Raw genomic sequence first — 44,906 nt, 5'->3', positions numbered from 1 at the left:
CCTGAGTAAGGCCCCGGCAGTGACACCCCCCCGGGCAGCACCGATCTCACCTGGGCTTGCTGGTGCGCCGGACGCAGACATGGACGCGGGACTTGCCGCGAGAGCAGCTGCGGTTCGCCGCTCCGTCCGGGGTGAGGTTGAGGGCGACGTGCCTGCGCCGGCACCAATGGACGAAGATATATATGACGATGACGGTGATATGCGGTCAGATATATCCTCTACCCGGGAGCCTGAAGGCGCAAGTGATGATTTTGGTATCGCGAAAGCGCTAGGCAAGTCTTTCGGTAACGATTTCGATATCGACGATGATGATGATGAGAATGAGCCCCGATCTGGTGATGGGCTGAGTTCTGATGCTGTTGATGACGAGTACGATGACGATGACTTTCTGGCCCGCCGCCGGTCGGAACAACGCCGACAGGCACAACGTGAAGCTTCTGCGCGCAAACGGAAGTTCATAACTTTCGGTTGGGCACTATTGGTCATCTTCTGGCTTTGTGTGCTGTACCTGCTCGTGTTCAAGAAAGAGGAAGTTGTGCACAACATGCCCGGCATGTCCGGGTTTTATGAGCTTTTTGACGGTGTGGAAGATATTGAGCGTTTCCAGCCCGAGGAAGGGGAGCCGCTTTCACAGCCGCTTGGCGAGGTTGAGGTGTATGTCACCGCCAAGTTACATAATGACCGTACGCGGGTCGAGGATGTGGACGGTCGCAATACACTGATGGTTCGTGGTTTTGTGCAGAATATGAGCATGCAGAGCTCGGCGACGGTGCCGAAGGTCAAGGTCGATGTGCTGGACAAGGACGGCCGTATTCTCCAGAGCTGGGTTGCTGACCCTCCCGGGCGTATATTACGTCGACAAGGAATGCTCAATTTTGAGACCAGTCTATATCCCATCCCTAGTGGCGCGAGTAATGTTGCCGTCAAGGTTATCGAAGGTAGCCGTTCCGACGCTGAAGCGCGGACCATCGAATAATGGAGCGGTTTTTCGACTGGAACAAGGCGGGCGATGCGCATCACGGCATTGAGCCCGTGTTTACGGCCGAAGAAATTGTCGCCAAAGTTGATGATCTCGCTGTACGCCTGACACGCTGGTTTGATACCGAACCGGTAGCCCAGGTGGTGATGAATGGTGCAATGATGTTCGCCGCCGACCTTAGTCGGGCCATGTCCGCGCGCGGTTGCGTGATGGAAATGGACTTCATTCGCCTTAAAAAAGACAGGAAGTCCGGCTCAGTTAATTTGCGTTCGGCGTCAGATCTGCCGGTTGAGGGTCGTGATGTTTTGGTGATCGATGATATCTTTGAACACGGCAAAACACTCAACTTTGCCCGGAAATATTTTCTCGATCAGGGGGCAGATAGTGTAACAAGTGTCGTATTGCTTGACAAAAGCCAGCGACAGTTAACTAATATTAACCCTGATTTCGTGGGTTTTGAGTGCCCGGATATATTTGTTATCGGCTATGGCATGGATGTTGCTTACCGATACAGGGAGTTGCCGTTTATCGGCAAAATGGGCCGCGCATGATGCGCAGGTCTCAACATGCGGGAGTACCGCCCTGTGGCACGGGTGCTGGTGGTAGAGGATGAGGAAGCAGTACGCGATTATGTTTGTCGGGTATTAACTCTTCATGGCCACACGGTTCTTGTCGCGCATGATGGAGCTCATGCCGTTGAGCAGATGAACGAACATCATTTCGACCTTCTTGTCAGCGATATTGTAATGCCGATGATGGACGGTATCTCGCTTGCTCTTAAAGTGCGGGCTACTCGGCCTCATGTTCCCATCGTTCTCATGACCGGTTATGCCAATGAGCAACAGCGTGCCCATAACCTATCGTTGCTGATCGAAGGCCTTCTCTCGAAACCTTTTACGATGGACCAACTGCTGGCTGTTGTGAACAAGGCCCTTGCAGGGGCCCGCCATCGTGCCATGGAGGAGGAAGAGAGTGCCAGTGACACAACTGTTCAGTCCTCTTCCAGCCAGGACGGCACGCTGTCGAGCGAGAGCAAATCCTGAAGCGTTTGCCGCTTGCGGATCACCTCAAATCTGTCCCGGTTCACCAGCACTTCCGGCACCAGCGGCCGCGAGTTATAGGTCGACGCCATCACGGCGCCGTATGCGCCCGCTGACTTGATTGCGACAAGATCACCACTTTTAAGGGGAGGTGTTTTACGGGCCTTGGCAAAAACATCGCTGCTTTCACAAACCGGGCCGACAAAATCAGCGGTGACGGTTTCTGCGCCTGCTGGTTCGATGACTGGCACAATCCCGTGATAGGCATCATACATTGCCGGGCGGGCAAGGTCGTTCATGGCTGCGTCAATTATGTAGAAGGTGCGGTTCTTGCCCTGTTTTTCATACAGCGTGCGTGTGAGCAACAGGCCCGCGTTACCCGCAATCAACCGGCCGGGTTCAAGGATGATGTCACAGTCCATATCGCCCATGACGTCGAGGATCATCTGGCCATAGGCACTGGGAGCAGGCGGCGTTTCGGCGTCCGGGTCATACGGGATGCCAAGGCCGCCGCCAAGATCGACATGTTTGATGTCGTGGCCGCGTTCGCGCAGATCGCGTACAAGGCCCAGTACGCGTTCGAATGCTTCGCGGAAGGGTTCAAGTTTTGTGAGTTGCGAGCCGATATGCAGGTTCACTGCAACGGCCTTAACATAGGGTAGTTCTTTTATCCGGGCGTAAACCGCATCGGCTTTCTGCCAGGCGATGCCGAACTTGTTTTCCGATTTACCGGTGGAGATTTTGGCATGGGTCATCGCATCGACATCCGGGTTGACCCGAATGGACACTGGCGCGACTTTACCCATGCGACCGGCCACAATGTTGAGTGTTTCAAGCTCGGCTTCGCTTTCGACGCTGAACTGTTTGATGCCAACCTCAAGCGCAGCTTCCATTTCTTCTTCGGTTTTGCCGACACCGGAGAAAACGATCCGCTCACCCGGGATGCCCGCTCGCGTAGCGCGCATAAGCTCCCCAAGGCTGACAACATCGGCGCCGGCACCTTCGCGCGCAAGTGTGGTCAATACCGCCTGATTACTGTTGGCCTTGACGGCAAAACATATCAGCGGGTTTACGGTGGCAAACGCTTCGCGGAATACGCGGAAGTGACGCTGTAGCGTGGCGGTGGAATACACGTATACAGGCGTACCCACCTGCGCCGCAATATCTGTGAGAGCAACATCTTCGGCCATAAGCTGACCGTCTCTATACAGGAAATGATCCATGACGCGGCTGCCTAGTTGTTGCTGTTGTTGTAGCTTGGCGGAGGCTTTACATCGCCTTTTTTTCCGCACGCTGAAACGGTTAGCGCGGTTGTTGCGATGAGGCCGAAAAGCAGAGTGGATTTCAAGAGCTTGCTCATTTTAACGTCTCCCGTGCGGCTTTGACTGCGGCTTTTACATTCTCGGGCGCGGTGCCACCAAAAGAGGTGCGGCTGTTGACTGAGGCGTCCACGCTGAGCACAGAATAAATATCTTCGGTGATGCGCGGTTCAATGGCCTGCATGGCATCAAGCGGCAGGTCTTTAAGGTCCACGCCGCGTGTTTCGGCTTCCTTGACCACTGAGCCGGTGACATGGTGGGCATCCCGGAAAGGCAGGCCGAGCACCCGCACGAGCCAGTCAGCCAGGTCCGTCGCGGTGGAGAAGCCCAGCCCGGCGGCCTTGGCCATCTCGTCGGTGCGGGGTTTAAGGTCTTCGATCATGCCGGTCATGGCGGCGATACACAGCACAAAGTCATCCACGGCCTGAAACACCGGTTCCTTGTCTTCCTGCATGTCCTTCGAGTAGGCCAGCGGCAGGCCCTTCATCACCATCATCAGGCCATTGAGCGAGCCGGTGATGCGGCCAACCTTGGCGCGGACAAGCTCGGCCGCGTCAGGGTTGCGCTTTTGCGGCATGATCGACGAACCGGTTGAAAACCCGTCAGACAGTTCAAGGAACTTGAACGCCGAAGTGGCCCAAAGCACAATCTCATCCGCGAGGCGCGACAGGTGTATGGATGCGATCGATAGTACCGAGAGGAACTCAAGCGCAAAGTCCCGCGCGGACACAGCATCAAGTGAATTGGCCATTGGCCGGTCAAAACCAAGGGCCTTGGCTGTCATGTGCCGGTCGATTGGGAAACTGGTTCCCGCCAGCGCAGCAGCACCAAGCGGGCTTTCGTTCACCCGTGTGCGGCAGTCAGCCAGGCGTGAGCGGTCGCGCGCAAACATTTCATGGTATGCCATCAGGTGATGGCCAAGGGTGACAGGCTGCGCGGTCTGCAAATGCGTGAACCCGGGCATCACCGACGCGGCGTGTTTGTTGGCCTGGTCCAGCAGAGCCGACAGCAGGTTCGCCATGCCCTCATCAAGCGCGTCACACTGCGCGCGCACCCAAAGGCGGAAGTCGGTAGCAACTTGATCATTGCGTGAGCGGCCAGTGTGCAGGCGTGCGCCGGCGTCACCAACCAGTTCGCGCAAGCGGCTTTCCACATGCATGTGGATATCTTCCAGTGCGGGGTCAAACACCATCTCGCCAGCCTCGATCTCGGCCTTGACCTGATCAAGCCCTTCGTGGATCGCTTTCACATCTTCGGCGGAGATAATACCCTGTGCGCCCAGCATGGCAGCGTGTGCCTTGGAACCCGCAATGTCTTCACTGTAAAGGCGCTTGTCAAAACCGATGGAGGCGTTGATTTCCTGCATGATGGCCGATGGCCCACCACCGAAGCGGCCGCCCCACATGGATTGGCCCTTGCCGTCCGCCCCATGGGTGTTGTGCTTGTCGTTTTTGTGATCCATGCCTGTATTGCCTTTCGTACCAACACCACTATGCTTGCCGCCGCAACCAATCAACGATCCCCAACGATACCGGAGTATCAGGATGCCAAAGAAGGTTCTTCTCATTGCCCTCGTGACCGTCGCCCTACTAGGCGTTGCAGCTTATCGGGTGTTTATACCGGTCACAACGCCAGATGCACCGATAAATTCTTATCTGAAAGGTGAAATGGCAAAGTTGACCTTGCCTGAAGCGCCGATGGATCTGCCGGATCATGAGATTACCTTTGAAGACGGTAGCAAGGCGCCGCTTTCCAGTCTCAAGGGCAAGGCTATGCTGGTTAACGTTTGGGCAAGCTGGTGCGCGCCCTGCCGGGCCGAGATGAAAGAACTGGCGAACCTGCAAAAAGAGCTGGGAGACGAAGACTTTGAAGTGGTCGCGATCACCGTGGACCGCGGCGGTATTCCGCAGGCGCGGGATACGCTTGAGGAGTGGGACGTTGAAGGTCTCGCGCTTTATGCTGAGCCTACCATGAAAATCGCCTTTGACCTGGCGGACGGAAAATTGCCAACAAGCTATATCATTGGCCGTGACGGTATGGTGAAGGCGCTGTTCCTCGGCCCGCTCAAGTGGGATGAGCCGGAAGCCATCGCGTTTTTCACCGCGCTCAAACAAGGCAAGATTTAAAGCCTGCCGCCAGCAGATTCGATTCTGCTGACATAATTGCTGCGCCGGTTCGTGGTATGCTTCGGCAACAATAAACGAATTGAGGATAGATCATGCAGCGTATCACAGTGGCCCTTATCAGCGTGTTGCTTACCTCGCTTGCCGTGCAGGCGGGTGACATTCGGTCCTATCTTGTTGGCGATCTTGAAAGCTTGACTGTTAAATCCGAGCCTGTGCAGGTGGCGGACATGAAGGTGGAAGCGGCCTATACCGGCACACGAAAGAATATCCTGCGCCTTGGCGGCAAAGCGGGCAAGGCTTTGGTCGTCACCTTCTATAATCGTAACTGCCTCGCGTGCCGTGGTCATATGCGTAGCCTTGAAGCCATGCAGCGCACCCTTGGCGAAAACACCGTGGAGGTAATCGCCCTGCATGTTGGCGCCGGGGGCATTCGCGAAGCCGAACGCACGCTTGAGAGGTGGGGCCTTAAGGACATCACAGCCTATGCGCCGCACCAGCAAAGCATTATCCGTGATCTGGGCATGGACCCCGATTTCCAGCGTGATGGCACTGGCCCCATGACCGTGATTGTCGGCCCCGACGGGCTTGTGCGCGCCACAAGCTACCGCCTGCGCGAATGGCAGGCGCCGGAAACGCTAGCCTTTTTCAAGGCGTTGACGAAAGGCGAGTTTTAACCCTCAGGGCACGGGTTAGCCCAGCCGGGTGGCGTCTGCCGGGATTTCGTCCATCGGGACGGCAGCCGTCTCTGTCGCTGCGTCCTTGTACCAAGCATCAACCAGCGGGTGGTTTCGAACGGCATCCATATAAGCGCGGCAAGCTGTGTTTACTTCAATATCATACGTTAAAAGCCGCGCAGCAACAGGTGCGAACATCATATCGGCTGCACCGAAGTCACCAAAGAGGAACGCGCCGCCTGAGCCAAACTTTTCGCGCGCCGCCGTCCAGCGCTGTTGTACCTTCTCCACATCGGCTTTCACGGCATCGCTCAGTTCAAGCCCTGACCACGCGCCGCGCAGGTTCATGGGGGCGTGAGCTCTCAGTCCCATATAGCCTGAATGCATTTCCGCTGTGATGCTGCGGGCGAAACCGTATGCCGTCAGGTCTTTGGGCCACCAGAAATGCTCGGGCGTGAGGCGTGCGCAATAGTCGATAATCGCCAGCGAATCCCAAATTACCGCATCACCGTGGTGCAGCGCGGGCACGGTGCGGCTGGGTGACAGTCCGCCGATTCGCTTCTGAAACTCGGGGGTGTCGAGGGGAAGTAATACTTCTTCGAACACAAGGCCGGTATGCGCAACGGCGAGCCAGCCCCGCAGGGACCAGCTTGAATAGGTTTTGTTGCCAATAATAATTTTAAGTGCAGGCATGGTGTGACGATCCTTGTTGATATTGGCTGGATAGTCTCATCGTATTTATCATGCGAGTGGGTGGCACACGACCGAATGATTCTAACTCGGACGCCAAATTTTCATTAAAGTGGCATTCTTTATTGCAATTAAGAATGATTATTAATAAAAGAATAATAGAGCAAAAACCTGCCTGTTCGATGCATTCGCGCTCAGGCCTACGGAGGGGAACCGCATGTCCTGCTGTCATAAAGTCACCCGGTCGAAGCCGATCATGGGAGACGTTTTGTCTCTCACTACCCTCGGTTTGCACGGAGTCTGCGCTATGCGCGCGATGAGAATAGCGTTTATGCAAGTGGAGCGGTTGGCTGCGAGCATTGATACCGGATATGCAGAAAGTGAGCTGATGCGCTTGTGTGCGAGCGCACCAGGCACGCCCATCGCGACTTCCAAACCGCTGTGGTACATGCTGCGTTTGGCGCAGGAAGTGGCATACCGGTCAGACGGTGTGTTCGATGTCGCGAGTACAGGCACGGGCGGCGCGGCTGACTGGATGGACATTGACCTGTCGACGACAGGTTTCGTGACGCTCCGTCGACCATTAATGATGGACCTTGGTGGTATCCGGATGGGTTTTGCTGTGGATATGGCCGTAAAGGCCTTGCAGGAAGCAGGGGTGCGCCGCGGCATTGTTGACCTTGGGGGACACATCCGTGCTTTTGGTGCGCAGGAATGGCGGGTGCATTTTCAGCTGGATCATGGCGCGGATAGCCCGGGCTTGCCGGTTATGTTGAACAGTGGCGCGCTGTCGGGTTTCGGCGGCCCGCTTGGTGGCGGCGCTTTTTTTGACACCAATATGCATATCGTACGTGATAGCTGTGAATGGGGTGAGATGAGCATGATCGTGCGTGCTCCCACGGCGGCGGCGGCTGATGCCCTGACGGTTGTGGCAGCGATGATGCCAGGCGCTGCTGCCAAGGTTCTTTCTGCATTTGGCGGTAACGGCATCGTCTTGACGCGGCAAGGGGCCCATGCGCTTGAGTATGCATCCTGACCATACAGCCTGGCCTATGAAAGGTTTGGATGCTTATAAAAAAACCCGGCGCAGGCCGGGTTTTTATTCAGTGGTCTTTAATTGCTTTCTAAGCTGCTAAGGCCTTTTTGCGCAATTTGCGCTGGCGCCGGGCCATAAAGACCACAGCAGGCAGAAGTAGCAACGCGCCAGCGGGCTCAGGCACGGCCGCTGGGTTTACGATCAGCGCTATGCCAGAGAAATGCGTATCAGCGTTCGGGTCCGTATTGAACGGGGTCGGCTGGAAGGCACCAGTGTTCCCACCCGGCAGCGCAAACGTTGAGGACGAAGGAGACAGCGTTACATTCAGGCTGAGGAAGTAGGTTCCCGCCGAAGTTATAAGATCACCGACACCGCCTGTTGTCATATTGGTGGTGACATTTTCAAGATAACCCAGAAGGCTGAAACCCGCGTCAAAAACACTCCAGGTGAAGTCGAACGGACTCAAATCGGTTACGCCGTTACACAGTGAAACAGTAGGGCCTGACACGCCTGTGGCGGGATTGAAGTCAAATACTGAACCACATCCGTCGAGAGCAACGGTATCGCCGAGTGCGACCGGAGCATAGACCCCGGTATCAGCCAATAGTTCGCCATATATCGTGGCCGCAGAAGCTGTGTTGCTAAGGCCAAGTCCGGCGGCAAGGGTGAAGCCAGCGGCGAGGAACTTTTTAAAACCTGTCATTTATAAATATCCCATGACAATATAAAATTTTCTCCTTATAGCTAAAAAATATAAGAAATTCTATTAAAAATGTACCAGATACAAAAAAGCCGTGTTTTTTGGTGGTTTCGAGATTAGGCAGCATAAAAATGTTCCGGAAATATAGTATTGTATTGGCTCTGCTACTGGCCGCTTGTGGGGACGCGAATGAGGCAGGGCTCGATTCGGGCGAGCTGGCGTTATTTGACAAAGCGGCACTTGAACAGCTGATCCATGACGGGCAGATCGGTCGGGCTGTTGATATAATCAGGGCTAAAGAACAGGCAAACATTGCGAAAACTGAGGATTATCTGGTCCTGGCCGATATCTACCTGGCCGATCTGAACGGTGTTGCAGCTCAGGTTGCGGTCGAAAAGGCCCGCAGCAGTGGCGCACTGGCGTCCCAGACAGCACTGCCTATGGGGTCTGCCTATATGCTGCAGCGCAAGTTGCAGGATGCGAAGGACGAACTGCGCAACGTCAAGATTTCCGGCCCGGACGGTTTTGAAGCGGTTCTACTGCAAGCTGACATTGCGGTACAGGAAGGCGACATCGCCCTTGCTCGGAAATTCTACGGCATCTGCGAAAACATGCAGCCGCAAAACTATCGCGTTGATCTTGGTCTGGCACTGCTGGAATTGGGAGAAGGCGACCTTGATGCCGCGGAAGCCGCTGCGATAACTGCCCAATCTAAAGATGCTACCGCCCCGATGCCCGGATATATTCTGGGATCGATTGCGCGTATGCGCGGCGAACCGGAAAAGGCCATCACCTTACTTCAGGGGGCCTTGGACCTGCGTCCGCGTCACATCCATGCACTGCTTGAGCTTACAGCCGCGTATCTGGATATTGGGGACGTTATGAAAGCCGAAGCGGTGCTTGATAACGCGGTGACCCTCGCAGGCAGCTATCCACTGACCCAGTTTTATATCGCCTTTATTCAGGCTGAGAAAGGTGAACTGCTGGACGCGCAGGAAATTCTGCTAAGGTCGGGCGAAGTGTTCAGCCTGTATCCTGCAGCTTCCCGCCTTTATGGTCTTGTCACGTTTCGGCTTGGCAAATATTCAATCGCCGCCAAATTCCTTCAACAGTATCTGTCTAAAAACCCTGCTGATCGGGAGGTGAGGCTTGCTCTTGCGGAGAGCCTGATCCGTAGCGGTTTTCCTGACCGTTCCCTTGAGGTGCTGGATCCGCTAATGGCGGATAAAGATATTGCTGTTGATGCACAAGCGGCGGCTGGTGCGGCGAATATTGCGCTTGGCAACAGTGAGGCGGCTAGCGAAAATTATCGAAAGGCGATTGAACTTGCCTCGCAGTCCGACGAGGCGAATGCCGCAAATACAAGTCAGATCAAGGGCAGTTTGATTGCGGCGCAGGCAATCGCGCAGTATGAAGCGGGTAATATCGGTCCGGCGATAGAGACGATGAGCAGCTTGGAGAGCATGGGGTTGATCTCGGTTGAGCAATTGACCTCGATCGCCAATATGCAGCTTGAGAGCGCGCAGTATGAAGATGCGCTGGCAACTGCGGGCAAGTTGCTTGAAATGGACGGTGAAAATGCTGTCGCCCACAATATTCGGGGTGCGGTCTATTACCGCATGAACAAAGCCGGACAGGCGATCGATTCGCTGAATGTCGCACTCAAGTTGAAGCCTGACTATCAATCAGCAATGAAGAACCGGGCCTATGCTTATAGCGCGATGGGCGACTATCGGTCGGCAAAAGCTGACCTTAAAGCGCTTGCGGCGAAAGTTGAGAACGATGGTCAGTTGTACGCAAAACTGGGGCACACTCATTTGATGCTGTCCGAATTTTCCGAAGCCAAAACCGCGCTGCAGGCAGCGCCCAAGCTTTTGCCGCAGTCGGCGGTGGTTGCTGCGAACTATGGCTATGCGCTGGCGCAACTGGGGGCGTTTGATGAGGCTATCGCTGCGACGGAAGTGGCTGTTGGTCTGGCCACCTTTGACGATAATTTCCAGAAAGAACTGAAAAGCACGGTTGCCGAGTTTAAAGAAGCCAGGGATGCTAAAGAGAAAGCTGCCAAACAGGAGCAGTAACAGTATCGTTCCAAAATAGTGTATAAAAAGCCGCTTCGTTTGAGAGCGGCTTTTTTTGTTTGGGTCAGCAGGAGAGAGGTGCTTACCGGGTTGGTACGGGCTCACCCCCGGTGCGGTAATCATAGAAACCACGACCGGTCTTGCGGCCAAGCCAGCCTGCTTCGACATATTTCACCAAAAGCGGGCAGGGGCGGTATTTGCTGTCGGCCAGGCCGTCATACAGCACCTGCATGATCGAGAGGCAGGTATCAAGGCCGATAAAGTCCGCAAGCGTCAGCGGCCCCATCGGGTGGTTGGCCCCCAGCATCATCGCGCTATCGATCGCCTCGACGCTGCCCACACCTTCATAAAGTGTGTAGATGGCTTCGTTGATCATCGGCATCAGGATGCGGTTGACGATAAAGGCCGGGAAATCCTCGGAGATCACCGTGGTTTTGTTCAGCTTGCCAGTGAACACCTTGAAGCGTTCAAACGTATCCTCGGACGTGGCAATGCCGGGGATAAGCTCCACCAGTTGCATCACCGGCACCGGGTTCATGAAGTGCACACCCATGAACTTTTCTGGCCGGTCTGTGGTCGAGGCAAGGCGCGTAATGGCGATAGAGGATGTGTTGGAGGCGACAAGTGCACTTTTTTTAAGGTGCGGGCAAAGGTCTTTAAAGATCGCGGTTTTGATTTTCTCATTCTCAACGGCGGCTTCGATGACGAGGTCACAGTCGGAATGCGCGGCGAGGCTGTCGGCAACCTTGATGCGTGCCATGGCTGCGTCCATCTCCGCAGCCGTAATCTTGCCTTTGCCGACCTGACGCGACAGGTTGCCCCTGATGACCTCAAGGCCTGCTTCGACCTTTTCCATGCTGATATCTGTCAGCATGACATTCATGCCCGCAAGTGCGCTGACATGTGCGATGCCATTACCCATTTGGCCAGCGCCAATAACCCCTACCTTCTCAACCATTTTGTTATTCTTTCACGCTTTGTTTTCAGAGCTTTATATGGCCCATTATTATCACGTTTAAAAAAAGGGCGCTACAGGAGCGCCCTTAATTTCTGATTGTGCTTAGGCTTAGAGGGCCTTCTCCAGCGCGGGCACGGCCTCAAAGAGATCGGCCACAAGGCCATAGTCTGCCACTTGGAAGATCGGGGCTTCCTCATCCTTGTTGATGGCGACGATGATCTTGCTGTCTTTCATGCCAGCCAGGTGCTGGATAGCACCCGAAATACCGACAGCGATATAGAGCTCAGGCGCCACGATCTTGCCGGTTTGGCCAACCTGATAGTCGTTCGGCACAAAGCCCGCATCCACCGCCGCGCGCGACGCGCCTACAGCAGCACCCAGCTTGTCGGCAACCGCTTCAATGATCTTGAAGTTTTCACCCGACCCCATGCCGCGACCACCAGATATGATGATTTTGGCGGATGTCAGCTCAGGGCGATCGGATTTCGACAGCTCGGCGCCGACAAATTCGGATACGCCTGCTTTGCCAGCCGCCGCGATATCCTCTGTCGTTGCCGACCCACCTTCAGCAGCAGCCTTCTCGAAGGCTGTGGCGCGTACGGTGATCACTTTTTTGGCGTCGGACGATTGCACAGTTGCAATGGCGTTACCGGCATAGATCGGACGCTTGAAGGTGTCGGTGCTGACCACTTCGATAATGTCTGAGATCTGGGCGACATCAAGGCTTGCCGCGACACGCGGCAGGAAGTTTTTCCCGGTTGTCGTGGCTGGCGCAAGGATCGCGTCATAGTCACCTGCGACAGACAGTACAATTGCGGCCAGTTCTTCGGCCAGCGGGTGAGCATAGGCAGCATCGTCAGCCACAAGCACCTTCGTCACACCGTCGATCTTGGCGGCAGCTTCGGCCGCCCCACCACAGCCCGAACCGGCAACAAGCGCATGCACATCACCAAAAGCTTTGGCTGCGGTGACAGTGGCCAGGGTGGCGTCTTTCACGGACGCATTATCATGTTCAACAAATACGAGAGCGGTCATCAGATTACCCCCTTCTCTTTAAGCTTGCCTACAAGTTCCTCAACGCTTTCAACCTTGATGCCGGCTTCGCGTTTTGGTGGCTCTTCAACTTTGAGAGTGGACAGGCGTGGCGCCATGTCGACACCAAAATCTTCCGGCTTCTTCTCGTCGATCGGTTTGCGTTTTGCCTTCATGATATTCGGCAGCGACGCATAGCGTGGCTCATTAAGACGCAGGTCGGTGGTGATGATGGCCGGAAGCGTCAGCTTCACGGTTTCAAGGCCACCGTCAACCTCACGGGTTACATTGACGCTATCGTCGCCAAGCGCAACTTCACTGGCGAACGTGCCCTGCGCCCAGCCCAGAAGCTGTGCCAGCATCTGGCCGGTCTGGTTGCAGTCGTCATCGATGGCCTGTTTGCCGAGAAGCACGATGCCGGGGTTCTCATCGGCAATGATGCCCTTGAGGATTTTGGCAACGGCGATAGGCTCGGCCACACCGTCATGCTCCACCAGAATGCCGCGGTCGGCACCCATGGCAAGGCCGGTGCGCAGCGTTTCCTGAGCAGCCTTGGGGCCGATGGAGACAACAATAATCTCCTCTGCCTTGCCGGCTTCTTTCAACCGGATTGCTTCTTCAACAGCAATCTCGTCGAAAGGGTTCATGGACATCTTCACATTGGCGAGTTCAACGCCTGAATTGTCCGACTTGACGCGAACCTTCACGTTATAATCGACTACCCGTTTGACGGGGACCATGATCTTCATGGGGGTCTCTCTCCCATTATTGTGCAGGGCAACAAAGCCCGGGGAACCTCAGTTGACAAAGCCGGGGAAAAATGGCCCCAGTCCTTGGAAAATTTAGGGGTACACAGCGTTAAACCATAGAAAAACCCGAGTCAATGCAGTGCAGCAAAAACCGGTTTTCCGTAACGGTAATTCCCGTCACCGGTTGGCGCCGGGCACCCACAAAACGTCACCTGAACCTTTTTTGTTCACGTGTCTTGAAAGGACAAATAGGTGGTCGGACAGCCGATTCAAATATTTTATCGCTTCCGGGTTGATGGGCATCTCCCGGCTGGCGGTGATCGCCGCACGTTCGGCACGCCTAACCACGGTGCGGGCCACATGCAGGTGCGCGCCCGGAGGTGTGCCGCCGGGCAGGGTAAAGTTTGTCAGCGGTGACAGGTCGGCGTTCATGGCGTCAATTTCTTCCTCAAGCCGGGTGACCTGTTCTGCGGTAATGCGCAGGGTCATCTCGGAAGGGGTGAAATCGTCGCCGGGGGTCGAAAGGTCGGCGCCAAGGTCGAACATGTCATGCTGGATGCGGGCCAGCATTTTGTCGGGCACGCCTTCGCAGTGCAGGCGGGCTACGCCGATGAAAGCATTGGCCTCATCCACGGTGCCGTATGCCGCCACACGCAGGTCATCCTTCGGTACACGCTTACCACCGGTCAGGGAAGTTTCGCCCTTGTCGCCGCCGCGGGTGTATATCTTGCTCAGTTTTGGCACACATTCACCCCTAGCTTGCCACAGCCCACAGCACAAAACAGACAACCGCCAGTGCCTGACACACCACACGAGCCTGCATCAGCTTGTTGCCGTATTTTTTATTGAACTCGCCGCCTTTGCTCATGGTGCCGATGCCGACGAAAAAAACCGCCAGCGTGATCAGCATGAACAGCAAGCCTAAAAAGAATAGAAAATTCATGAAGGGACCTTAACCTTATTGATATTTGCCCCACTATAAACCTGCTGGGTTGCGCGGCAAGTGCTGTATGGCCGCTTGCGACAAAAGGTGGCGTTTCAGCGCTTGAGGGTCGGTGCCACCCGCGCGCAGGATTTCAAGCGTGACAGACCTGTTGCGTTTGGCGAAGCGCTGGCCGTTTTCATCCAGCAACAGGCCGTGGTGGTGGTAGGCTGGCTTTGGTAGGCCCAGAAGGCGCTGCAAGACAACATGAATGTGGGTCGCGTGCCATAGGTCTTCGCCGCGAATGATGTGGGTGACGCCCTGCAAGGCGTCGTCTACCACCACACTCAGGTGATAGCTTGTTGGTGTGTCCTTGCGCGCCAGCACCACATCGCCCAGCTCTTCGGGTGTGGCTTGAACGGTGCCCCTGATTTCATCCTGCCACGCAAGTGGCGCGCCGATATGCGCCAGTGCAGCGGCAAGGTCCAGCCGCCAGGCATGCGGTGTGCCTTCCGCGATTTTTCGCCCACGTTCCGCTGTGTTCAGGCCTCTGCAAATGCCGGGATAGATTGGCCCATCCGGACCATGCGGCGCACTGGCCGATTTGGCGATTTCCGCTTCAATATCCTTGCGGGTACAGAAGCAGGGATAGGCAAGGCCCTCGGTCCTGAGTGTCTCCAGCGCGGCCTGATAGTCGGCAAAATGCTCGCTTTGGCGCCTGACCGGTGTCTCCCATTCCAAGCCCAGCCAGGCAAGATCCTCAAAAATGCCTGCCACAAATTCGTCCCGGCACCGTGTGGTATCAATGTCCTCAATCCGTAGCAGGAAACGACCACCCTCTGATCGGGCGCGCGCGTTAGCAAGCAATGCCGAAAAGGCGTGTCCCTTATGCAGCCGTCCGGTAGGGCTGGGCGCAAAGCGCGTGACAAATGCGTCAGTCTTGGTAAGCATGGGGGCAGCATAAAAAAGCCCGTGCGCAAAAGATAGTGGAATGATGCGGGCAAGAGGTTGCGTGAGACATGTTCGAGACGATTAATCTTGGCGAGATATTCCTGCGTGCGGCGGGGCCAACAGTCCGACAGAAGAAAAAGAGCGTGGCGCGCATCGCAGCGGCGCTGAACACTTATCCCTATTTTTCCAAGGTAAAGGGATTCCATCCTAGCGGTGACAAAACCGAGGTTGTTTCGCTTGCGGAATGGATGGGGGAAGTGCCGGCGACCACGGCCACCAAAAAGGTCTCGTTTACCACTGTCAACATCCGCCCGGATGCGCTTGGACGTGCGCAGGGCGTGACTGCCTACAGCCGGACACATCTGCCTCTCAGCCCGCACTCTGATTCTACCTATATGCCGCGTCCGCACGAATTGGTGGCGTTCCAGTGCGTGATCGCAGCGCGGGAGGGCGGCGAAAACACTATGGTGCCGGTGGATGATATCCTCAGCCATCTGAGTGAGGAGGACCGTGTCAGGCTTATGGAGCCTGTCTTTCCATTTGGGCGTTTCAGGGACGCCATACTCGGCCAAGTAAACGGGCAGGCAATCGTGCGCTATTACCGCGCGCAGATAGACCGTGCGGCCGCGGACGGTGCAGCAATGCACGCCGACGATATTGCCCTGCTTGACCGGTTCGATGCGCTGCTGGACCGTTTGGCGACCAAGCTCACTTTCTCTCTCTCGCCCGGCGAAGCGGTGTTCATGAATAATGCCCGCGTTTTGCATGGTCGCACCGGTTTTTCACCCGATAGCCGCCGCACGCTCTTTCGGGTGCGCCATCATGTCGACTTTGCCGCCCACACGCCTAAAACCGGGTTCTGGGCGCGCTTGTTGTCATCACCACCGGCGACAGCCGCTGCGGAATGGGACAATGATGATGCGTCAGGCCTTGAAGACGAGTTTGCCACAACCAAAGCCCCTATCCTGCCGGACCCGGCAGAGGAATTGCTGGCAAAACTGAAGGCTCACCCGCATGACGGGGCGTTGCTACAGGCGGCAAGCGACGTATTCCTGTCCACGGGGCGCTTTGACGATGCGCTTGCGGCGAATACCCGCCTGCTGGCAAGCGAGTCGGGTGACTATAAAACTCATATTGCGCAGGCGGGGCTATACGAACACAAGGGGGATGAAGAACGCGCGCAGGCCCATCAGCGCCTTGCCGCCAAAGCAAAGCCTTTTTTGGTCAGGGAAACCCACGATCCCCTGAAGCCAACCATATTGCGCAGCCGGGGCCTTATGGGGCCGGCCTTTACCCTGAACGTGAAGGGCGGCTTTTATAAGCCGGTGCTTGAGGGTGGGCATTTCTCCGCCCGGCATCTGTTGCTGAAGAAACGCTATAATATGGTGCTGCAGAATGTGTTTGATGAGGCTCCTTCGCCAGAGGCACATGTGCCATCGCCTGATCTGCTCCTGAATACCATGGCCTGTGCTGACCGTGTGCCGGGTTCCTTGCGGGCGTTAGAGCACTTCGTCAGCGCGCACCCGGAGTTGCCGCTCGTTAACCATCCGTCCCGTATACTGGCCACCACTCGGGACAATAACGCCCGTCGCCTTGGTGCCATTGAAGGTGTTGTCTGTGCAAAAACCGTGCGGCTTATGTGGCAGGGTGATATGGCCGCGGTTGTGACCGCCATGGAGAGTTCGGCGCTGGGCTTTCCGATCATCGCGCGCCCAACCGGCACCCATACCGGTGTGGGCGTGGTGATGCTGCACGGTGACGGCGACCTTCACCGCTTCATGCTGGGCGCGCGGCAGGAGCGGGAATACTACCTTATTGAGTACCGTGACCTGGCTGATGCGCACGGGCTTTACCGCAAGGCCCGCACCTTTTGTATCGACGGGGGTTTCTTGCCGGTGGCGTCACTGACGCACAATAGATGGAACGTACATTCCGGCGACCGCTATACGGTCATGGACAAAAGCCCGGCCATGCAGGCACGGGAGCAGGATTATCTGTGTGATATGCCCGGCACACTGGGGGCGGCGAATATGGCGCGGCTTGAAAAGGTCAGGGACATCATCGGGCTTGATTTTTTTGGTGTGGACTTCACCGTGCTGCCCACGGGCGAACTGTTCATTTTTGAATGCAACGCCGCCATGCGCCACAACTATGATCACGCCAACAGCTTCCCCTATACCCGTGTACATCTGGACGCGGTTTCATCTGCCTTCGAGACCATGGTACAAAAGCGCATCGGCGCCGGACGGGACAGGGGCGGAAATTAGCCTGAATCTAAGGTTCACACATATGATTCGGCACAAGATAGTGCTTTGTCATCACGTCGTAACACTGTATCTTGATTCTCGGACATGTCGGAGTTGAAGCCCTATTGGGCGGGACCGGCGGTTGGCGTCGGGACCCGGGACGATACGTCAGGGGGACAGAGCTATGGGTGTCAATTTTGCACCCCTTCTACCATCGCCGGAGAGCTGCCCGGCGCTTGTGCTGAACGCCGATTACCGGCCGCTCAGCTACTACCCACTCAGCCTGTGGAACTGGCAAACGGCGCTCAAGGCCGTTTTCCTCGATCGGGTCAGCATCCTGTCGGAATATGACCGTCAGGTGCATTCACCGTCTACGGCAATGAACTTGCCAAGCGTGATTGCGCTTAAGAAATTTGTGCGCCAGCCGCGCTATCCGGCGTTCACGCGCTTTAACCTTTTCCTGCGTGACGAATTCCAGTGTCAGTATTGTGGTGCCACCCATGACCTGACGTTTGACCATGTCATACCAAGGGCCTATGGCGGGCGCACCAGCTGGACCAATATCACTGCGGCCTGTGCCCCGTGCAATTTGCGCAAGGGAGGGCGCACGCCCGAGGAAGCCCGGATGATCCCCATGCGGTGGCCGCATAGGCCCACCAATCAGGAACTTCATGCCCGAGGTCGTCAATTCCCGCCAAACTATCTCCATGAAAGTTGGCGGGATTTTCTTTACTGGGATGCCGAGCTGGAGCAGTAGCCCGGGCTTGATCCGCCGCTGGGCCCACCGCCCAGACCGCCACCTTGTGACGGCCCATTTGGCAACGACAATGAACCAGAAGGCGTGCCACCAGGCGGTCCGCCCAAATACCAAGGCCCCTGATATCTTGAGGAGCAATCATGGAACGTCATGACCTCAGCAATCTGGGCACTTTTGAAGATAGCGGCCCTGTGAGTGGTAAAGGATACCCGCTGTAGCTGATCTAGCCCAGCGCCGGGGCGTTCAAACGTGCCAGAAAGGCGTAGTCGTGCTGGTAATAGCTGCGCAGCATTTCCCGCTCTGCTGTGCCAAGCGCTTCGCTGGAAATGGCTGGCCCTTTCGTTTGGGTGACGGGCAAGCGCACGGTGTGTCCGGCACGTTCGCTCAGCAGTGTTTCAAGCGCGCCGATGTTGTCGAGGTGGAAAATATGGTCGTAAGCCTCCGGGTTAGCACCCAGAAAGGTGACCATCGGCAGGGTGTGGTGTTCAAGCGAGGGCACCAGCGCCTGATAATCGGCAAGATCATGCACAAATTCATTCAGCGTGGGGAAGGGCTTGAGTGTTAGCGGCAGGCCTTGTTTGCGCAGTTTCCAGTGTGCCGCTTCCTCGTGGCCATGGACGCGGTTGCGGTAGGCGGATACAAAACGCTCGATAGGGTCACGCACCAGTGCGATGCGCAGTTCGTCGGGCTGCCGTTCCGGCTGGGGCAGGTCAAAAACAAGTGTGGCATAAACCTTGTGAATGCCGCCGCCACCATGGTTTGTGCCGTGCTCCAGCGTGTACAGCACCTGTTTGACAGAGGTGCACGCCACTTTCGGGACCGGATAGTAGCGGATATTCAACGCTTTGTTGTAGACGGACATCAGATGCGCTTCGATATCCAGATGGCGGCGCGGCACCCGGCCTTGATGACACCCGACAGCACCGGGTATCCGGTGGCGTCTTCCGCACCGTGGGCCTTGGCAATCTCCAGATGCTCCACCTCTTCAGCCTGAAATTTTTCGATGGTTTCTTCAAGCTCATGATCGCGTGCGCTCTCGCCCCGTTTGGCCAACGCGTCACGCTGTTCCTGATAGTGCCCGTCAATTACTTCTTCAACGGCGGCAGTACAGGCCATGGCGGCCTTCTCACCCAGAAAGGCTGTGCCAGCGCCCAGTGCAAAGCCCGCCACGTGCCAGAAGGGTGCCATGATGGTCGGGCGTACGCCGCGCTCGTTGATCAGCTTGTTGAAGCGCGCAAGGTGCACTTCTTCCTGCTCGTACATATGTTTGAAAAGCCCGGCACGGGGGTGGTTTTCGCCCAGCACGGCGCGCTGGCCCGCATAGATGCGCACGGCACCAAATTCGCCTGCGTGGTCAACGCGTACCATGCGGTCTGTCTCGGCCTTGTAGCCCCGGTCGCCCGGCAGGGGGCGGGCTGGTGCGGTTTTTTCGGTAACAGGTTTGTGCGTTGTCTCGGCCATTATTTTTTCCGGCTTTGGTCCACAAGGAACAGGGTCATGCCCAGTGCAATGAGGAAATTATAACCCGCCATTGAGATACCAAACAAGGACCATGCTATTTCGTCGCACTGTACCACGGGTGCATTCATAATGGCGTCAAGCGCGGCGTCCATATCGCCGGACATGTCCACATACGCCGAGCAGGAGGCAAGACCGTCCCACCATTTTTGTTCTACGCCGATATGAAAAGCGGCGATGCCGGCGTCTGTCGCAAACAATAGAGCAAGCAGCATGAGCACAAGCCAGGTGGGCAAGGCGCGCACCAGCTTGGCAACCACAGCCAGCGCAACCGCTGCCATATAGGGGTAACGCTGCCACCAGCATAACTCGCACGGCGGATACCCGGCATACTGAAAGGCAAAAGCCGCCGCCAGCAGGCTGGCCGCCACGAGCCCGGCAAACAGCACCGGGTCGCGCGCAGGCAGGGAAAACACGTTTTGGCTCATGGTTGTACCTCTTATAAGTATTTCAGCGCGGCGAAACCGGCTATACCCAGTGCCATGAAGGCTGTCAGCACAAGGCCTAGGCGCTTCTCAATAAACTCGCGGATGGGCGGGCCGAACTTCCACAACAGTGCAGCCACAAGGTAAAACCGCGCGCCCCGCGCCGGCACGCTGGTGAGGAAAAACACCAGCGGGTTCATGCCCACGACGCCACTGGCGATGGTCACCACCTTAAAGGGCAGCGGCGTGAAGCCTGCCACCAGCACAATCAGCACGCCGTAATCTTTATAATAGCCCTGAAACGCAGTAAATTTTTCGCCATAGCCGTAAAAATCAATGATCGGCTGGCCGATGGCCTCAAAAAGAAACGCACCAATGAGGTAACCGGCAATGCCGCCCAGCACGGAGGCGACAAGCGTGATGGTCGCCAGCCGAAAGGCCTTGAAGGGCTGCGCCAAAATCATCGGGATCATCATCAGGTCTATGGGGATCGGGAAAAAGCTGCTTTCCGCGAAGGATATGCCCGCCAGCCATTTTTCCGCGTGCGGACTCATGGCCTTTTCGATCGTCCAGTCATACAGCTTTTTCAGCATGCCCGCTCCTTGCCTGCAGCCCCCAGGGTGCCCCGCAAGATGGTTAGCAATCGGGGGGCATAAATACAATCACGCATTCTCACTTTTCCGCGCTTGACGCAGCAGTGAAGCCGTATATGATGCACGGCGCTCAAACAGAGCCCATCCCACAGGCCCCTGTGGCGGAACTGGTAGACGCGCCGGATTCAAAATCCGGTTCTTTCGGGAGTGTCGGTTCGAGTCCGACCGGGGGCACCATCAACCATAAGTTGTATTTACACCATTAAATTGAAACACATTATATTTCAATGGCTTGTCGACAATCCTGCCTCGTGATGGCCGTCGATTTTGGTTGATTTTTCGCTGTCAAAATTAACCAAATAGATCATTTTTTCCGCGAATTTCCCCTTATTGTACCTGAATTGTACCCGGAGATATGCCTGTATCGGTGGTTTGTGCGGCATTTTTGTAACTGGAAAACCCTACTTGGGGCGTTGTCTCTGGTCGCTTTATCTTGTCGTTCGTTACTACCGACTGTACCCTTCCTTTATCTTTCAGTTAGGGAGGGGAGACACAGCATGCAGGGGGTTCAGGCAATTATTGATCATCCAATTACACTACTGGTTATTGGTGCTCTAGTTGGTGCTTTTCTAAACTATGTTTTCCTTAAGTTTCAGAACAAAACGAGTGTTCTCGGTTTTACACGTTCCGTCGTTAGAGTGGCGGTATCGGCAGAGGATGCTCTTTTCGGTTCAATACGAGTAATGTTGGGGGAACAACAGGTACGGAACCTGTTTCTGTGTACCATTGAGGTCGAAAACATGTCTTCGACCGACCAAGAAAATGTGAAATTCAAGGTCTATACTGGGAATGACACCTGTTTATACAATGTGAGCGCTGTTGTGATGGACACACCGTATGCGATTCCGCTCACCGATGAATTTACCGAATTCCTTAAAATCCCGGAGGGGCAGCAGGTTTCTCAGGTGCAGCTAGATCGTGTCAGGCATGAACGAGATTATCAGGTGGTGGCACTGAACAGGGATCAGAAGCTGAAATTCACTTGTTTGTGCCAAAAATTAAATGACGACAACGATCCTTACGTGACAATAAGTACGCCTAACAAAGGCATTCGCTTGAAGGAGCAAAAACAGCCATTCGAGGTGCTGAATCCCATATTCGGTGTTCCCGTTGCACGGGCTAGAGTCAGGGCTGTGCTACTTGCGGTGCCAGTGATCTTTATCTGCGGTCTTTTAATAGACAACATATGGATTTCGCTATCGGTGGTACTATTATACGGGCTGCTGGCATTAGCGTGTGGATCTATCTTTTACAAAATAGAAAGGGCTATTCGAAGTTTTGTTGCTGGGTAGGTTCATCTGGTGCTTTCAAGCGGACTCGAATATTTTCGCTACCTTGCACTGCCATGTCGTTAGCGCTCTAATAATCCCCGAAAATATGGAAAATATCGCGAGAAATTAACTCGTTGATTTCAAAGAATTTTTCTATTTTTGTGATGTACCGTAACTGTACCAAAAAGGCCGTAAGTTATTGATCTATATAGAGTGTGCAGGTCCGACCGGGGGCACCATTCTTATTATACTTCAGGTTTTTTCAGCACCATGAACACGGCTTTCTGTGAGCATGGGCGCCAGTTGTGTTCGATGATAAAACCGGCGGTTTTGAACTCGTGTTCCAACTGCGCTGCGGTAAGAAAGGCGACGGTTGGCGGGGCGAAGCCCACACATCGCATCACAGGCAGGATATATTTAAGGTAGCCATAACCGTCCTGCAGGCATACGGTGCTGCTGACCAGAAGCCCGCCAGGTTTGAGCATGGCAAAGGCACGGCTGATAACCTGCTCATGGTTAGGCAACAAGTGTAAAATGGAAAGCGCCAGCACCATATCAAGGGTGCCCTCCGCCACCACCAACTCATCCACGGAGGTACATTCGAAGGTGATGTTCGCCACGCCTGCGGCTGCTGCTTTTTCCCGCGCGATCATGAGCATGTTTTCCGATATATCAGTGGCGCGAATGTGCTTCACATGCGGCGCGTGTATGATGGCGGTACTGCCGGTGCCGCAGCCGATCTCCAGCACCTGCATTTCGGGCGTAAAATAGGAGCGAGTTATGGCAAGCTTTTTTTCATAAGCCTCCTGGTCACCGATGGCTGCGCGAGCATAGCGCGCCGCCATGCGGTTCCAGAATGATGCTGTCTTGTTCATGGTGTTTCCCGTGATCTAGGTGTGCATATATATATGGCAAAAAATGAGGAAATATTCAGCGTAAAAATCGGTGGCCGCACGAGATTACCCCAGGTCCGTGATTTTGAACCAAGTTGCCTGATATCCCGTTTAAGCTTAACCGCTACTTAACCTTGGCTTGGGTATAACGGTATGTCTGTTGGTTATCAGCATGTTTGGTGTGAATGACGATAAAGTATAAAAAACGTATATTTTCTGTCTGTGCCGCCTTTTTAGTGGTCGGGCTGAGCCTGCTTTATTGGCTTCAGAAGGCGCAGGAGCAGGAGCATCTCGCGCGGTCTACCGACTCGCTCGCGCAGTACCGGGCTATTCTTGAGGAATCGCTGATTCGGGATCTGGCGCTAACCTCCAGTTTGAAATCCTATATCTCGGTTGAGCCTGATTTGACGCAAGAGCAGTTTGCCAATTTTTCCCGCGATTTGCTGACGCAGCATAACCATATCCGCAACATGGGAGCAGCGCGGGACTTTATCATCACACACATGTATCCGCTTGAGGGCAATGAAAAAGCCGTGGGGCTGGACTTCCGCAATCTGCCGGAGCAGATGCCGATGGTCCAGCGCGCTGTGGATGAGCGCACAACCGTTCTCGTCGGGCCAATTTCGCTAGTGCAGGGTGGCCGCGGTTTGATCGCCCGCCAGCCTATTTTTCGGACAGATACCGGCGGTTTATGGGGGTTGGTTTCGGTTGTTATTGATGTCAGCCGCCTGTTCCAAACTCTGGAAGGTCAGATCGACGGGGCGGAATTCGCCATTCGCGGACGTGACGGGCGAGGTGCCGAAGGCGGCATGATACTGGGTGATCCTGAGTTGTTTTCCTCATCAACGGCGGTCCGCGGCACTATTCACTTACCGGCGGGGTCCTGGCAGGTTGCCGCCAAAGCCGATTACCGCGTGGGCGAAAGAATTGTGCCGATTGCGGTGTTTGCAGGGTTTGCTGTGTTTTTTGTGCTGACCATCCAGCTTATCCGGCGCCAGGCTGCCTACGAACAGGAACTGCTTGATGCCAAGCAGGCTGCGGAAGCCGCGAATGAGGAGAAATCCAAATTCCTTGCTCATATGAGCCATGAAATTCGGACGCCGATGAACGGTGTGGTCGGGGTCATTCAGTTGCTTGACCAGACGCAAACCGAGGTCGAACGCAAGGAATTATTGGAGATTGCCCGTGCATCGGCCCAGAACCTGATGGCTGTCATCAGCGATATTCTTGATTTTTCAAAAATTGAAGCACAATTGCTGGAGTTGGAGCAGCGCCCCTTCTCTCTCGATAATCTGATGGAGTATGTGGGCAGCAATATTAAAAGCTCAGCAGAGAATAAGGGGCTTGTTTTTGAATTTGTCCGCGCGGAAGACGTGCCGGCATACTGGTTGGGCGACGAGGTCCGGATCGGCCAGATACTGCTCAATATTGCTTCCAACGCCGTGAAATTCACATCTGAAGGTGTTGTGCGTATTGAGGTCAGTTGTGAGGCTGGCGTTGAGACGACGCAATTACAATTTGAGGTCTCCGATCAGGGAATTGGCATGACACAGGCGGAAATATCACAGCTTTTTCAGCCATTTACGCAAGCCGATGCCTCCATCAGTCGCCGGTTCGGTGGCACAGGGCTTGGCCTTGTGATTGTCAAAAGTCTCGTTGACCTCATGGGGGGTAAAATCCAGGTCTTTAGTAAAAAAGGTGAAGGGACACTGTTTCGGGTTCAACTGCCGCTGGCCCCCGCTGACGCCCCTGAAACCGACACCAAACAGGCAAAGCCCAACGACAGTAACTTGCCTGACCTGACGGGCGTGACCGTGCTGCACGCCGAGGATATCGACATTAACAGCGTCATCTTTAACCGCATGATGGCGCCCACGCGTTGCCGCGTTGTCCGGGCAAATAACGGAATGGAAGCCGTCTCTAAATTTGCTGAGTTAAGGCCCGATCTGGTATTTATGGATATTCAGATGCCGATGATGGACGGCATCACTGCCACGCAGTTGATTAGGGAACAAGATCCGACTGTACCGATTTTTGCGTTGACAGCAAATGTAACGCAGGACGACGTGACCAAGTATTTGGCCTCAGGCTTCACGGGGGTATTGGCCAAACCCACGCGACTACCAGAATTGCGCAAACTGTTGGCAGAGCACGCGGCAGGGGTACACCCGGTCGCCTGACGTTTCCGCCCAAGCCTCCCCCCACGCCGCCGGTGTTTCGCCCATGGCCTCGAATGCATGACATCTTTTGCAGGTTGCTTTGACACTGCGGTGCGCTATCTTTCGCCTGAAGGGGAGACACCATCATGATCAGAAAGTTATCGATATTCCTTGTTCTGCTTTGCCTGCCTTGCGGCCTTCAAGCCGCAGACCTGCCGCGCGCGATACCCGCCGAGGTTGGCCTGTCGGCGGAGAAGCTGGCCCTGCTGAAAGACCATTTCCAGGCATATGTGGATGACGGACGCCTTGCCGGGCTGACTACGCTCATCGCAAAGGGCGGAAAAGTTGCTCACTTTGAAACCTACGGCAAGCGCAGGCTTGACGCGCCGGAGACCATGCCCGAAGACGCGATTTTCAGGATTTATTCCATGACGAAGCCGATCACCGGCGTTGCGCTGATGATGCTGTATGAAGAGGGGAAGTTTGAGCTTGATGACCCAGTCTCCGCCTATATTCCTGCTTTCGGTGGCCAGCGTGTCTTCAAGGGTGTAGGCGATGATGGTGCCATGATCACAGAGCCGGTGACCAGGGAAATGACCATTCGTGACCTGATGCGTCATACATCAGGGCTAAGTTACGGTGTGTTCACCGAGACGCCGGTGGACCTGAGTTACCGCAAGAATAAACTCGTCGGCTTTGATCAGCCACTTGCGGAATGGGCACCAAAGTTGGCGGCGGAGCCTCTGCTTTATCAGCCAGGTGCCGCATGGGTATACTCCCTCGCCGTGGATGTGCAGGGTTACCTTGTCGAGGTGCTTTCCGGCCAGTCGTTTGATGTCTTTCTCAAGGAGCGTATTTTTGATCCGCTTGGCATGGAGGACACCGGTTTTTATGTGCCCGCTGAAAAGCTTGACCGCTTTGTCGGGATTTATACGTTGGGCAAGGAAAGCGGCTTGCAAGCGACCGATGACCCGCTGATACAGGATTTCACTGTTGAGCCGCAGTTCAAGTCCGGCGGTGGCGGCCTGGTTTCTACGACGGCTGATTACTGGCGTTTTGCCCAGATGGTTGCCAATGGTGGTGCGCTGGGCGGTGTGCGTCTGCTCAAAAGCGAAACCATTGACCTGATGCGGACAGATCATCTGCCGGCTGCGGTGAAAGGTATAAACGGGAAGGACGTGACCGGTTTTGGGCTGGACTTCGCCGTGGTGAAAGACCCTGCCAAATTTGGCGGCACTGGCCATGCGGGCGAATTTTACTGGGGTGGCATGGCCAATACGGTGTTCTGGATCGACCCCACTGAGCAGATCGTTGCCATTTTCATGACCAATGTGCTGCCTTACGGCGTTTCCGATTTTCGCCAGGAAATGCGCAAGCTGGTCAACGATGCAGTGGTCGACTAGGGAATAGAAACGGGGTGGCAAATTGCGCCACCCCGTCCGCGGTCCACGTGTAACGCCCATTACTCGATCAGGACCGCAATTCGCTCATTTGGAAGGCCTGCTTTTGAGACCTGATCATGCAACCGCACCAGTAGGCCGGTGAAGCTACCGGGGTCTGCGGCAATAACCACCGATGCTTTTGGGCGGGTGGTGCTTTCCTCTTTGATGATGGCTTCCGTCATCCAGAAGTCCACCGGACGGCCATCATGCAGGACGGTATTGTCAGCGCTGATGCGAAAGGCGATAGGCGCATTGGGCGACTGAGGCCCCGTGGCTGGCTTCGGCACGTTGGGTGTAATGCCGCTTTCCTTGATGAAGCTTGCCGTGACAATGAAGAAGATCAGCATGATGAACACGATGTCCAACATGGGGGTCATGTCCGGTTTGGCGCTCAAACCGCTGCGGTATGATCTATGTCGCATGCTTCATCTCCTCTAGTTAGCTGTACCTGAAAGCGCAAACACAAAGCGGTAGCGTTCGGCCGAGGAGGCATAGGCCACGCCGTCCACAACCTTTGGCTTGTATTTGAACTTGGCGATGGCGCTCAGCGCCTCACGGTCGAACATGCCTTTGGGCTCCGCCTCTATCACATGTGCGCCCGCGACCGTGCCGTCCCTGGTGACGGTGAACTCCACGACCACAGATCCTTCAATACCACGCTCAAGCGCGCGGCGCGGATATTGTGGCTGCACACGCACGAGAGGGATACGTTCACCGTCAGCAAGACCTGCCAGCGGCCCCATGCCGCTGCCCGCAGGCACGACGGGTGGCTGTCGTGGTACGGTTGGGCCGATATGGGTCCCTTTGGTGGGCGAGATGGGTTTTATTTTGGTTCTCGGCGGCTCAATAACCTCCGGCGGCTTTGACACCCGGTTGATCTTGCGCACCGGCTCGGGCGGCGTTACCGGCAAAACGATATTGGGGTTGAAGACCGGGCGGCTGTCCGGGAAGTCCATCATGTCGCTGCCGACAAGGCCCTGCATCAAGAAAAAGAGGCCAAAGGTGCTCAAGGCTGCCCCGCCCACAATGGGGAACGTTCGCATGCTTACAGTGTTCATGTCACCCTCCTGAATGTTATGTTGTAACAATAGCATCAAGAGGATCAAAAATAAAGTTATAGTATAACAATTTTATCGTGCGGCGTGGCCGAACTTCTCCATCTTTTTTAGCCAGCGTGCCTTTCGTGCTGTGCTGCCGGCCTCGACCATGCCGTAGATCGTAGTGCGTATGGGGCCGATGCCGATGAAGGCGAGGATATTGCGCTTTAGCGCCTTGAGGCTATGAGCACGAAAGAACAGCCGGTATGCGAGGGCTGGCATGCCCATGGTGATCACGATGCGGGCCGAACAGCCGCGCTTGAGCTTGCGCCACGCCAGCGGGTTATTGCCTTTGCCAGTGAGGCCTGGCCGCAGGACCTGCTCAAAGAACCCCTTTAGTCGGGCTGGCATGCCGCCCAGCCACAGCGGATAGATGATCAACAGGTGATCGGCTTTCAGGATCGCGGCTTGCGCGGCACTGAGGCCGGGCGGTGTGTCTGTGGTCTCCCACTCGCTTTGGCTGCGCAGCAGCGGGAAATCAAACGTGGCGATGTCCAGCAGGGTAACGGTATGGCCCGCGGCCTCAGCACCCAGAACATAGTGCTCTGCGAGGGCGTGGCACAGGTGAGCCTCGCTGGTGTCAGGGTGACCCTGCAGGATAACGATTTGTTTGCCCATTATAGTGCTCCTTGCCAAAGCAGCAGCATAGGGCTTGTCGCAGATATTGCCTTGATTGCTGTCAAGGCTGAGCAAGCGAAAAAGGGGCCGGGCCAAACAAAAACGGCGCCCCGAGGAGCGCCGCTTAAGAATATTTATAGTGTGGGTGAACCCCGTGTCAGCCTTCGAGCATTTCCTCGCGGGCTTCTTCAGCCTTCAGGTAATTGCGCCACTGCGTAATCATGCGACGGTCCTTTTGGTCCTTCGCCAATTTACGGGCAGAGTCAAAGGCTGCGTGGGCTTCCTTGAATTGCTTCAATTCGGTCAACGCCTGACCTTTTTGCATGGCGGCCGTCAGGATCTTGTCCTTGTCTTTTGTGTCCTTCGTATTTTTGAAGGCGCTGATGACATTGTCAAAGCTCTTGATGGCATCCTTGTAATAGGTCAGTTGCATTTGTACCTGGGCAATCTGGAACCACAGGTCACCGTCGGCTTCGCTTTTGGCAGCAACGGAAAGCGGCTTCAGGGCCTTTTCATATTCCGTCGCCATAAGATAGCACTGGCCAAGGGTTTTGTAGTTCTGGGCCGTCTTCTCGATCCGGTCTTCCTTGAAGGCCTTCTCTAGAACCCATGCACATTTGATTGGTGCACCGCGAGCCAGCTGGATTTGAGCCACGTTGACGAGTTGAACCGGTTTGTCGTCGAGGAAGCCTTGCTTGTACGCGGCTTCTGTGAGCGAGTAAGAGGTCTTTTCGTCGCCAAGCTCCTGATAGACACCCGCAAGCTGGATCCAGTATTGCGGTTTCGGCCAGTTAATCAGCAGGATCTCAAGCACATCGCGGACCTTGGTATATTGCCCAAGTTCCCAGTGCGCAGACAGCGCCATACCATACCAGCTTTCCTTCACTTCGACCGTGTCAACGGCCTGAGCGTCTGAAATAGCGCGGTTGATATACTGAAGTGCCGTCTCGAAGTCTGTCAGGGTGTAATAAACCTGCGCGATAAACACGAGGTGGTTCACCGTGACAACTTCGGCCCGGGGCTCCCAGATCTTGATATATTCGAGGGCTTTATCGTAGTTTTCCTCGCTATAATAGAGCTGGGCCAGACCATAGAGAATGTTGAGCTCAAGGCCAACGGGGATGCTCTCGGAATAACCGAGGATTTCTTCGTACGCCCGGATCGTGGCCGCCGTGTCATCCTCTTCGTAAGAGATCATCGCTTTCAGTTGCCATGCAACGGCTTTTTCATAGTCGTTGATGCGCTTGCTTTCGAGCGTTTCGTTCAGGATCTCTTTCGCTTCGGTATATTCCTTGAGGTCCATGGCTTCCTGAGCTTTCTGGATCTTCTTGTGAATATCCAGGCTCATGGCCGGTACCTTGCGGGTTTTTGCCTGTTCAGCGTAAGATTGCTCTTGCTCCTGAGCAAAGGCTGTACCGCTCAGGCTGGTGCCCTCCGGCAGTGGCAGTGCGGCAAGGATAGCCGCCGCTGCAACAGCCATAGGTAGGGACTTTATGGTTTTGATCATATCCATGATTTTCTCCTGTCCCTCTAATCAGCCAAGTCAAAGGAGAAACGGTATTTAACACCGGTCACCTTCTGCGGTTTGCCGTTCACTACCTTCGGCTTGTATTTGAACTTCTCTGCGGCTTTAGACGCAGCGCGTTCAAAGTAACCTTTGGGGTCGGCTTCGATAATAACGATGCTCTCCGAGGGGACTGTCCCGTCTTCGGCCACCGTCAACTCTACGATCACATACCCCTCGATACCGCGTTCCTGAGCACGGCGTGGGTATTGTGGCTGTACACGTACCAGCGGCAGGTAATCACCGTCCTGGCTAGGACCGAGGTCGATGGAGCCAAGATCAACGCCGGAACCGGAGTTCGCGCGGCCAATCGAGAGGTTCATCTTGTTCGGGCCTTCAATATCTACCTGAGGTGTTTCCATCTCAGGCGGCGGAGCTTCCACCTCGGGTGGCTTCTCCACCTTGCGCTCCATGCGCTGTGGCGGTTGTTCATTGATGTCTTCTACAACATCAATGAACCGTAGCTGCTTATCCTCATCCAGACGAACGTCGTCATTGAATGCAACCAGGCTGTTCATCAGGAAAAACAGGCCAAAGGTTACAGCGGATGCGGCCAAGAGCGACGAAATTACACGAGTAATCATCAGTTTCTCTCCGCAGCAATAGCTATTTTGTCAACGCCGGCATCGCGCACAGCGTCATATACTTTCATTACCAAACCGGCCTTCGATTCGACGTCCGCCTGGATCGCAACCGTCCCTTTCGGGTTCTCGGCATGGAGTTTTTCCACAGTGGTGCGGACTTCCTCCAATGTCACTTCGTTACGATTAATATGGATCAGGTCGCTCGGTGTCACGGCGATCAGAATGCTAACCTGTTTCTGGATAACAGCTGATTCCGCGTCGGGCTTCACGACCTGAACCCCGGCTTCCTTCACGAAGACCGCAGTGACGATGAAGAAGATCAACATGATGAACACGATGTCTAGCATCGGGGTCATGTTGATTTCAGCATCCTCGTCCTGGTTTTGTGCGTGGTCTCGCATTGTTTTCTCCACTACGCCCCGAAGGGCGGCCCTTGAGGCGGGGGCTTAAGCCCCCACCGGCTTTACTTCTTGGGCGTTACGACGATCTTTTCGCGAGCGATGCCGATAGACAGGGCAGCGTCATAGATACGAATGACGTTGCCCGTATAGGCACCCTCTGAAGCCTGGATCACAACCGGCGCTTCCGGGCGCTCCACACTTTCCTTCTTGATGATGGAACCGACCGACGAGATATCCACGTTGCGGAACTCATGCGATATACGGTTGTTATCATCGATAATGAAAGCAATGGCACGCTTGTCATCGTCCGGTGGCGGAGGATTGTTCTGGGTATTGTTATCCTCCGGTTTGTTAATCTCCAGGCCAGCTTCTTTGACAAAGGAAGCGGTAACGATGAAGAAGATCAGCATGATGAACACGATGTCTAGCATCGGCGTCATGTTGACTTCTGCTTCTTCCTCTGACTTCGAGAATTTACGCATTGGTTAAACTCCGACTTTCTGGTCCTAGTGATCCATGGTCAGGCTATCTTCGAGACGCTCTGATTCACGCTTGGCACGGCGTTCGATATAGGTGCTCAAGAACACGCCCGAGAGCGCAGCAACCATGCCCGCCATTGTCGGGATTGTTGCTTTTGAAACACCTGCTGCCATGGCACGGGCGTTTGACGACCCCTGCGAACCCATGACATCGAAAACCTCGATCATGCCGGTAACTGTACCCAGAAGCCCGACAAGCGGACAAAGGGCCACGAGTGTCTTGATGAGACCGATTCCCTGATGAAGGTTATCGTTCACTTCAGAGATCATGGCAGTGCGGATTTTATGCGCATACCATGACCGACGCTCGGCACGGGATTCCCATGCGTCAACAACACGGTTCTTTTGCTTTTTAAACTCAAGCTCGAAATACCAGATACGCTCTACGATTAGCACCCACATGATGAACGTGACCGCAAGGATCAGGAAAAGGACGTCTCCGCCCCTTTCCATGAACTGGCGAATCGCGTCGAATGCTTCATTAAGCGCTAGCATTCGCATGCTCCTTCTCTGCGTGTACAGCGATGATGCCAGCGGATTGCTCTTCAAGTACGTGGATCACGGACTTGGAGGCACCGGCAACAAAGGCGTGCAAGAGCAGAGTCGGGATAGCAACCATGAGACCTTCAACCGTCGTCATAAGAGCAGCCGAAATACCGGAAGCCATCATGCTTGGGTCACCAGTACCGAAGAGGGTAATGGCCTGGAAGGTTTCGATCATACCAGTCACCGTACCGAGCAGACCAAAGAGAGGTGCCACAGCGGAGATCAGCTTGATCAGGACAAGGAAGCGCTCAAGGGCAGGCGTTTCCTTAAGGATCGCTTCGTCGAGCTTCAGCTCAAGCGTTTCTACGTCAACGTTTTTGTTGTTTTCGTAGACAGCAAGAACACGGCCAAGCGGGTTGTCGGTTTTAACCGTGTCAGACTGGATCTGACGACGAACCTTACCCTTAACAACCGTGAGGTAGAGCCACTGGATAACAGCCATCAGGACACCAACAGCACCAAGTGCAAGCGTGATGTAACCAATAACGCCACCCTGATCGAGACGTTCCCTGTTGGTTGGCTTCTCAACTTCAAGGTTGAGGAGTTGACCACGGGTCGGATCGATACCCACACCAACGAGACCACTGTTTGCCGATGTGAATTCACCAACCGTGCTGGTGAAGCGGCTTGAAGGCTGACGCTGCAGTTCTTCAACCGAACCGTCATTCTTCAAGGTAAAGTATTTTTCGCCACTCATCAGGGCGAAATCGCCAACACGGGTCAGTTCGACAACGGCAGACGTACCGTCGACCATGCGTACTTCGTGGTCGAAGGTCACAACCTGACCGGAACCGATGGCTTCCAGAATCATCTGACTTGGCCACGTGCGGATTTCGTCGATTGTTGGCAACTCGGACGCGTCTGCGGCCTTGGCTACCAGATTGTCGATTTCTTCCATACGGCCCGGATTGTCGATGGTGATGTGCGAAGTTTTGATAACAGATTTCGCATCACCGGCAGCTTGTTGAAGAACACCAAACAGTTCCTGGAGCTGACCAAGGCGGTCACGCTGCATCTGAACCTGTTTCGCGATTTCTTCTTCGTTTACGCGGCGTACTTCCTCAAGGCGGGATGATTCGCGCTCGAGACGCTCCTGCTCGGCACGGGCTTGTGCCAGCATTTGCTGTTGTTCGTTTTTACGCGCCTGGAACTCGGCTTCACGACGTTTGTGCTCAGCGGACTCAGTCACGCTGCCTTCACGAACTTTGTTGAGAAGGGAGTTGAGATCGGCGGTTTGAGCCTGGGCGGCGAACGTTGCGCCAAAGACCAGGACAGCAGCTGATGTCAGAATCTTTTTCATTGTTATTTCCCTTTCGGCGCCTGAATAGGAAGTTCCACGATATCAAATGGAACCTGGCGGCGAGCCATGCGGATCATGTTTTTCACAGGAGTCGCAAACTCTTCGTCCAGTTTTTTCCATGTGCCGGATTCTTTATCCCAAGCAGCAGACTCTTTGCCGTCCTTGGTTTGATAATAGAAGCCAACACGGCCAACACGTACGAAGTTCACGCTGCGACGATCGTCGAGCGTTGCTTCATAGGCGTTCACGCTGCGACCGTACTGTGTTTCAGCCTTGTAGGCCTCCAGCACAACGCGGAAGCGCTCAGGATCGCTTACGTTGGGATCATCCATTACATCTTGCAGACTCGCAACACGATCGAGGCGCTCTTCACGTTGGAAAGGCACGTCTGCTTTGATGAACTCTTCCAGGTTAGAGATCATATCAAGCATGAGAGGCGTGATCTGACGTTTAATTTCGTCGATACGACCAATCGAGTTCTTGATTTTCTCGATCTCTTCTTCCTGTTTTTGGATCACACGCCGTTGTTGCGCGTTGTACGCCTCAAGACCAGCGTTGGTCTTCAGAACTGTACGGTAATCACCAAAAAGTTTGGAAGTGGCATCAGCAGTTTTATCAATACGTTGCTGAGATTCCTGTGCGATTTTAGTGGCCTGGTTGACCTCTTCTACGATCGACTTCAGACGTGCATCTTGTGCGTTGGCAAGAGTTGCGCCGAGAAGGATCGAGGCAACTGCAGCCGTCGAGACAGCTATCCGTTTCACTTTAGCCTTATCCATTTTCTGCCCACATGGGTTTTAACAAAGCTGCATGATTCTCTCCGAAGAGACCCCCAAGCAGCGGATTAAACCTTGCAAAGATTATGAGCCGGGGGTGGTTTCACCCTTAAGACTCCAAACCTTTACCCTATAAAATTGGGAGCAAGCCAACATATCGCAGAAGCCGAAATTTACAGTTTTCGGTCTCACCGCGAATGTCGTTTCAAAAGGCTTTCCCGTACCTCTCCCAATTGTGCCGACCGCCTCACGAATTAATTCCGTGTTATCTCGTTTTGTGTCTCGCCATCATATTCCCTCCTCGGGGAGGTGGGAGGACGATTTTTATCGTTGTTTCCATCTTCAGGACACTTACGCGACCTGCTTTTGGAAATGAGACGGGCGGTCCGGCTCGGTGCCTATCATCCAAGAATCTTCTGCGATTCCAAGCAAAAATTTCACTTTTCGTGTCTGAGGCGGAGTCAATATATAATTTTAATGCGCCAGGCGGCCCCAGGGATCGCTATTTTTATTATGTGATAATGTAACTTTATGCGCAAAAAGTCAAATGTTTTGAGGGGTATCGCTACTAGCGGTTGATGTTTACAGCCATACTGTCACAAAAGTTAAACTCTAAAACTTTGGTTTAGGCAGCGTCAGCAGATGCGATTTTTTTTCTGCTGCATTTCACGAAGAGCAGCTACCACGCCGTGCCACTGATTCTCGTTGCTTATCTGTATGGCGTGCTCAAGACCCATATGTCCGGATAGCCGCGCCGCGAGCGTACGACAGTCATCGGAAATATAGCTGTCTTCATAATCGGTAACGGGGAGAGCGGTAGGTCTCATGTGTGATGTACTCATACTATTCATACCTCAGCGTTGGGTGTCGAGCGTGCGCGCTAAAACCAGTCAATCCCCAGTAAACCCCGGCTTCTGCGACGTAATCACCGTACCGGCGACATCTAAAGAAGCAGTTAATGGATGCATGAAAATTTAGGCGGATGCATGGTCAGACTATGCCGAAGCTGGGGCAGTTATTCGCTGGCCCTTGCCGGTGCAGGCGACGGGCTGGATACGGGGTGTCAATGGGGCCGAACGGGCCGCCGCCGGTTTTCGTTAATTGAGATCCTGAGGTCAGGGGCAGTACAGGCGCTTACAGCGTGGCGATTCTCCGCGCGCTTGCGGTTACCTCCAGCGATTCGAGGCCGTCGACCTCAACGCGTAATTTCTGGCCGTCGCGCAGGAAAGTTGGGGGCGTGCGGCCTGCGCCGACTCCGGCGGGTGTGCCGGTCAGGATAATGTCCCCCGGCTCAAGCGCTGTGATGGCGCTGATGGTGGCGATGACAGTGGGAACATCAAACAGCATCTCGCTGGTATTGCCGTTTTGCATCTGTTCGCCGTCGACAAAGGTACGCACCCCCAGCGCTGGCGGCAGGTCAAAACGGTCTAGTGGGGTGAGGGTCGGGCCGAGTGCGCCGGACCGGTCAAAGTTTTTGCCTAATGTGAACTGGCTGGTGCGCCTTTGCAGGCGGCGCAGTGAGCCATCGTTCGCCACTGTCAGCCCGAACACATGCCCCCAGGCGTCCTCCGCGGCGATGGCGCGGCCAGCACGGCCGATAACCACGGCAAGCTCTCCTTCGAAGTCAAAGGTGTCTTCTCCTGCCGGGTATTCGATCTCGCTTTCGTGGCCGGTAAAGCTTGACGGAAAGCGAACAAAAATGTCGGGGGCAACCGGCACGCCCGGCGTGGTTACACCCATTTCCTGGGCGTGGTCGGCATAGTTCTTACCAACACAGAAAATCCGGCTTGCTGCGCCCAGTGGCGCCAGCACGGTGATGCCGTCCAGCGGCAACCAGCCATCGGTTTGGGCGGCTTCGTGCACTACGGCATCCCAACCTGTCGTCTTGAGAAAAGCGCAAAGGTCTTGCGGCGCTCCCGGCAAAACACTGCCGGTTGGCAGATATTTGCCTTTGTCTGTAAAAGCCAGGATGGAAAGGCCGTCTCTCTCAAGCTCAAGGCGGGCGAGGCGCATATGGGTCTCCTAAATCTCTTTGTCATGCAGCATGACGCGCCGGAGGCCCCGCACGCTGTTGCCGATATATATTTCGTCTGTGGCGAGCAGCCGGTCGCGGCTGATAGTCTCTACTGCAATGTTGTGGCGGGATGAGGCCAGAAGTTCGGTGCGCAGGATGCCCGGTAACACCCCGGCATCAAGGGGCGGCGTTGCCCATCTGCCAGCTTCGACGATAAAGACCGTGCTGATAGCGCCTTCGGTCAAATTGTCATGTTCGTTGAAGAACAGCGCATCGGCGTAGCCTTTGGCAAAGGCCTGTGCATAGGTGCCGTCGTAGTTTTGCCGGCGGGTTGTCTTGTGGGCAAGGAACGGATCGTCTGAGCGTGTGCGTTGCATTGCAAGGCAAACCCGTGCCTCATTTTGCGGGGCGGCAGGCAGCGCGGTACTGGTTACCGACGCCGAGCCGCGCGGCCCGACAAGCAGTCGGGCACGTCGGGCTTCAGCCGACCCTTCGAAAGCGGCGGCATGATCGGCCAGCACTTCGCGAACATTGGCTTCGTCGTAGCTGAAATCAAAATAGGCGGCGCTGTCGGCCAGGCGGGCCATGTGGCGTTCCAGCAGATGATAACTACCGTCAGCTTCAAGTTTCAGGGTTTCAATAAGCGAAAAGCCGTTGGCGTGTTCACGGGCGAAGCGGGCTTTCAGCAGGCATTCATCATATTCTGCCGCTGTCTCACTGTCGGCCACGACGCCGCTACCGATGCTCAGGCGTCCCTTGTTTTCGCTGTCCAGAGCAATGGTGCGGATGGGTACGTTCAGGCTCCAGCGGGGGGCGTCTTGATCCGTCGCCGGACTGAAGTGGCCGATCGCGCCACAGTACACACCGCGGGCGTCCTGCTCTAGCTCTGCGATGATCTCTATGGCGCGTACCTTGGGTGCGCCGGTGACCGAGCCACAGGGGAACAGGGCCTCCAGTAGCCCGGAAGGCTTCAGGTCGTCCGGCGCTTCGGCGGTAACGGTAGAGGTCATCTGATGCAGGGTCGGATATTTCTCCACCTCATAAAGGCTGGGGACACGTACACTGCCAGGGTTGGCGATTCGGCTTAGATCGTTGCGAATCAGATCGACAATCATCAGGTTTTCCGCGCGCGATTTGGCATCACCGCGCAGGAAGCTTGCCACGGCGTTATCCTCCTGCAGGGTGCGACCGCGTGGTGCTGTGCCTTTCATCGGGCGACAGGTAAGCTGGTCGCCCGCGCGCTCCACAAACAGTTCGGGTGAGAGGGAAAGCATGCGCCAGTCTCCGGTGTCTATAAAGGCACCATAGGGAACCGGCTGGCTTTGCCGCAGCCGCTCATAAAGCGCGAGCGCGTCGCCCTCAAGGCTGAGCGGCAGTGCGAAGGTATGGTTGATCTGATAAACGTCGCCGGCGGCGATATAGTCGTGAATGCGGTTCAGTGCTGAGGCATAGCTCACGGCACTTTCGCGCGGTGTGCCAAAGTCCAGCCGGGCCTGTCGCCCGCTGCCGCGTCGGCTGGCATGGAACAGTTCTTCAAGCTCCGCTGCGTCCAGTGTTGCGCGCGCCCGTGTCGCCAGCATCCACACAAGCGGTTCGTCCGGCCGTGCGGTCATGCTCTTTTTCAGCCTTGGCTCGAAATAGGCGGCGCACTCATAAGCGAGCCAGCCCGCCAGATGATATCCCTCAGCCACCAGCGCATCCATGCGCGCCAGCGCTGGGCCGATATCCTCAATCCGGTTTGCGGTGATGATATGCTCCGGTGAATGAAACAGCACCGATCGCCCGGCGCGGTGCGCGGGGCGGCTGTCGTCCAGAAGGACAAACGGAGCCTGTCTCAAATCGCGGATGTTCACGCCGTTACCTGTCTTTCAACCTGTGCGGAGCACCGGCCCCTGATCGGACCCGGCTTTTCGCGCACCTTATGTGCTGAAGTTGGCCGCGCGTCAACACACACTGATTTTACCGCTGCGCTTTCAGCGGTCTTCACCGCAGCACGCGGTCCATAGGCGGAGGATACTGGTTTTCCATACTGTTTTTTGATGTGCTTTGCCTCAAAACATAAGGGCCTGCCGTTGGCAAGCGCCGGGCATCCAGGGAATAAACAGCGAGCCAACAACCATGGACCAGATACTTTCAAGCCTGAATATCACCACGCTATCAATATCAGAGCTGGCGCTCAGGATCGGTATGGCACTTGTGCTGGGCATGATCATCGGCCTTGACCGCGACAATAAAAACAAGCCCATCGATTTCCGTGCCTATATGATCATCGCCGTCAGCAGTTGTGCCGTCGCGATACTGGGGCAGGAAATTCATTTCAGTTATGTTGACCTTGAGCACCCGCCGCACCTCGACCTGTCCAAACTGATGGAAGGTGTGCTGACGGGCATCGGCTTTCTGGGCGCGGGCGCCATTGTCAAACAGGGCAATATTGTTGTCGGCACCGCGACGGGTGCCAGCATCTGGGCATCTGGTGCGATCGGGTTGACCATCGGTTTCGGCTTTTACGGCATTTCTCTCATGGTGTTTTTTGCCATTGTGGTGACCCTCACCCTTGGCGGTGTGTACCGCGAGAAAGTGCAGGGCATCGAAGACAGCGGCCCCAACACCAAGGAAGAGATGAACACCGATGAGTAACATAGGTGTGTTTTTGTGCCCCCCTTGTGCCCCTGGCACCTTTTTCTGGAGCCTGAACCATGGCTGAGCCCGCATCCTATTACCTGCTGATCAACAGCAAATCCGGCACCGCCGGTAAAACTGGCCGCGATGCCATTGAAAAAGCGGTTACTGCAAGCGGCCTGCCGGTTGACCGGCTTGAGTTTCTGCCGCCCGACGAACTGGCCACCCGGCTCGAAGAGGCCGCAGGCGGTGAGCATCCGGTGCTGATCGGCGGTGGTGACGGCACGATCAAAACATGTGCGGAACATATGCTCAAAAGTAAAAAGCCGTTTGGCCTGCTGCCGCTTGGCACGATGAACCTGCTCGCGCGCGATACCGGCATCCCACCGGACCTTGATGCCGCGCTTGCGGCCTATGCCCGGGGCGCGCGTGAGGTCATGATTGATGTAGGCTGGGCAGGGGATGAACTGTTCCTGTGCTGTGCGGCGCTTGGCATGCTGGCCGAATCGTCGCGCTTCAGAGAAGAAAACCGCGGCCAGAATGACCTTGTTTTGCTACCGCGTCTCACCGCCTTCGTGTTCAACAAGATGGATAAGGTGTTCCAACGCCGGGTGGACCTGACCATGGGCAAGCGTCGCCGCCGGCTTAATACCGCCATGCTGGTGGTGGCCAATAATGCGTTCGATAAATCCGGCAATTGGCTCATGGAAAGTTTCCGCCGCAAAAGCCTGCAGGGCGGCAAGCTGGCGGTATACTCCGCGGCCCCCGCCGACACATGGGACAAGCTGCGCCTGCTGTTGCGCCTGCCCACCGGTGGTTGGGGGCACGACCATGTGGTGCGTGAATGGCAGACACCTGACCTTGTGCTGCATTCCGGTCATAAAGAGGAGTTAATCTCGCTGGACGGGGAAGCCCGCACCGCGAAGATGCCGCTTACGTTCCGCACCGAACCGAAGGCACTGAGCTTGCTGGTCCCCAAAGGAGCCGGAGAACAACCATGACGGAAAACCATGCCCTGACCGGCACGCTGGAGACTATCCGCGAAGAAACCGACGGCGACGAGATCAGCGTTGATGCGCTTGTCGAGGCACTGAACTCGCGTGGTTATGGCCCGCTGCTGATCGGCCCCGCGCTGATAACCATTTTGCCCACGGGCGCTATCCCCGGCATGCCGGATGTGTGTGCACTTATCATTATTCTGGTCTCGCTGCAGATCCTGTTTGGACGCACACACCCCTGGATACCGGCTCGTCTGGCCCGGTTTTCCTTCAGCCGTGATAAATTCCTTCATGCGCTTGAGAAAGCCAAACCCTACACCGGCAAAGTGGACAAGGTGATCTATCCCCGGCTGACCTATCTGGCGGATAACCGGTTTGAGCCCGCCATCGCAGTGGTGAGCATTGTGCTCTCTGTCTGCATCATGATTATGGGGTTCATACCGTTTCTGGCGGCGCTGCCCGCATCGGGCATTCTGTTCCTGGGGCTGGGGCTGGTGGGACGCGATGGCTTGATGCTGCTGGTTGCGTCCGTGATCTTCTTTGTCTCGCTTTTTGTGCTTCACTCCACATGGACGGCGATCTTCTGATGGCTTTCATGCGCATTATTCACCTCTCAGACCTGCATTTCGGTACGGAAGAAGCGGCTGTGACAGCAGCGCTCAGGCAGGTGATCCAAAGCGCTGGGCCTGATCTCGTCGCCGTCAGCGGGGACTTTACCCAGCGCGGTATCACCCCGGAATTCCGCGCAGCGCAAGCCTTTTTGGGCAGCCTTGGTGTGCCAGTGCTATCCGTGCCCGGCAATCATGATATTCCGCGCTATAACCTTTGGCAGCGTTTCACCAACCCCTATAAAAAATATCGTCAACATATCCATCAGGAATTGTGCCCGGTGCTTGAACGCGGCGGCGTTGTTGTGGCAGGCCTCAACACAGCGCGCCGTGCGTTGCCGCACTGGAACTGGGCCAATGGCGCCATTTCAGCGGACCAGCTTGACTATCTGGCCGATGTCTACGCGAAAAGCAGCGCCCGCTACCGGGTCTGTGTTTTCCACCATCCCATTCATGAGGCCGCCGAGACCCCGATTGATACCGTTGTGTTTGGTGCCCGCCGGGCGCAGGAGGCGTTGCGAAAACTGAAGGTGGATGTGGTGCTTACGGGCCATGTGCACCACGCATCCATCACCACGCTGGGCGACGATGGCCACAAAACCATATATCTGAGCGCGTCTACGGCGCTTTCATCCCGGCTCAGGGGCCAGAACAACGGCTTCAATATGGTTGAAATTTGTGATGGCGAACTGGCTGTGCAGGTATTCACGCGCGGGCCCGGCGGCTTTGACGTGATGGAAAGCCACACGCTTCGGATGTGACCGTGTCATGCCTCCCGCAGGCGTTTTCGTCTGCGTCCACCTTTTTATAATACGCGGAATTGCGAAGCGCTTGCCACGGTGGCGGGGTTGGCGGGCGGCGCAGGCATGGGCACGTCGTCGTCACCCCGCAGCGGTATGGATACATTGGGTGCGCCGTGTCGGGGAATGACGTCGTGGCCATATTGGCCATGCCCGGATGCCCTTGGCCGGGTATAGGGCGGGGGCGTTCCGCCCACGACATTGCTGGCGCAAAAACCGCGGACCTTGACAGTGTTAGCCAGTATCACAGATATGCCGTGACAATCTCCGGTACTGCCCGCAAGGGTATCAGCCACGCAGTGGTCATAGACGAGGTCGACCGACAAAACGGGCATGAACCCTCGCACAGTGTGGCTGGTGCCGCTTTTTTTGCCCCTGCCATGAGACTGGTGGTGAGTGGCTTTGCAGTTGGTGGTGATGATGTCCATGCAGGCCGCATAATAAAAGCCCACCACCGCGCCGTTATAGTTGGCCGCATGGTTGACCTCGCACCCGCTGATGGTGGCGCCGCAGGTGGTCAGGACCTGAATGCCCGCGCAGGCATCTGCTGCGGCATACAGATATTGCACCCTGCAATTGGTAATAGTGACTCGTTCAGATCCGCTTATGAAGATACCGGCGGGGCAAAGGCCGCGTTTATGCAGGTTGGCAAAAACCTGCCCGCATACCGAGATATTCCGCAGGGTCAGGTTATGCACACTGTCCGCCTGAATGCCGTAATAGCCCATGTTTGCCAACACACCATCCAGCACACTTATACCGCGGCATCCTGCTTTTATAAGGATGCCGACAAGGTGCTGGCTGTTGTCGTCTATGGTTGCCGAGAGCCTCTGGCCCGCCATATCCAGCACAACATCATCGGCGTCAATGATAATCGCGGCGTGAGACAGGGCGTTCGGCTGCCACGGCGTGTTCGAGATTTTCTCGCTCAGTATATAATGCCCCGGCTGGCGGATGACGATGCCTTCAGGCGGTATGCTGGTTATTGTGGTGTGGGTCTGCAGCGCGGGCACGCCTGCGGAGGCATGCGCCGCATTGATTTGTAATATGGCCGGGGAGGGGTCGTGTTTTTGCACCAGTGCGGCTGTATCGATATCCCGGAAAATTGCATGGTCGAAAACACGGGCAAAAACCCTGTCCCTCAAAAGCCTGTCCCCGGGCGCCTGACCCGTGTCATCGTTGCTTGTAGTTTTGGCGCCTGTAACTTTTTTGTCCATGTGTCTCATGTTGACTCTCTTTACTGCAAGCGTTGCCGTCATGACCTCAAAGTCAGGGGGGGCTCGGGTCCCCCAATAAGCCCCCCCGGTCCCAATACGCCCTGTGTGGTTAATACCTGTTCAGGGTCAATCGTTCCGCGTTCGCGGTGGCGTTACTTAGTGTATCAGCAACATGTATGCCAGATCCGTTTATATAAAAAACAATGCCTTAGCAAATATTTTATCGTGTCAGGCTGTGATTTGGCGCGGTTGACACGGATGACACGCCAGCCTGTCCCGGGCTTGGGTTTGCTCTTTCGGCCTGCGGTTTGGCCGTCCCGCCTTAGTGACGGGTTTCACGCGGCCAGCTGAACATCGTCTGCCGCAGTTTCGCCGATGACGGCTTTGAGGTGACAATGCCATCGAATATCACTTCGCCATTCCGTGTGGCGGTGGGCGCACGCAGCATGAAAACTGTGCCTGCTCCGAAGACGATGCGGTCGAAAAACGGGATAAGCACGCTGATCGGCGTTTCGGTTTTGAATACCGGATTGTCGGCGTCCAGCGTTGTGCTCCAGACCGGTGTTTTGGGCTGGCCGTAGCGCCCCGTCTGCATTGTGATGGTTGCTGTGCTGCGGTCCGGCCCTGTCACGACGGTTTTAAAGGACAGGTCCTGCATGAAATAATAGGTGTGCTCCAGTTGGCTCGGCTCACCGGTGGCGGCGGCAGTGTTGGTCATGAAAAATTCCTTCGCGTAAAATATCGCCGGAAGGCAGGCAACCACAGCCCCCTATTCTGCAGGCCCCATGTGCTGCAGGAAAAGGGGCTATGCTCCTTGAGGGGCAGCCCATGGCGGTCGCCCGCTCCCAGGCGGTCAGTTTTTACAGCGCTCCCCCGAGCATACTGTATCGGTACGCGCCCGGTGATGATCACAATCACCAGCCGCGCCCCTGGTGTTCAGCAAGGGCTGTGCCAAGGACCTGACGGGCTGTTTCAAGGGGTTTGGGGAGGCGTGCCCGTGTCAACCGTGTCAGGCCTGACACGCTGGCACGTTTGACATACCTGACACGGTTGACACGGGTGCGCTAAGCCAGAATGAAATTCTGCTTTATACTATTCGGAAAGCAGCACGTTGGGGTTGTGGTGTTTTTATACAACCTGGCATATAAGCATGCTAGCGGATGAAATTAAATGCCATGCAGAATTGCAACGCATGAGATGGTTTTATTTTTCTTATCAGGGGGATGGGCATGAAAATCATTAAAGAAAACCTCAAGCTGATTTCCGTGACGGTACTTATATGTAGCGTCATCTCGTTAGTGCTCATCGGGGGCATGATGGTCGCGTTTTATCCAAATATCAGCAGTTTATCGGAACGTCTCGGCACAGCGGAAGAACAGCTGGCCGAGCGTGACCTTTCAGAACACCTTCTAGAGGACGAACCTGAATATGTTGCGAACATTGCCCGAAATCAGCGGGAGATCAACAGGCAGCTTTTAAACCTGGCCGAGTCTAATGTATCCCTGTCCGGCAATTTCTTTACGATATTTATATATGCATTTTCGCTGATTGGCGTGATTGGTGGGGTGGTCGGCTTCAGTGCATATCGGGTGGCTTTGAAAAGTTTGAAGCAAGTTGTCGATGAAAAGGTGAAGTTTGTAGAAAAGGAAATGGAAGAAGAATTACGTCATTCCAGCATTCACGCTCAAACCTCTACCTTCCGGGAGCTGTCCTTCACATGGTTCCAGCTATATTACCCGTTGTATCAGGAGTTCAAACGCGACCCTGAGTTTTTTCTTTCGGCAGGTACCCTGAATGAAAGGTTTGAGGATTTTATCATTAAGCTTGATACGGCGCGTTCTATGGCTTTCCAGGGAAAAGAAAGGGGACGGTATGACTATAAGCTGCTTCAGCAGGACCCTGATAATAAAAGGCTCAATTTCTGGGTCAGTTACGTCAGTTTACAAAACCACTTTGTATATCATTCAACCGCAAGAATTAGCGTGAATAGAAAACGCGCGGAAATAACAGGGGTAGCGGCGGACGATTTTAAAGCTGAAATACGCCGTATTCTGATTGAAGCTGAAGAAATATTGGCGCACTCGGAAGATGAGCGGCTTAGCACAAAAAAATGGTATGAATTCAGGGAAACAGCCGCTGCGGCGTTTGTAGAACTTGGTGATACAGAAACGCAGGCTCGCGGCGCAAAACTACTCGCAGAATTGTCTGAGGGTCAAAAGCCAGACATGATATTCCGCGATGTGCCGCAGTCTACACGCAAAGAAATTAGGGAGGATTGGGGAGACAAGCTCGGATTTAAATAAGGTCTGCCATTATCTACAGAGACAAGACCAACCCGTCATCTTCAGGTTTACACTGCGTCTCCAGATCGGGACCATCGTCTTCAGGTTTAAAAGAACAGACGTCGGAAGAAAGCATAACCGCCATACCATCATTCGGGTCAATTAGCTCTCTATTCATTTGCAGTCCTCTCTATCCTGTCAGTCCTGAGGAGGATGCAGCGCACCCTTCCATCTCGATATTCTTAATTCTTATAATCAGCCAGAATTAAAAAACCGTAACTTTTACACGGAAATGCTTAGCATTACCTATACAGTAAAGAAAATA

Annotated in this window: 48 protein-coding genes, 1 tRNA gene and 1 pseudogene; 18 read left to right on the top strand and 32 right to left on the bottom strand. The window is 55.2% G+C overall.

The features are described from left to right. From ACN0VM_RS14645 to ACN0VM_RS14635, 3 genes and pseudogenes are all read left to right on the top strand, one after another. Positions 1-976, top strand: a pseudogene (locus ACN0VM_RS14645) (hypothetical protein); the annotation flags it as partial. Then, a complete protein-coding gene (locus ACN0VM_RS14640) occupies positions 976-1,530 on the top strand; it encodes a phosphoribosyltransferase (protein WP_417451641.1) in 555 nt (184 codons plus the stop codon). The pseudogene ACN0VM_RS14645 and the gene ACN0VM_RS14640, both read left to right, overlap by 1 nt. Positions 1,531-1,545: 15 nt before the next feature. Next, positions 1,546-2,022 carry a response regulator gene (locus ACN0VM_RS14635; protein ID WP_417451640.1) on the top strand — a complete coding sequence of 159 codons (477 nt, stop codon included), beginning with the start codon at positions 1,546-1,548 and terminating at the stop codon, positions 2,020-2,022. Here ACN0VM_RS14635 and lysA read toward each other — a convergent pair. Genes lysA through argH form a run of 3 tightly spaced genes read right to left on the bottom strand, consistent with a single transcriptional unit; the run spans position 1,971 to position 4,800 of the window. Then, on the bottom strand, positions 1,971-3,242 hold the full coding sequence (gene lysA, locus ACN0VM_RS14630) for a diaminopimelate decarboxylase (RefSeq protein WP_417451639.1): 1,272 nt from the start codon (positions 3,240-3,242) through the stop codon (positions 1,971-1,973). The genes ACN0VM_RS14635 and lysA overlap by 52 nt on opposite strands. An 11-nt stretch (positions 3,243-3,253) precedes the next feature. Beyond that, complete coding sequence (locus ACN0VM_RS14625) at positions 3,254-3,379, bottom strand: hypothetical protein (protein WP_417451638.1); 126 nt, start codon at positions 3,377-3,379, stop codon at positions 3,254-3,256. Next, entirely contained in the window at positions 3,376-4,800 is a 1,425-nt protein-coding gene (gene argH / locus ACN0VM_RS14620) for an argininosuccinate lyase (protein WP_417451637.1), read from the bottom strand. Before argH ends, ACN0VM_RS14625 begins: the two co-directional genes overlap by 4 nt. A gap of 82 nt (positions 4,801-4,882) precedes the next feature. On the opposite strand from argH, the gene ACN0VM_RS14615 reads away from it, so the two are divergent. Beyond that, positions 4,883-5,464: a TlpA disulfide reductase family protein gene (locus tag ACN0VM_RS14615; RefSeq protein ID WP_417451636.1), complete on the top strand. Its 582-nt coding sequence runs from the start codon at positions 4,883-4,885 to the stop codon at positions 5,462-5,464. 92 nt (positions 5,465-5,556) lie between these two features. Continuing rightward, complete coding sequence (locus ACN0VM_RS14610) at positions 5,557-6,138, top strand: redoxin domain-containing protein (protein WP_417451635.1); 582 nt, start codon at positions 5,557-5,559, stop codon at positions 6,136-6,138. Positions 6,139-6,153: 15 nt separating this feature from the next. Here ACN0VM_RS14610 and ACN0VM_RS14605 read toward each other — a convergent pair whose 3' ends face one another. Then, positions 6,154-6,831: a glutathione S-transferase family protein gene (locus tag ACN0VM_RS14605; protein WP_417451634.1), complete on the bottom strand. Its 678-nt coding sequence runs from the start codon at positions 6,829-6,831 to the stop codon at positions 6,154-6,156. A gap of 304 nt (positions 6,832-7,135) precedes the next feature. Here ACN0VM_RS14605 and ACN0VM_RS14600 point away from each other — a divergent pair, with 304 nt between their 5' ends. After that, the gene (locus tag ACN0VM_RS14600; protein WP_417451633.1) at positions 7,136-7,864 is read left to right on the top strand and encodes an FAD:protein FMN transferase; all 729 of its coding nucleotides are present in this window, start codon (positions 7,136-7,138) and stop codon (positions 7,862-7,864) included. 88 nt (positions 7,865-7,952) lie between these two features. Here ACN0VM_RS14600 and ACN0VM_RS14595 read toward each other — a convergent pair whose 3' ends face one another. Continuing rightward, the gene (locus ACN0VM_RS14595; protein WP_417451632.1) at positions 7,953-8,567 is read right to left on the bottom strand and encodes a hypothetical protein; all 615 of its coding nucleotides are present in this window, start codon (positions 8,565-8,567) and stop codon (positions 7,953-7,955) included. Positions 8,568-8,695: 128 nt separating this feature from the next. Here ACN0VM_RS14595 and ACN0VM_RS14590 point away from each other — a divergent pair, with 128 nt between their 5' ends. Continuing rightward, positions 8,696-10,642 carry a tetratricopeptide repeat protein gene (locus ACN0VM_RS14590; protein ID WP_417451631.1) on the top strand — a complete coding sequence of 649 codons (1,947 nt, stop codon included), beginning with the start codon at positions 8,696-8,698 and terminating at the stop codon, positions 10,640-10,642. 82 nt (positions 10,643-10,724) lie between these two features. Here the strand turns inward: ACN0VM_RS14590 and ACN0VM_RS14585 are convergent, their stop codons facing one another. The 6 genes from ACN0VM_RS14585 to gluQRS all read right to left on the bottom strand — a co-directional run bounded on the left by ACN0VM_RS14585 (position 10,725) and on the right by gluQRS (position 15,254). Beyond that, positions 10,725-11,600, bottom strand: a complete 876-nt coding sequence (locus ACN0VM_RS14585) for a 3-hydroxybutyryl-CoA dehydrogenase (protein WP_417451630.1) — start codon at positions 11,598-11,600, stop codon at positions 10,725-10,727. A gap of 108 nt (positions 11,601-11,708) precedes the next feature. Continuing rightward, positions 11,709-12,635: an electron transfer flavoprotein subunit alpha/FixB family protein gene (locus ACN0VM_RS14580; RefSeq protein WP_417451629.1), complete on the bottom strand. Its 927-nt coding sequence runs from the start codon at positions 12,633-12,635 to the stop codon at positions 11,709-11,711. Then, complete coding sequence (locus tag ACN0VM_RS14575) at positions 12,635-13,381, bottom strand: electron transfer flavoprotein subunit beta/FixA family protein (protein WP_417451628.1); 747 nt, start codon at positions 13,379-13,381, stop codon at positions 12,635-12,637. Before ACN0VM_RS14575 ends, ACN0VM_RS14580 begins: the two co-directional genes overlap by 1 nt. A 177-nt stretch (positions 13,382-13,558) precedes the next feature. Further along, positions 13,559-14,125, bottom strand: coding sequence for a cob(I)yrinic acid a,c-diamide adenosyltransferase (locus ACN0VM_RS14570; RefSeq protein ID WP_417451627.1), 567 nt, complete (start codon positions 14,123-14,125; stop codon positions 13,559-13,561). Between the two features lie 10 nt (positions 14,126-14,135). Further along, the gene (locus ACN0VM_RS14565; RefSeq protein WP_417451626.1) at positions 14,136-14,324 is read right to left on the bottom strand and encodes an HIG1 domain-containing protein; all 189 of its coding nucleotides are present in this window, start codon (positions 14,322-14,324) and stop codon (positions 14,136-14,138) included. A 33-nt stretch (positions 14,325-14,357) separates the two neighbouring features. Continuing rightward, positions 14,358-15,254 carry a tRNA glutamyl-Q(34) synthetase GluQRS gene (gene gluQRS / locus ACN0VM_RS14560; protein WP_417451625.1) on the bottom strand — a complete coding sequence of 299 codons (897 nt, stop codon included), beginning with the start codon at positions 15,252-15,254 and terminating at the stop codon, positions 14,358-14,360. A gap of 68 nt (positions 15,255-15,322) precedes the next feature. Between gluQRS and ACN0VM_RS14555 the strand changes: the two genes are divergently transcribed. Next, entirely contained in the window at positions 15,323-17,521 is a 2,199-nt protein-coding gene (locus ACN0VM_RS14555; RefSeq protein ID WP_417451624.1) for a TauD/TfdA family dioxygenase, read from the top strand. Positions 17,522-17,684: 163 nt separating this feature from the next. After that, complete coding sequence (locus tag ACN0VM_RS14550; protein ID WP_417451623.1) at positions 17,685-18,257, top strand: HNH endonuclease; 573 nt, start codon at positions 17,685-17,687, stop codon at positions 18,255-18,257. Between the two features lie 223 nt (positions 18,258-18,480). Here ACN0VM_RS14550 and ACN0VM_RS14545 read toward each other — a convergent pair whose 3' ends face one another. From ACN0VM_RS14545 to ACN0VM_RS14530, 4 genes are read right to left on the bottom strand one after another with little or no spacing between them, the layout of a single operon-like run. Then, entirely contained in the window at positions 18,481-19,119 is a 639-nt protein-coding gene (locus ACN0VM_RS14545; RefSeq protein WP_417451622.1) for a sulfotransferase family 2 domain-containing protein, read from the bottom strand. Continuing rightward, complete coding sequence (locus ACN0VM_RS14540; protein WP_417451621.1) at positions 19,119-19,718, bottom strand: demethoxyubiquinone hydroxylase family protein; 600 nt, start codon at positions 19,716-19,718, stop codon at positions 19,119-19,121. Before ACN0VM_RS14540 ends, ACN0VM_RS14545 begins: the two co-directional genes overlap by 1 nt. Continuing rightward, positions 19,718-20,203 (bottom strand): disulfide bond formation protein B, encoded by a 486-nt coding sequence (locus ACN0VM_RS14535; RefSeq protein WP_417451620.1) that lies wholly within the window; start codon positions 20,201-20,203, stop codon positions 19,718-19,720. The genes ACN0VM_RS14540 and ACN0VM_RS14535 overlap by 1 nt, the downstream gene beginning before the upstream one ends. Positions 20,204-20,214: 11 nt before the next feature. After that, the gene (locus ACN0VM_RS14530) at positions 20,215-20,793 is read right to left on the bottom strand and encodes a YqaA family protein (protein WP_417451619.1); all 579 of its coding nucleotides are present in this window, start codon (positions 20,791-20,793) and stop codon (positions 20,215-20,217) included. A gap of 152 nt (positions 20,794-20,945) precedes the next feature. Here ACN0VM_RS14530 and ACN0VM_RS14525 point away from each other — a divergent pair. Together ACN0VM_RS14525 and ACN0VM_RS14520 are read left to right on the top strand one after the other, a co-directional pair. Further along, positions 20,946-21,030: transfer RNA gene (locus tag ACN0VM_RS14525), tRNA-Leu, on the top strand. Between the two features lie 320 nt (positions 21,031-21,350). Beyond that, complete coding sequence (locus ACN0VM_RS14520) at positions 21,351-22,145, top strand: hypothetical protein (protein ID WP_417451618.1); 795 nt, start codon at positions 21,351-21,353, stop codon at positions 22,143-22,145. Between the two features lie 224 nt (positions 22,146-22,369). Here the strand turns inward: ACN0VM_RS14520 and ACN0VM_RS14515 are convergent, their stop codons facing one another. After that, positions 22,370-22,999, bottom strand: a complete 630-nt coding sequence (locus ACN0VM_RS14515; protein ID WP_417451617.1) for a class I SAM-dependent methyltransferase — start codon at positions 22,997-22,999, stop codon at positions 22,370-22,372. A 203-nt stretch (positions 23,000-23,202) separates the two neighbouring features. Between ACN0VM_RS14515 and ACN0VM_RS14510 the strand changes: the two genes are divergently transcribed. Further along, positions 23,203-25,197, top strand: a complete 1,995-nt coding sequence (locus ACN0VM_RS14510) for an ATP-binding protein (RefSeq protein WP_417451616.1) — start codon at positions 23,203-23,205, stop codon at positions 25,195-25,197. Between the two features lie 125 nt (positions 25,198-25,322). Beyond that, positions 25,323-26,579: a serine hydrolase domain-containing protein gene (locus ACN0VM_RS14505; protein ID WP_417451615.1), complete on the top strand. Its 1,257-nt coding sequence runs from the start codon at positions 25,323-25,325 to the stop codon at positions 26,577-26,579. Between the two features lie 59 nt (positions 26,580-26,638). On the opposite strand, the gene ACN0VM_RS14500 is transcribed toward ACN0VM_RS14505, so the two are convergent. From ACN0VM_RS14500 to pabB, 13 genes are all read right to left on the bottom strand, one after another. Then, positions 26,639-27,040 carry an ExbD/TolR family protein gene (locus ACN0VM_RS14500; RefSeq protein WP_417451614.1) on the bottom strand — a complete coding sequence of 134 codons (402 nt, stop codon included), beginning with the start codon at positions 27,038-27,040 and terminating at the stop codon, positions 26,639-26,641. A gap of 12 nt (positions 27,041-27,052) precedes the next feature. Then, a complete protein-coding gene (locus ACN0VM_RS14495; RefSeq protein WP_417451613.1) occupies positions 27,053-27,676 on the bottom strand; it encodes a TonB family protein in 624 nt (207 codons plus the stop codon). 72 nt (positions 27,677-27,748) lie between these two features. Beyond that, positions 27,749-28,333 carry an NAD(P)H-dependent oxidoreductase gene (locus tag ACN0VM_RS14490; protein WP_417451612.1) on the bottom strand — a complete coding sequence of 195 codons (585 nt, stop codon included), beginning with the start codon at positions 28,331-28,333 and terminating at the stop codon, positions 27,749-27,751. Positions 28,334-28,490: 157 nt separating this feature from the next. Beyond that, positions 28,491-29,846 (bottom strand): tetratricopeptide repeat protein, encoded by a 1,356-nt coding sequence (locus ACN0VM_RS14485; protein WP_417451611.1) that lies wholly within the window; start codon positions 29,844-29,846, stop codon positions 28,491-28,493. A gap of 17 nt (positions 29,847-29,863) precedes the next feature. Next, positions 29,864-30,481: an energy transducer TonB gene (locus tag ACN0VM_RS14480; RefSeq protein WP_417451610.1), complete on the bottom strand. Its 618-nt coding sequence runs from the start codon at positions 30,479-30,481 to the stop codon at positions 29,864-29,866. After that, positions 30,481-30,882 (bottom strand): ExbD/TolR family protein, encoded by a 402-nt coding sequence (locus tag ACN0VM_RS14475; protein ID WP_417451609.1) that lies wholly within the window; start codon positions 30,880-30,882, stop codon positions 30,481-30,483. Before ACN0VM_RS14475 ends, ACN0VM_RS14480 begins: the two co-directional genes overlap by 1 nt. A gap of 62 nt (positions 30,883-30,944) precedes the next feature. Next, positions 30,945-31,364: an ExbD/TolR family protein gene (locus ACN0VM_RS14470; protein ID WP_417451608.1), complete on the bottom strand. Its 420-nt coding sequence runs from the start codon at positions 31,362-31,364 to the stop codon at positions 30,945-30,947. A gap of 24 nt (positions 31,365-31,388) precedes the next feature. Then, complete coding sequence (locus ACN0VM_RS14465; RefSeq protein WP_417451607.1) at positions 31,389-31,916, bottom strand: MotA/TolQ/ExbB proton channel family protein; 528 nt, start codon at positions 31,914-31,916, stop codon at positions 31,389-31,391. After that, a complete protein-coding gene (locus ACN0VM_RS14460; protein WP_417451606.1) occupies positions 31,903-33,267 on the bottom strand; it encodes a MotA/TolQ/ExbB proton channel family protein in 1,365 nt (454 codons plus the stop codon). The genes ACN0VM_RS14465 and ACN0VM_RS14460 overlap by 14 nt, the downstream gene beginning before the upstream one ends. A gap of 2 nt (positions 33,268-33,269) precedes the next feature. Further along, complete coding sequence (locus ACN0VM_RS14455; RefSeq protein ID WP_417451605.1) at positions 33,270-34,046, bottom strand: DUF3450 domain-containing protein; 777 nt, start codon at positions 34,044-34,046, stop codon at positions 33,270-33,272. Positions 34,047-34,678: 632 nt separating this feature from the next. Continuing rightward, on the bottom strand, positions 34,679-34,885 hold the full coding sequence (locus ACN0VM_RS14450) for a hypothetical protein (protein WP_417451604.1): 207 nt from the start codon (positions 34,883-34,885) through the stop codon (positions 34,679-34,681). Positions 34,886-35,177: 292 nt separating this feature from the next. Continuing rightward, positions 35,178-36,056: a fumarylacetoacetate hydrolase family protein gene (locus tag ACN0VM_RS14445; protein WP_417451603.1), complete on the bottom strand. Its 879-nt coding sequence runs from the start codon at positions 36,054-36,056 to the stop codon at positions 35,178-35,180. Between the two features lie 9 nt (positions 36,057-36,065). Continuing rightward, positions 36,066-37,910 (bottom strand): aminodeoxychorismate synthase component I, encoded by a 1,845-nt coding sequence (gene pabB / locus ACN0VM_RS14440; protein ID WP_417451602.1) that lies wholly within the window; start codon positions 37,908-37,910, stop codon positions 36,066-36,068. 265 nt (positions 37,911-38,175) lie between these two features. Between pabB and ACN0VM_RS14435 the strand changes: the two genes are divergently transcribed. From ACN0VM_RS14435 to ACN0VM_RS14420, 4 genes are read left to right on the top strand one after another with little or no spacing between them, the layout of a single operon-like run. Beyond that, on the top strand, positions 38,176-38,694 hold the full coding sequence (locus ACN0VM_RS14435; protein WP_417451601.1) for an MgtC/SapB family protein: 519 nt from the start codon (positions 38,176-38,178) through the stop codon (positions 38,692-38,694). Between the two features lie 59 nt (positions 38,695-38,753). Then, a complete protein-coding gene (locus tag ACN0VM_RS14430; RefSeq protein WP_417451600.1) occupies positions 38,754-39,677 on the top strand; it encodes a diacylglycerol/lipid kinase family protein in 924 nt (307 codons plus the stop codon). Next, the gene (locus tag ACN0VM_RS14425) at positions 39,674-40,261 is read left to right on the top strand and encodes an exopolysaccharide biosynthesis protein (protein WP_417451599.1); all 588 of its coding nucleotides are present in this window, start codon (positions 39,674-39,676) and stop codon (positions 40,259-40,261) included. The genes ACN0VM_RS14430 and ACN0VM_RS14425 overlap by 4 nt, the downstream gene beginning before the upstream one ends. Next, on the top strand, positions 40,243-41,043 hold the full coding sequence (locus tag ACN0VM_RS14420; protein WP_417451598.1) for a metallophosphoesterase family protein: 801 nt from the start codon (positions 40,243-40,245) through the stop codon (positions 41,041-41,043). The genes ACN0VM_RS14425 and ACN0VM_RS14420 overlap by 19 nt, the downstream gene beginning before the upstream one ends. A 44-nt stretch (positions 41,044-41,087) precedes the next feature. On the opposite strand, the gene ACN0VM_RS14415 is transcribed toward ACN0VM_RS14420, so the two are convergent. Continuing rightward, positions 41,088-42,299, bottom strand: coding sequence for a right-handed parallel beta-helix repeat-containing protein (locus ACN0VM_RS14415; protein ID WP_417451597.1), 1,212 nt, complete (start codon positions 42,297-42,299; stop codon positions 41,088-41,090). Positions 42,300-42,621: 322 nt separating this feature from the next. Then, a complete protein-coding gene (locus tag ACN0VM_RS14410; protein WP_417451596.1) occupies positions 42,622-43,017 on the bottom strand; it encodes a hypothetical protein in 396 nt (131 codons plus the stop codon). 511 nt (positions 43,018-43,528) lie between these two features. On the opposite strand from ACN0VM_RS14410, the gene ACN0VM_RS14405 reads away from it, so the two are divergent. Next, a complete protein-coding gene (locus ACN0VM_RS14405) occupies positions 43,529-44,602 on the top strand; it encodes a hypothetical protein (protein ID WP_417451595.1) in 1,074 nt (357 codons plus the stop codon). Positions 44,603-44,615: 13 nt separating this feature from the next. Here ACN0VM_RS14405 and ACN0VM_RS14400 read toward each other — a convergent pair whose 3' ends face one another. Beyond that, the gene (locus ACN0VM_RS14400; protein ID WP_417451594.1) at positions 44,616-44,759 is read right to left on the bottom strand and encodes a hypothetical protein; all 144 of its coding nucleotides are present in this window, start codon (positions 44,757-44,759) and stop codon (positions 44,616-44,618) included. Positions 44,760-44,906 lie beyond the last annotated feature (147 nt).

This window comes from Kordiimonas sp. (assembly GCF_048260245.1).
Taxonomy (GTDB): Bacteria; Pseudomonadota; Alphaproteobacteria; order Sphingomonadales; family Kordiimonadaceae; genus Kordiimonas.
Note: the sequence above shows the minus strand (reverse complement) of the source record. Positions and strands in the feature narration are given on the sequence as shown.

What these genes read in the sequence shown, in the direction of transcription:
- ACN0VM_RS14640 (WP_417451641.1), top strand. Translation starts at nt 976, where the DNA reads ATGGAGCGGTTTTTCGACTGGAACAAGGCGGGCGATGCGCATCACGGC.
- ACN0VM_RS14535 (WP_417451620.1), bottom strand. Translation starts at nt 20,203, where the DNA reads ATGAGCCAAAACGTGTTTTCCCTGCCTGCGCGCGACCCGGTGCTGTTT.
- ACN0VM_RS14590 (WP_417451631.1), top strand. Translation starts at nt 8,696, where the DNA reads ATGTTCCGGAAATATAGTATTGTATTGGCTCTGCTACTGGCCGCTTGT.
- ACN0VM_RS14530 (WP_417451619.1), bottom strand. Translation starts at nt 20,793, where the DNA reads ATGCTGAAAAAGCTGTATGACTGGACGATCGAAAAGGCCATGAGTCCG.
- ACN0VM_RS14540 (WP_417451621.1), bottom strand. Translation starts at nt 19,718, where the DNA reads ATGGCCGAGACAACGCACAAACCTGTTACCGAAAAAACCGCACCAGCC.
- ACN0VM_RS14515 (WP_417451617.1), bottom strand. Translation starts at nt 22,999, where the DNA reads ATGAACAAGACAGCATCATTCTGGAACCGCATGGCGGCGCGCTATGCT.
- ACN0VM_RS14405 (WP_417451595.1), top strand. Translation starts at nt 43,529, where the DNA reads ATGAAAATCATTAAAGAAAACCTCAAGCTGATTTCCGTGACGGTACTT.
- ACN0VM_RS14450 (WP_417451604.1), bottom strand. Translation starts at nt 34,885, where the DNA reads ATGAGTACATCACACATGAGACCTACCGCTCTCCCCGTTACCGATTAT.
- ACN0VM_RS14460 (WP_417451606.1), bottom strand. Translation starts at nt 33,267, where the DNA reads ATGAAAAAGATTCTGACATCAGCTGCTGTCCTGGTCTTTGGCGCAACG.
- ACN0VM_RS14475 (WP_417451609.1), bottom strand. Translation starts at nt 30,882, where the DNA reads ATGCGAGACCACGCACAAAACCAGGACGAGGATGCTGAAATCAACATG.
- ACN0VM_RS14425 (WP_417451599.1), top strand. Translation starts at nt 39,674, where the DNA reads ATGACGGAAAACCATGCCCTGACCGGCACGCTGGAGACTATCCGCGAA.
- ACN0VM_RS14485 (WP_417451611.1), bottom strand. Translation starts at nt 29,846, where the DNA reads ATGGATATGATCAAAACCATAAAGTCCCTACCTATGGCTGTTGCAGCG.
- ACN0VM_RS14635 (WP_417451640.1), top strand. Translation starts at nt 1,546, where the DNA reads ATGCGGGAGTACCGCCCTGTGGCACGGGTGCTGGTGGTAGAGGATGAG.
- ACN0VM_RS14600 (WP_417451633.1), top strand. Translation starts at nt 7,136, where the DNA reads ATGCGCGCGATGAGAATAGCGTTTATGCAAGTGGAGCGGTTGGCTGCG.
- ACN0VM_RS14610 (WP_417451635.1), top strand. Translation starts at nt 5,557, where the DNA reads ATGCAGCGTATCACAGTGGCCCTTATCAGCGTGTTGCTTACCTCGCTT.
- ACN0VM_RS14410 (WP_417451596.1), bottom strand. Translation starts at nt 43,017, where the DNA reads ATGACCAACACTGCCGCCGCCACCGGTGAGCCGAGCCAACTGGAGCAC.
- ACN0VM_RS14555 (WP_417451624.1), top strand. Translation starts at nt 15,323, where the DNA reads ATGTTCGAGACGATTAATCTTGGCGAGATATTCCTGCGTGCGGCGGGG.
- ACN0VM_RS14500 (WP_417451614.1), bottom strand. Translation starts at nt 27,040, where the DNA reads ATGCGACATAGATCATACCGCAGCGGTTTGAGCGCCAAACCGGACATG.
- ACN0VM_RS14545 (WP_417451622.1), bottom strand. Translation starts at nt 19,119, where the DNA reads ATGTCCGTCTACAACAAAGCGTTGAATATCCGCTACTATCCGGTCCCG.
- ACN0VM_RS14430 (WP_417451600.1), top strand. Translation starts at nt 38,754, where the DNA reads ATGGCTGAGCCCGCATCCTATTACCTGCTGATCAACAGCAAATCCGGC.
- ACN0VM_RS14550 (WP_417451623.1), top strand. Translation starts at nt 17,685, where the DNA reads ATGGGTGTCAATTTTGCACCCCTTCTACCATCGCCGGAGAGCTGCCCG.
- ACN0VM_RS14415 (WP_417451597.1), bottom strand. Translation starts at nt 42,299, where the DNA reads ATGGACAAAAAAGTTACAGGCGCCAAAACTACAAGCAACGATGACACG.
- argH (WP_417451637.1), bottom strand. Translation starts at nt 4,800, where the DNA reads ATGGATCACAAAAACGACAAGCACAACACCCATGGGGCGGACGGCAAG.
- ACN0VM_RS14400 (WP_417451594.1), bottom strand. Translation starts at nt 44,759, where the DNA reads ATGAATAGAGAGCTAATTGACCCGAATGATGGTATGGCGGTTATGCTT.
- ACN0VM_RS14495 (WP_417451613.1), bottom strand. Translation starts at nt 27,676, where the DNA reads ATGAACACTGTAAGCATGCGAACGTTCCCCATTGTGGGCGGGGCAGCC.
- ACN0VM_RS14470 (WP_417451608.1), bottom strand. Translation starts at nt 31,364, where the DNA reads ATGCGTAAATTCTCGAAGTCAGAGGAAGAAGCAGAAGTCAACATGACG.
- lysA (WP_417451639.1), bottom strand. Translation starts at nt 3,242, where the DNA reads ATGGATCATTTCCTGTATAGAGACGGTCAGCTTATGGCCGAAGATGTT.
- ACN0VM_RS14580 (WP_417451629.1), bottom strand. Translation starts at nt 12,635, where the DNA reads ATGACCGCTCTCGTATTTGTTGAACATGATAATGCGTCCGTGAAAGAC.
- ACN0VM_RS14615 (WP_417451636.1), top strand. Translation starts at nt 4,883, where the DNA reads ATGCCAAAGAAGGTTCTTCTCATTGCCCTCGTGACCGTCGCCCTACTA.
- ACN0VM_RS14465 (WP_417451607.1), bottom strand. Translation starts at nt 31,916, where the DNA reads ATGCTAGCGCTTAATGAAGCATTCGACGCGATTCGCCAGTTCATGGAA.
- ACN0VM_RS14575 (WP_417451628.1), bottom strand. Translation starts at nt 13,381, where the DNA reads ATGAAGATCATGGTCCCCGTCAAACGGGTAGTCGATTATAACGTGAAG.
- ACN0VM_RS14520 (WP_417451618.1), top strand. Translation starts at nt 21,351, where the DNA reads ATGCAGGGGGTTCAGGCAATTATTGATCATCCAATTACACTACTGGTT.
- ACN0VM_RS14490 (WP_417451612.1), bottom strand. Translation starts at nt 28,333, where the DNA reads ATGGGCAAACAAATCGTTATCCTGCAGGGTCACCCTGACACCAGCGAG.
- ACN0VM_RS14625 (WP_417451638.1), bottom strand. Translation starts at nt 3,379, where the DNA reads ATGAGCAAGCTCTTGAAATCCACTCTGCTTTTCGGCCTCATCGCAACA.
- ACN0VM_RS14480 (WP_417451610.1), bottom strand. Translation starts at nt 30,481, where the DNA reads ATGATTACTCGTGTAATTTCGTCGCTCTTGGCCGCATCCGCTGTAACC.
- gluQRS (WP_417451625.1), bottom strand. Translation starts at nt 15,254, where the DNA reads ATGCTTACCAAGACTGACGCATTTGTCACGCGCTTTGCGCCCAGCCCT.
- ACN0VM_RS14605 (WP_417451634.1), bottom strand. Translation starts at nt 6,831, where the DNA reads ATGCCTGCACTTAAAATTATTATTGGCAACAAAACCTATTCAAGCTGG.
- ACN0VM_RS14445 (WP_417451603.1), bottom strand. Translation starts at nt 36,056, where the DNA reads ATGCGCCTCGCCCGCCTTGAGCTTGAGAGAGACGGCCTTTCCATCCTG.
- ACN0VM_RS14455 (WP_417451605.1), bottom strand. Translation starts at nt 34,046, where the DNA reads ATGGATAAGGCTAAAGTGAAACGGATAGCTGTCTCGACGGCTGCAGTT.
- ACN0VM_RS14435 (WP_417451601.1), top strand. Translation starts at nt 38,176, where the DNA reads ATGGACCAGATACTTTCAAGCCTGAATATCACCACGCTATCAATATCA.
- ACN0VM_RS14595 (WP_417451632.1), bottom strand. Translation starts at nt 8,567, where the DNA reads ATGACAGGTTTTAAAAAGTTCCTCGCCGCTGGCTTCACCCTTGCCGCC.
- ACN0VM_RS14565 (WP_417451626.1), bottom strand. Translation starts at nt 14,324, where the DNA reads ATGAATTTTCTATTCTTTTTAGGCTTGCTGTTCATGCTGATCACGCTG.
- ACN0VM_RS14505 (WP_417451615.1), top strand. Translation starts at nt 25,323, where the DNA reads ATGATCAGAAAGTTATCGATATTCCTTGTTCTGCTTTGCCTGCCTTGC.
- ACN0VM_RS14585 (WP_417451630.1), bottom strand. Translation starts at nt 11,600, where the DNA reads ATGGTTGAGAAGGTAGGGGTTATTGGCGCTGGCCAAATGGGTAATGGC.
- ACN0VM_RS14510 (WP_417451616.1), top strand. Translation starts at nt 23,203, where the DNA reads ATGACGATAAAGTATAAAAAACGTATATTTTCTGTCTGTGCCGCCTTT.
- ACN0VM_RS14420 (WP_417451598.1), top strand. Translation starts at nt 40,243, where the DNA reads ATGGACGGCGATCTTCTGATGGCTTTCATGCGCATTATTCACCTCTCA.